This is a genomic window from Streptomyces sp. NPDC052701 (assembly GCF_040678355.1).
Taxonomy (GTDB): domain Bacteria; phylum Actinomycetota; class Actinomycetes; order Streptomycetales; family Streptomycetaceae; genus Streptomyces.
The window spans coordinates 1-57,671 of record NZ_JBFATO010000020.1 but is presented as its reverse complement, the minus strand read 5'-3'; the positions used below and the strand labels follow the sequence as shown (position 1 = coordinate 57,671).

The 57,671-nt window shown below is 75.2% G+C and carries 27 protein-coding genes (1 of these 27 running past the window's edge); 13 read left to right on the top strand and 14 right to left on the bottom strand.

Annotated features, from left to right (window positions below; all coding sequences use genetic code 11):
- On the bottom strand, positions 1-497 hold the beginning of the coding sequence (locus tag AB0L29_RS22370) for an XRE family transcriptional regulator (protein WP_365829479.1). It extends 3,391 nt beyond the left edge of the window; the window shows 497 of its 3,888 coding nt (coding positions 1-497); it begins with the start codon at positions 495-497; its stop codon lies beyond the left edge, outside the window.
- Between the two features lie 379 nt (positions 498-876).
- On the opposite strand from AB0L29_RS22370, the gene AB0L29_RS22365 reads away from it, so the two are divergent.
- Entirely contained in the window at positions 877-1,509 is a 633-nt protein-coding gene (locus AB0L29_RS22365) for a BlaI/MecI/CopY family transcriptional regulator (RefSeq protein ID WP_365829478.1), read from the top strand.
- Positions 1,510-1,770: 261 nt separating this feature from the next.
- Here the strand turns inward: AB0L29_RS22365 and AB0L29_RS22360 are convergent, their stop codons facing one another.
- Positions 1,771-2,328 carry an ABATE domain-containing protein gene (locus AB0L29_RS22360; RefSeq protein WP_365829477.1) on the bottom strand — a complete coding sequence of 186 codons (558 nt, stop codon included), beginning with the start codon at positions 2,326-2,328 and terminating at the stop codon, positions 1,771-1,773.
- 124 nt (positions 2,329-2,452) lie between these two features.
- Here AB0L29_RS22360 and AB0L29_RS22355 point away from each other — a divergent pair, with 124 nt between their 5' ends.
- Positions 2,453-3,724 (top strand): MFS transporter, encoded by a 1,272-nt coding sequence (locus AB0L29_RS22355; RefSeq protein ID WP_365829476.1) that lies wholly within the window; start codon positions 2,453-2,455, stop codon positions 3,722-3,724.
- Between the two features lie 58 nt (positions 3,725-3,782).
- Here AB0L29_RS22355 and AB0L29_RS22350 read toward each other — a convergent pair whose 3' ends face one another.
- From AB0L29_RS22350 to AB0L29_RS22340, 3 genes are all read right to left on the bottom strand, one after another.
- Positions 3,783-4,814, bottom strand: a complete 1,032-nt coding sequence (locus AB0L29_RS22350) for a ketoacyl-ACP synthase III family protein (protein ID WP_365829475.1) — start codon at positions 4,812-4,814, stop codon at positions 3,783-3,785.
- Positions 4,815-4,851: 37 nt separating this feature from the next.
- Positions 4,852-12,051 carry a type I polyketide synthase gene (locus AB0L29_RS22345; protein WP_365829474.1) on the bottom strand — a complete coding sequence of 2,400 codons (7,200 nt, stop codon included), beginning with the start codon at positions 12,049-12,051 and terminating at the stop codon, positions 4,852-4,854.
- 360 nt (positions 12,052-12,411) lie between these two features.
- Entirely contained in the window at positions 12,412-13,770 is a 1,359-nt protein-coding gene (locus AB0L29_RS22340) for an acyltransferase (protein WP_365829473.1), read from the bottom strand.
- A gap of 281 nt (positions 13,771-14,051) precedes the next feature.
- Here AB0L29_RS22340 and rfbH point away from each other — a divergent pair, with 281 nt between their 5' ends.
- Positions 14,052-15,353 (top strand): lipopolysaccharide biosynthesis protein RfbH, encoded by a 1,302-nt coding sequence (rfbH, locus tag AB0L29_RS22335; protein WP_365829472.1) that lies wholly within the window; start codon positions 14,052-14,054, stop codon positions 15,351-15,353.
- 85 nt (positions 15,354-15,438) lie between these two features.
- Here rfbH and AB0L29_RS22330 read toward each other — a convergent pair whose 3' ends face one another.
- Together AB0L29_RS22330 and AB0L29_RS22325 are read right to left on the bottom strand one after the other, a co-directional pair.
- Positions 15,439-16,665 (bottom strand): macrolide family glycosyltransferase, encoded by a 1,227-nt coding sequence (locus AB0L29_RS22330; RefSeq protein WP_365829471.1) that lies wholly within the window; start codon positions 16,663-16,665, stop codon positions 15,439-15,441.
- Between the two features lie 57 nt (positions 16,666-16,722).
- Positions 16,723-17,328 (bottom strand): dTDP-4-dehydrorhamnose 3,5-epimerase family protein, encoded by a 606-nt coding sequence (locus tag AB0L29_RS22325; RefSeq protein ID WP_365829470.1) that lies wholly within the window; start codon positions 17,326-17,328, stop codon positions 16,723-16,725.
- A 196-nt stretch (positions 17,329-17,524) separates the two neighbouring features.
- On the opposite strand from AB0L29_RS22325, the gene AB0L29_RS22320 reads away from it, so the two are divergent.
- The gene (locus tag AB0L29_RS22320) at positions 17,525-18,511 is read left to right on the top strand and encodes an NAD(P)-dependent oxidoreductase (protein ID WP_365829469.1); all 987 of its coding nucleotides are present in this window, start codon (positions 17,525-17,527) and stop codon (positions 18,509-18,511) included.
- 158 nt (positions 18,512-18,669) lie between these two features.
- Here the strand turns inward: AB0L29_RS22320 and AB0L29_RS22315 are convergent, their stop codons facing one another.
- The 4 genes from AB0L29_RS22315 to AB0L29_RS22300 all read right to left on the bottom strand — a co-directional run bounded on the left by AB0L29_RS22315 (position 18,670) and on the right by AB0L29_RS22300 (position 22,091).
- Entirely contained in the window at positions 18,670-19,458 is a 789-nt protein-coding gene (locus tag AB0L29_RS22315; protein WP_365829468.1) for an AfsR/SARP family transcriptional regulator, read from the bottom strand.
- Entirely contained in the window at positions 19,452-20,486 is a 1,035-nt protein-coding gene (gene rfbB / locus AB0L29_RS22310; RefSeq protein WP_365829467.1) for a dTDP-glucose 4,6-dehydratase, read from the bottom strand. The genes AB0L29_RS22315 and rfbB overlap by 7 nt, the downstream gene beginning before the upstream one ends.
- Before the next feature lie 113 nt (positions 20,487-20,599).
- Positions 20,600-21,847, bottom strand: coding sequence for an activator-dependent family glycosyltransferase (locus AB0L29_RS22305; protein ID WP_365829466.1), 1,248 nt, complete (start codon positions 21,845-21,847; stop codon positions 20,600-20,602).
- A gap of 46 nt (positions 21,848-21,893) precedes the next feature.
- Positions 21,894-22,091 (bottom strand): ferredoxin, encoded by a 198-nt coding sequence (locus AB0L29_RS22300; RefSeq protein WP_365829465.1) that lies wholly within the window; start codon positions 22,089-22,091, stop codon positions 21,894-21,896.
- A 327-nt stretch (positions 22,092-22,418) separates the two neighbouring features.
- On the opposite strand from AB0L29_RS22300, the gene AB0L29_RS22295 reads away from it, so the two are divergent.
- From AB0L29_RS22295 to AB0L29_RS22275, 5 genes are all read left to right on the top strand, one after another.
- Complete coding sequence (locus tag AB0L29_RS22295) at positions 22,419-23,669, top strand: cytochrome P450 (protein ID WP_365829464.1); 1,251 nt, start codon at positions 22,419-22,421, stop codon at positions 23,667-23,669.
- Positions 23,670-23,843: 174 nt separating this feature from the next.
- Positions 23,844-25,064: a cytochrome P450 gene (locus tag AB0L29_RS22290; protein WP_365829463.1), complete on the top strand. Its 1,221-nt coding sequence runs from the start codon at positions 23,844-23,846 to the stop codon at positions 25,062-25,064.
- A 306-nt stretch (positions 25,065-25,370) separates the two neighbouring features.
- Positions 25,371-28,283 carry an AAA family ATPase gene (locus AB0L29_RS22285; RefSeq protein ID WP_365829462.1) on the top strand — a complete coding sequence of 971 codons (2,913 nt, stop codon included), beginning with the start codon at positions 25,371-25,373 and terminating at the stop codon, positions 28,281-28,283.
- A gap of 496 nt (positions 28,284-28,779) precedes the next feature.
- The gene (locus AB0L29_RS22280) at positions 28,780-31,602 is read left to right on the top strand and encodes a LuxR family transcriptional regulator (protein WP_365829461.1); all 2,823 of its coding nucleotides are present in this window, start codon (positions 28,780-28,782) and stop codon (positions 31,600-31,602) included.
- 258 nt (positions 31,603-31,860) lie between these two features.
- Complete coding sequence (locus AB0L29_RS22275) at positions 31,861-32,766, top strand: LuxR C-terminal-related transcriptional regulator (RefSeq protein WP_365829460.1); 906 nt, start codon at positions 31,861-31,863, stop codon at positions 32,764-32,766.
- Between the two features lie 145 nt (positions 32,767-32,911).
- Here AB0L29_RS22275 and AB0L29_RS22270 read toward each other — a convergent pair whose 3' ends face one another.
- From AB0L29_RS22270 to AB0L29_RS22260, 3 genes are all read right to left on the bottom strand, one after another.
- A complete protein-coding gene (locus AB0L29_RS22270) occupies positions 32,912-42,379 on the bottom strand; it encodes a type I polyketide synthase (RefSeq protein WP_365829459.1) in 9,468 nt (3,155 codons plus the stop codon).
- Between the two features lie 54 nt (positions 42,380-42,433).
- Entirely contained in the window at positions 42,434-52,507 is a 10,074-nt protein-coding gene (locus AB0L29_RS22265; RefSeq protein ID WP_365829458.1) for a type I polyketide synthase, read from the bottom strand.
- A 284-nt stretch (positions 52,508-52,791) separates the two neighbouring features.
- Complete coding sequence (locus AB0L29_RS22260; protein ID WP_365829457.1) at positions 52,792-53,643, bottom strand: 1,4-dihydroxy-6-naphthoate synthase; 852 nt, start codon at positions 53,641-53,643, stop codon at positions 52,792-52,794.
- Positions 53,644-54,081: 438 nt separating this feature from the next.
- On the opposite strand from AB0L29_RS22260, the gene mqnE reads away from it, so the two are divergent.
- From mqnE to AB0L29_RS22240, 4 genes are all read left to right on the top strand, one after another.
- Positions 54,082-55,245: an aminofutalosine synthase MqnE gene (mqnE, locus tag AB0L29_RS22255; protein WP_365829456.1), complete on the top strand. Its 1,164-nt coding sequence runs from the start codon at positions 54,082-54,084 to the stop codon at positions 55,243-55,245.
- Positions 55,246-55,339: 94 nt separating this feature from the next.
- Positions 55,340-55,636, top strand: coding sequence for a ferredoxin (locus AB0L29_RS22250; RefSeq protein ID WP_365829455.1), 297 nt, complete (start codon positions 55,340-55,342; stop codon positions 55,634-55,636).
- A gap of 89 nt (positions 55,637-55,725) precedes the next feature.
- The gene (locus AB0L29_RS22245) at positions 55,726-56,490 is read left to right on the top strand and encodes an alpha/beta fold hydrolase (RefSeq protein WP_365829454.1); all 765 of its coding nucleotides are present in this window, start codon (positions 55,726-55,728) and stop codon (positions 56,488-56,490) included.
- A gap of 55 nt (positions 56,491-56,545) precedes the next feature.
- Positions 56,546-57,448: a menaquinone biosynthesis protein gene (locus AB0L29_RS22240; RefSeq protein ID WP_365829453.1), complete on the top strand. Its 903-nt coding sequence runs from the start codon at positions 56,546-56,548 to the stop codon at positions 57,446-57,448.
- Positions 57,449-57,671 lie beyond the last annotated feature (223 nt).

Sequence of the window (57,671 nt, the reverse complement as noted above, 5' to 3'; positions counted from 1 at the left end):
GCGCGCAGCAGTGAGGACTTGCCCGCCCCCGAAGCGCCGAACACCGCGACGAACCGGCTGTCCTCGAGCCGGGCCATCACCTCCTCGACCAGTCGCTCCCGTCCGAAGAACCAGTCGGCGTCCTCCGCCTCGAACGCCGCAAGGCCCCGGTACGGCGGGGCCTCACCGGCGCCGTCCGCGGCTCCGTCCCGCCCGGTCCGCGCCGTCTCCCCCGTCTCGCTCGCGGAGGTGGCCAGCTCGGCCGCGACGGCCTGCCAGCGCTCCCGCCACTGACCCACGTCACCGTCGCACGCCGCGACGTAGGCCAGGGTGACGGCCAGCGTGGGCAGCCGGCGCCCCGCCGCCGCCTCCGACAGCGTCGCCACCGAGTAGTGCGCCCGCTCGGCCAGCTTCCGGTACGTCGGGCTGCCCGCCCGCTGCCGTAATCGACGCAGGTCGGCGGCGAACTTCAGCAGCGGACCGTCCCCCACGTCCAGTGGACGTTCCCTACGAGGCACTTCTGTTCCCCCTTCATGTGCCGGGTCCCGTCTTCGTCCGGAACACGGCCGCACATCCCGCTCGGAAAAAAGCCCGCGCGCACGGCCGAGCTCCTCCCTCCTTCCCTTCCGGGAATCCCCTCGGGCCAATCGGATACCGAAATGCTTTGCCGTCGGCCTTTCCACCGAGCCGTGTCTTCGGCGACGGCCACAAGGGGGCCCGGAGCGGGACGGGGCACGGTGGAACACACAAACTCATTCCTGAAAACTGCCGTATCGCCCGAACAGGTCTACCCACCCGTATCATCACTGGATCAGGCCCCACAGTGAACTCCCTGTCCATGACGTGCCGCAGTCGGCTGCGGCGGCCGTCGTACTCCACGAACCGAGGAAGAACAGAATGTCGGAGAACACCGTCCAGTCCAGCGAGTTGACCTCGCAGTACCTCAACCAGGTGACCAGCGACCTTGAACGCAACGTCAAGGAGCAGGAACGCATCACGGCGGAAATCAGTGCGCTGCAGCACCAGTTGGCCACTCTTCAGCACGACCACACCGTGCTGGTGAACATGCAACGGGCACTCGGCACGTCGGCTGCCGCCGAGCCCGCGGAGACCGCCGGCACCACCGTGCCCTCCCCCCGGAAGAAGACCTCCCCCGCTCCCGGCACCCGCAAGCGGGGGAAGAAGAGCGACGCCGAACAGACTTCGGCCAAGAAGCGCCCCGCCAAGAAGTCCGCGGCCAAGAACGCCGGCCCGTCGACGGCCCGGCCCACATTGACCGAACTGATCCGCCGTCACCTGGCGGAGCAGAGTGAACCGCGCTCCGCGGCGGAAGTCGCCACCGCGCTCGGTCAGTCGCATCCCGACCGCACCGTCAAGACGACCGTCGTGCGCACCAGCCTCGAAAACCTCGTGGCCAAGAACCAGGCTCAGCGCACCAAGCAGGGCACCTCCGTTTTCTACACCGCTGTCGGTCCGGCCGAGCAGACGGCGGCGTCCGAGGCCGGGGCCCGTCAGGAAACAGCCGGATAAGGCCGGCCGGGTGCCGCCGGACGGCCACCGGGCCGCGCCTTTTCCGGCCTTGTGCCGAGGCGGGTGAAGGACGGGGACGGCCTGGACGGCCGTGGTGATGCGGTGGGCGCCGCAGCACGGCTTTCACGGCAGGCGCCGGCCGTTTCGGGGGGATGCTGTCGCGGAGGCGCTGCCGCCGTTCGGGGCGCCGCCTCCCCGAACGGGACGCGGACGGGGCGGCCGGCACCCCGACGCGCCGTGCCCGCCCGGCGACGTCACGGGTCAGGCCCGGTGCGGCGATCGGTCCGCCCGGCGCCGGCGGTAGGCGACGGCGTTCACCCGGCCCCCGCAGGTGAGCTTGTCGCACCAACGACGGCTGCCGGCGCGGGAGTGGTCGAGGAACAGGCGCGTGCACGGTGTTCCGGAGCAGGCCCGGATGCGCAGGTGGCCCGGGCCGCCGAGCAGGACGCACGCCTCGTGCGCGACGGTCGCCAGCACCTGGTCCAGGTCACCGCGCCACACGGCTTCGCCGAGGCCCTCCAGAACGGGGCTCACCGGGGCCCCCGAGGCGACGCGGCCGAGCAGGGCGAGGTCGGCGGGGTCCGGCCGCCGGGCGTACACGGCGGCGGAGGCCGTGCGATAGACGGCTTCGCGCAACTCGCGGGCCCGTACGAGGTCGTTCGCGCGGATGTCGCCCGAGAGGTGCGCCACACCGGCCTGATCGATCCATGCCGCCAGATCGCTGGGGTCGGCCAGCAACTCGATCGGACGGCTGGTGCGCCAGGTCAGGGTGGCGGCGAGGTCCAGGGCGATGTGCCCGCTGACGAACGTGAACTCCACCCCGGCAGTGTCTCCCGCGCCGGCATGGAACCACAAGATCGTGGAATCATACCTTCAACCGATGACGCCCTCGGGGCGGCCTGGTCCCGGTCCGCGGCCACCCCTTCCGACCGGCAGGAGATCCATGGTCGCCACTGCCGCCTCCTCGTCCGCGAAAGGACCCACGGTCCGCTACCTGGCCGTGGCCGTCCCCGCACGACTGGCCGACGAGGGAGCCCGCATCGCCTTGGTCCTGCTCGCCATGGACCGCGTGCACAGCGCGAGTCTGGGCGGCTTGCTGGTGGCCGCGCTGATGATCCCCCATGTGGTGGCGGCTCCCGTGGCAGGCGCCCTGGCCGACCACGTCCGACGTCGCGGACTCCTGCACGGCCTGGGCCTCGCCGCCTACGGCACCGGACTGATCGCCGCCGCCTGGACGATCGGCCGCCTGCCCACCGCGTGCGTCCTCCTCCTGGTCACCGCCGCGGGCTGCTGCGCTCCCCTGCTCACCGGCGGGCTCACCGGCCTGCTGGCCGAGCTCGTCCCCCGGGAGGTCCTGCCCCGGGTGTTCAGCATCGATTCCGCCACCTACAACCTGGCCGGCATCTGCGGTCCCGCGCTCGCCGCCGCTCTCGCCGCGCTGACCGGCCCGGGCCACGCCCTGGCGGCCCTCGGCGCCGCCGCCCTGCTGAGTGGTTTCGCCGTGACCCTGCTGCGGCTGCCCGCCCGGGCGAGGACGGAGGGCCGGGCCGCGCCGCTGCGGCCGGCCGTGCTCGCCGCCGGCGCCCGTGAGCTGATACGCAACCCGCCCCTGCGGTCGGTGACCTGGGCCAGCGCGATCGGACAGGCGGGCATCGGCGCCCTGCCCGTGATCACCGCACTGCTGGCGGGCCGGTACCGGCAGGACTGGGCGGCGGGCGGGCTGATGACCGCCTTCGCCGCCGGTGCGATGGCCGGCTCCCTCACGTACGCCCTCCGGCCGTGGACCCGTACGCGGCCCGAACGCGTGGTCCTGCTGTGCCTGCCGCTGAGCGGCATCCCCCTGGCCCTGGCCGCCTGCGTCTCCGGTCCCCTGGTCGCCGCCGGGCTGTTCGTCCTCGCGGGCTGGTTCAAGGGTCCCCTGTTCAGCGCCCTGCTGGCCGCGCGCGAACAGTACGCGCCCGCCCCGTTGCGCACCCAGGTCTTCACCCTGGGCGCAGGCCTGAAGAGCACGGCGGCCGCCGCGGGAGCCGCCGCGGTCGGGGCGGCCGCCCACCTCGGCGCCGTACCGCTGCTGCTGGCGGCCGCGGTCGTGCAGGTCGTGGCGGCCCTCACCGGCGCCGCCCTGCTCGGCCGGCACGCCGCGCCCCGTCCACGGCCGGCGCGGTCCGGGACCGAACGCTCCGCCACCACCGCCCCGGGCGCCGGCCACGACTGACCGCTCGTGCCGTCCGGCGCGGTTCCGGCGTCGGGACCGCCGGCCCGCCCCGGGCCGGTCAGACGGCCCAGGCGGGCAGGTCGGTGATGGTGACGACGCAGGCGGTGCAGATCCAGCCGGGGCCCTGCGAGATCAGCAGGACGTGGTCGCCGGGACCGACCTCGCGGGTGCGCACCAGGTGCTCCAGGGTGATGAAGACGTCGGCCCCGCCCACGTGCCCGACGGCCTTGCCGAAGTCCCAGGCCGACTTCTCCATGGGCAGGCCGAGCGGCAGCATCACCGAGTACTCGATGATCCGGCCGTCCATGTTGATCGGCACGACCTTGGCGAGGTCGGCGGCGTTGAGGTCGGCGTCGACCAGGGCGCGCTGGACGATGCCCAGGTTGAAGTAGGTGAGCTTCTCCAGCGTCTCCGACAGGGGCAGTTCGGTGTCGGTGAACCGCGTGGCGCGCTCGGCCATGTCGTCGGTGTGCTCGTCGCCCGTGAGCAGCAGCGGTCCGTCGCCGCGGTGCCACTTCTCCAGCTCGGGCAGGATGCCCGCGTGCAGGGAGCGGACCCGGGCGAAGCCCGCCTCGGTGCTCAGCAGCACGGCGGCGGCGCCGTCGGAGAGGAAGTAGCCCTGGCCGTAGCCCTTCCACCGGTTGACGTCGGGGCCGGAGAAGTTCTCCGCCGAGGTGAGCAGCGCGGCCGTGTGCCCGGCGGCGCCGGTGAGCTGGCCGATGGCCACCTCCAGCCCGCCGAGCATGCCGTTGCAGCCCTGCCGCAGGTACAGCGACGAGGTGTCGGCCATGTCCAGTTCACGCAGGATGTAACCCGGCGGGTAGGAGCCCTGCGGGCCCTGGTAGTGCACGGCGCTGTGCACGTGGGTCGTGATCTCGTCCGGGTCGGTCTTCGACCGGTCCAGGGCGACGCGGGCGGCCGACACCGCCATGTCGACGGCCGGCACGTCGCCGGCGACGTGGGTGCCGGTGAGCCCGTTCGCCTCCACGGTCTCCCGTTCGACGAGGCCCGCCGCCACGGCGTCCTCGGCGCTCGCCCATTCGAGCAGGACGACTCCGAGCGAGTCGATGTGGACGTTCTCCACCCTCATGCGGGATCCCTCCGTTTCCGCCTGGCCGTGTCGGCCCTCAGGCGAGCAGTTCCTTCGTCAGGTACCGGGCCAGCTCGGCGGGCGTGTCGTGGTCGAACACCACCGTGGTGGCCAGATTGAGCTTGGTGTCGGCGGCGAGGGCGTTGCGCAGGTTCAGCGCGGTCAGCGAGTCGAAACCCAGCTTGCGCAGCTGTGCCGTCACGTCCACGGCGTCGGGCGAGGAGTGCCCCAGCACCGCGGCGATGTGTCCGCGCACCAGGTCGGTGACGACCCGCCGGCGCTCCTCCTCGGTCATCGCGGCCAGCCGGTGCTTGAGCTCGGTGGCCTCGGCCGGGGCGTTGCGGGCCGCGGGGCGGGCGGCGGCGGGCAGCAGGCCGCGCAGGACGGCCGGGGCCTCGCCGGCCCGGGCCCGCTCGCGCAGGACGGCGAAGTCCAGGTGCGCGGCGACGGTCAGGGGCCGCGCGGCCGCCCGGGCCGCGTCGAGGAGGTGCAGGCCCTGCCCGACCGGCAGGGGCCGTATGCCGCGGCGCGCCATGCGGTCGCGGTCGGCGTCCGGCAGCCGGCCCCCCGGTCCGCCGGTCGCCTCCCACAGGCCCCACGCGATGGAGGTGGCGGGCACCCCCCGGGCGCGGGCGCGGTGGGCGAGCGCGTCGAGGAAGGCGTTGCCGGCGGCGTAGTTGCCCTGGCCCTGGCCGCCGAGGACGCCGGCGACGGAGGAGAACAGCACGAACTGGGTCAGGCCGGCGCCGCCGGTCAGTTCCAGCAGGTTCACCGCCGCGTCCACCTTGGGCCGCAGGACCGCGCTGAGGCGTTCGGGGGTGAGGGAGGGCAGGACGCCGTCGTCGAAGGCGCCCGCGGTGTGCAGCACCGCCCGCAGCGGCCGGTCGGCCGGGATCGTGGCCAGCAGGTCCGCCAGGGCCGCGCGGTCGCCGGCGTCGCAGGCGGCGACGGTGACCTGCGCGCCCAGCGCGGACAGTTCCGCCCGCAGGCCGTCCGCCCCGGGGGCCGCCATTCCCTGACGGCTCGTCAGCAGCAGGTGGCGTACGCCGTGTTCGGTGACGAGGTGGCGGGCGACGGCGGATCCCAGCGCGCCGGTGCCGCCCGTGATCAGGACGGTGCCGTCGTCGCCGGCCGGCGCCGGGGCGGCCTCGGCCGCGGCGGCCGGGCGGGCCAGCCGCGGTACGAGGGCCGTCCGCCTGCGCAGCGCCCACTGGGGTTCGTCGCACCGCACGGCCTTCAGCAGCGTCCGCCAGGAGGCCTTCGCGGCGTCGGTGTCCACCAGGAGGAACCGGCCGGGGAACTCGGTCTGGGCCGAGCGGACCAGGCCCCACACCGCGGCACCGGCCAGGTCGGGCCCGGACGGCTCGTCGGGGCCGGCCGCGACCGCGCCCCGGGTGAGGAAGACCAGGCGGCCGCCCTCGAACGGCGGGGCCGCCACCCAGGCCTGCGCCAGCGCCAGGGCCCGCCGGGCGCAGTCGTGGACGGCGCCGGCGAGGGCGTCGCCCCGCGCGTCGTCCGGGACGGGCGCGCAGGTGGTGACGACCACCTCGGGGGCGGCCCGTCCGGCGGCGACGGCGGCGGCCAGCGCCTCCAGGTCCGGGTACGCCTCGGCGTACTGGCCGGCCGACATCAGCCCGGAGCGCACGCGCAGCGGGTCCTCGCCGACGACCGCCCACGTCGCGGGCGCCGGGCCGGGCGCGGCCGCGAGGAGCGCGTCGAGGTCGAGGCCGGTCCACTCGACGGTGAACAGCGCGTCCTGCTGGGCGGCGCCGGCCGCCCTGACCGTGTCGCGGGACACCGGCTCGCAGGCCAGGGAGTCCACGGTCAGGACGGGCGCCCCGGTGGCGTCGGCGGCGCGCACCAGGAAGGTGCCGTCCTGCCGGGCCGTGATGCGCACCCGGAGCACGGCGGCCCCGGTGGCGTGCAGGGACACCCCGTGCCAGACGGCGCGCCAGGACCCGGTGGTCCGCGGCAGCACGCCCTGGGCGCGCAGCGGGTGCAGGACGGCGTCCCCCAGGAGCGGGTGGAGTCCGTACCGGCCGGTCTCGCCGCGGAGCGCTTCGGGTGCGGCGATCTCGGCGAAGAGCTCGCCGCCGCGCCGCCACACGGCCCGTACCGCGCCCTCGCCGGCCGCCCCGGCCGCCCGGTCGGCGGGCAGCTCGGACGGCGGCACCGGCTGCGCCTCGGCCGGGGGCCAGGCCTCCAGGTCCCAGGCGGGCGAGGGCCCGTCCGCGCCGAGCGTTCCGGTGGCGTGGCAGGTCCACGGCCGTCCGGCGGCGTGGTCGCCGCGCCGGGAGTGCACCGCCACCGGCCGCTCGCCCGTCCCGTCCGGTTCGCCGACGGTGACGCGGAGCTGGAGCGCGCCGGAGGCGGGCGGCAGGAGCGGGGCGTGCGGGACGAGGCTGCGCAGTTGTCTGCGTCCGACGAACTCTCCTGCGGTCAGGGCGAGTTCGGCGGGCAGCCAGGCGGGGGCCGGCGCGGTGGCGTCGTCCGGGGCGGACGGCTGCCCGTGCGGGCCGGCGGCGAGGCGGCCGGTGAACACCACGGCCGCGGAGTCGGGCAGTTCGACCGCCGCCCCGAGCAGCGGGTGCTCGATGCCCACCGCGCCGCTGCCCAGGGCGCCGCGGGAGGTGCCGGGCGCCGCCGTGAGCCAGTAGCGGCCGCCGCGGAAGGGGTAGGTGGGCAGGCCGGGCGGGGGCGGCACGGGCCGCCGGTGCAGCGTGACGCCGTGGGCCCAGGCGCGGGCCACGGCCTCCCGCATCGCGCGCGGGCCGCCGTCGTCGCGGCGCAGCGTGTCCCGCACGGCGTACGCGGCGTCCCCGGGCAGCACGTGCTGCAGGGTCTGCTGCAGCGGCATGGTCAGCAGCGGGTGGGCGCTGACCTCCACGAAGGCCCGGTGGCCGGCGTCCAGCGCGGCGCGCACGGCGGTGTCGAACTCCACGGTGTGCCGCAGGTTGCGGTACCAGTAGCCGGCGTCCAGCTCCTCGCCCGTCACCCGGCCGCCGGTCAGGGACGAGTAGACGGGGACGCGCGCGGCGCGGGGGGTGATCGGGGCGAGGGCCGCCCGCAGGTCCTCGCGCAGGTCCTCGACGTACGGCGAGTGGGAGGCGTAGTCGACCGGGGCGCGCCGGGCCCGGACGCCGCGGGCGTCGCAGTGCTGCTGCAGCCGGTCCAGGTCGCCGGGCGGTCCGGACACCACGGTGGCGAGGGGGCTGTTGACCGCCGCGACCGAGGCCCGCACGCCGAGGCCGTCGATCAGGGAGCGTGCCTCCTCGGCGCCCAGGGCGAGCGAGAGCATGCCGCCGTCACCCGCCAGCCGCGCGATGAGCCGGGAGCGCAGGGCCACGACCCGGGCGCCGTCCTCCAGCGACAGCGCCCCGGCCACCACCGCGGCCGCGATCTCGCCCTGGGAGTGGCCGACGACCGCGGCGGGCCGGACGCCCGCCTCCTCCCAGGTTGCCGCCAGGGCCACCATCACCGCCCACAGCACCGGCTGGACCACGTCGACGCGGTCCAGGCCGGGCTGCCCGGGTTCCTGGCGCAGCACACCGGTCAGGTCCCAGTCCACGAAGGGCTCCAGCGCCTGCCCGCACGCAATCAGGCGCCGCGCGAACGCGCCGCCCGCGGCGAGGAGTTCGCTCGCCATGCCGGGCCACTGGGAGCCCTGTCCGGGGAAGACGAACACCGGGTCGCCCAGCACCGGCCCGGACGCGGTGGCCACCTGCGGGCCGGCCGTGCCGGACGCCACGGCGCGCAGCGCCGCGACCGTCTCCTGCCGGTCCGCGGCCGGCACCGCCGCGCGGTGCGCGAACACCGTCCGCGACCCGGCCAGCGCTCGCGCGGCCCACGCCGGGGACACCTGCGGGCGGTGCTCCAGGAAGTCCGCGACCCGGCCGGCCTGCGTCCGCAGCGCCTCCTCGTCCTGTGCCGAGACGACCAGCGGCAGCACGTCGCCCGCGGCGCCGTCGGGGGTGCCGACGGGCCGGTCGGCGGCGTCGGCGGGCTGGTCTGCGGTGTCGGCGGCCTCCAGCACCACGTGGGCGTTGGTGCCGCTGGCGCCGAAGGAGGACACCGCGGCGCGGCGCGGCCGGCCGGTCCCCGGCCACCGCCGGGCCTCGGTGAGCAGGTGGATCCGCCCCTGGCTCCAGTCGACGTGGGGGGAGGGCTCGTCGAGGTGCAGCGTGCGCGGCAGCACACCGTGGCGCATCGCCAGCACCGCCTTGATCAGACCGGTGACGCCGGCGGCGGCCTGCGTGTGACCGATGTTGGACTTCACCGAGCCCAGCCACGCCGGGTGCTCCGGCGGCCGTTCCCGGCCGTACGTCGCCAGCAGCGCGCCGGCCTCGACCGGGTCGCCCAGGGCGGTGCCGGTGCCGTGGCCCTCGATCAGGTCGACGTCGGCCGGCGAGAGGCCGGCGTCCGCCAGCGCGGCGCGGATCACGCGCTGCTGCGCGGGGCCGTTGGGCGCGGTGAGGCCGTTGGAGGCGCCGTCCTGGTTGATCGCCGAGCCGCGCACCAGCGCCAGCACCGGGTGTCCGTGGCGGCGGGCCTGCGACAGCCGCTCCAGCAGCACCAGTCCGACGCCCTCGGAGAAGCCGGTTCCGTCGGCCGCGGCGGCGTAGGCCTTGCACCTGCCGTCGCCGGAGAGGGCCCCCTGGCGGCTGAACTCGACGAGCGCGGCCGGGGTCGCCATGACGGTCGCGCCGCCGGCCAGGGCCATCGTGCACTCGCCGCGCCGCAGGGACTGCACCGCGAGGTGGAGGGCGACCAGGGACGAGGAGCAGGCCGTGTCCACCGTCACGGCGGGGCCCTCCAGCCCGAAGGTGTAGGCGATGCGCCCGGAGGCGACGCTGACGGCCACGCCGTTGCCGAGGTGGCCCTCCACGTCCTGCGGGACGGGGTCGCCGGGTCCGGGTCCGTAGCCGCTGTGCATCACGCCGGCGAAGACGCCGGTGCGGCTGCCCCTCAGCGTCGCCGGGTCGAGGCCGGCGCGTTCGAAGGTCTCCCAGGCGGTCTCCAGCAGCAGCCGCTGCTGCGGGTCCATGGCCAGGGCCTCGCGCGGCGAGATGCCGAAGAACGCGGCGTCGAACCGGTCCGGCTCGTGCAGGAAGGCGCCCTGCCGGGCCGACGAGGTGCCCGCGCCGCCCGGTTCCTCACCGAGCAGCCGGTCGAGGTCCCAGCCGCGGTCGGTGGGCAGCGGGCCCACCGCGTCGGCCTCCGCGAGCAGCAGCTCCCACAGTTCCTCCGGGGAGCGCACGCCGCCGGGCAGGCGGCAGCCCATCGCCACGACGGCCACGGGCTCGTCCGGGTCGGCCGGGGCGGATCCGGCGTCCGCGTCCTGCGGACGGGCGCCGGGCAGGGCGTCGTCGAGGTGGGCCGCCAGGGCCCGCGGCGTGGGGTGGTCGTAGGCGAGCGCGGCCGACAGGCGGCGTCCGGTGGCTGCGGACAGGCGGTCGCGCAGGGCGACGGCGGCCAGGGAGGTGAAGCCGAGTTCGTGCAGGGCCCGGTCGGGGGCGACGTCGTGGGCGGAGGCGAGGCCGAGGACGTCCGCGACGGCGGCCCGCACCAGCTCCAGCGATCCCCCGCCCGGCGCCGGCGCGGTGACGGAGGGTCCGGTGGCCGCGGGCGCCGGTGCGCCGGGGCCGGAGCGCGCGCCGGGCCGCTGCCGCACGGACGGGTTCTCCACCAGCAGCGCGCCGGTCAGTCCGGCCAGCTGCTGCCGGGCGATCTTCCCCGAGGGGGTGCGGGGGATCCCGGCGACCGCGTGGAACTCGTCCGGCACCTTGAAGTACGACAGCTCCCGCCGGCAGGTCTCCAGCAGCAGGCCGGGGTCGACGCCGTCCGGGCCGGGCACGACGTAGGCGACGGGGACCTCGCCGAGCACGTCGTGGGGGCGGCCGGCCACCGCGGCGTCGGCGACGCCGGGCACCCGGGCCAGGACCTGCTCCACCTCCGTGGGGTGGATGTTCTCGCCGCCGCGGATGATGAGTTCCTTCACCCGGCCGGTGATGGTGAGGAAACCGTCGGCGTCCAGGCGGGCCAGGTCGCCGGTGCGGTACCAGCCGTCGCTCAGCACCGCCCGGGTCGCCTCGGGGTCGTTGTGGTAGCCGAGCATGAGGGCGGGGCTGGAGACCCACACCTCGCCCTCCTCCCCCGCCCCGGCCTCGGCTCCGCTGCGGGGGTCGGTCAGGCGCAGGGTGAGCCCGGGCAGCGGCCGTCCGCAGGAGCCGGGCACCCGGGGTCCGCCCGGGGCGTGCGTGGTGATGGCGCCGCCGGTCTCGGTGCTGCCGTAGCTGTCCAGCAGGCGGATGCCGAAGGCGTCCTCGAACTCCTCGTGCAGCGCCGTCGGGCAGGCCGCGCCGGCCGTCATGCACACGCGCAGCTCCGGCAGCGCGGCGCCCCCCTCCCGCGCCACCTGGGCCATGCGGTGGTACAGCGTGGGCGCGCCCACCAGGAACGTGGCGCGTTCCCGCGCGGCCTCCGCCACGACCTCGTCGGCGGCCGCGCCCTCCATGACGCGGGCCGTGGCCCCCACCGCCAGGACGCCCAGCACACCGATGTTGTGCGACACGGCGTGGAACAGCGGCATCGGCCACAGCACCCGGTCGTCCTCGGACAGTCCGAGCAGCGGCGCGTTGCAGGCGGCCGTCGCCCACAGCGAGGTGCGCTGCGTCGACACCACGCCCTTGGGGCGCCCCGTGGTGCCGGAGGTGTAGAGCATCCAGGCGGGCTCGTCCAGCCCGAGGTCGTCGCGCGCGGCGGCGGCCGGCTCGGTGGTGGCGAGGGTCTCGAAGCGGCTCACGCCGTCCGGCACGTCGCCGTCCCCGGCCGCCACGACCCGCACGGACGTGCCGCCGCCGGTGACGCGGAGCACCTGCGCGGCCCCGGGCGCGCCCGTCAGGACCAGGACGGCGCCGCTGTCCGTCAGGTGGTGGGAGAGTTCGGCGTCCGGCGCGTGCGGGTCGACGGGGACGCCGACGGCCCCGGCGCGGGCCACGGCGACATAGCCCTCCGCCATCTCCACCCGGTTGCCCAGGCGCAGCAGCACCCGGTCCCCGCGTGCGACGCCGAGGCCGGCGAGGTGGCCGGCCAGCCGGCGCGTGCGCTCCGACAGTTCCCCGTAGGTGACGGCCCGGTGCGCGTCCCGGAAGGCGATCTTCTCCGGGAAGCGGCGGGCATGGCGGTCGAGCAGCTCGTGCAGGGGCCGTATCAGCTCGGTACGCAACGTGTCACTCACGCCTCTCGGTCCAATCAGGCGGGGAACGGACATGCGGGGGCGACGACAGCAGGGAAGGCGGCCACGCCGGGCGTGAGCACCGAGGCGCTGGGATCTGCCATCACAAGATCAGTGTGGGCAAGACCCCGCTAGGAGATTTCCTAGCCTTCTCACGGGCCGGTCCCCGGCCGCCGCGGCCCGCCCGGGGACGAGCCGCCGGACGCGGGTGTTTGCCCGCTTCCCGGCCAGCCGGTTCCGTTCGCGGCCGGACCGCCGCCCGCGCCGGCGCCCCGCGCGGCCGCGCCGCGGCAGGCCGCAGCGGCCCGGTTCCCGCGGGAGCCGGGCCGCTTCCCGCCGGACGGCGCGGGCGGGCCGCCCGGTTCAGGCCGTCCGTCCCGTGTCGTGCAGGCGTTTGGCCCACTCGGGGCTCTCCAGGACGGCGGCCGCGTCACGGGGCAGGCTCAGGTGGACGTCCCGGCTGTGGTCGTCGTCCGGTGTGGGCGTCACCATCACCGTCCACGGGATGGGGACGGTGGGGTACTCGAACCAGAAGGGCCGGCCGGCGTCGAACTCCACGGAGTAGAAGGGCAGCCGGGCGACGTTGTTCAGGCCGACGGTGTCCTCGAAGGCGTCCAGCGCCATGCGGCTGAGGACCCGGCGCATGCTCCCGGCACGGTGCTGCGCCTCCAGGAAGGCCGTCTCGTCGCGCACGCGCGCGGCGGTGACCCGGTCCACGGCGGCGCGCACCGCGGCCGCCGTCTCGCCCAGCGGCCCCTCGCGCAGGGCGCGGGCGGGCAGCGAGGCCGTCGTGTTGGACACGGCGTTGCCCCAGTACCCGTCGGGCAGCCGCTCGCGCAGGGCAGGGCGCAGGTCGACCACGACGCCGAGCCGCTCGGTGCTGCCGGCGGGCCGGTCGCGCAGGGCGCCGAGCACCCGCCACACCTGCGCGGCCAGGGCGTCGCCGCTGGAGAGGCGGGGGCCGCCGCCCGCCAGCTGCGCGGTGGCGACCTCCTTGAGGGCCAGCACCTCCTGCGCGGTGAACCGGGTGGTGAAGGTGCGCACCCGGGGCGCGCCGGCGTTCACCCGCCACAGGAAGCCGAACTTCCGGCGGCGCGTGACGACGGCGTACTGGGGGTCGTCGTGTCCGGCCCCGGGCGGCGCGCCCTCGGCCAGACCGTCGAGCAGGGTGCGCGCGTACGGCGCCGGGCGGTGGTCGAGGCCGCGGTGCGTGCGGGACCAGTGCAGCAGGAAGTCGACGCACGAAGCGCCGTCCATGATGCTGTGGTTGGCGGTGACGCCGAGCGCGAAGCCGCCGCGCAGGTGTGTCGCCTTCGCGGTGAACAAGGGGGTGTCGTGGCCCACCACGCGGAACGGGTTGACCTGGTGGATGTGGCGCCGCATGTCGCCCCGGGCGGAGTGGTCGGGGCCGTAGTCGGGCAGCGGCCGCTCGGAGCGGCACTCGGTGAACGGCACTCCGGCGTCGTTGCAGACGATGCTCAGGCCGCCGTCGGGGTCGCGCTCCAGCCGGCCGGTGAGCATCGGGTAGTGGACCAGGGTGGCCCGCAGCGACGCGCGCAGGGCGTCGGCGTCGAGGGTGCCCCGGTAGTAGAAGGTGCGCTGGGTGGCGAACGTCCCCGGCAGCAGGTCGTAGACGCTCAGCCGGATGCGCTCGCCGGTGGCGTGGCCGGCTCGGACGGTGACGGTGCGCTCGCGGTCGCGCGACGCGGAGCCGAGGTTCATCGCGCCTCACTGGGGTGGGACGGGCGGGCCGCAGGCCCGGGACACTCCAGCGTGACGCGGTCCGGGCGAGGAAATCCCTAGTACCGGCCGTGAGCCGGAGGCGTGCCGGGCCCTTCGTTTTGGTGGATCCCTAGAGTTGCCCGGCCGTGATGGCAGGGTGCCGCGCCGACGTGCTGGGCTAGGACTCCCCGGTCGATCGGGACCGGGTGTGGGGACCCGCTTCCGCAACTCCCGAGCCGGGTACGGCCGGTGGTCCCCGCCGGCACTCACAGGAGGCCTCCATGGGGAACGACAAGACCGCAATCCTCGACCTGGTCCGCGAGTACCACCGCAACAACGAGTCGTCGGGGTTCGTCCCCGGGGTGACACCCGTCCTGGCCTCCGGTGCCGTGCTGAGCGAGGACGACCGGGTGGCCCTCGTCGAGGCCGCCCTGGACCTGCGCATAGCCGCCGGTCCCAGCTCGCGGCGGCTGGAGCGGGCGCTGGCCAAGTACTTCGGGCTGCGCAAGGCGCACCTGACCAACTCCGGTTCGTCGGCGAACCTGCTGGCGCTGAGCTCGCTGACCTCGCCGCAGCTGGAGGACGCGCGGCTGGTCCCGGGCGACGAGGTGATCACCGTGGCCGCGGGCTTCCCCACCACGGTCAACCCGATCCTGCAGAACGGGCTCGTGCCGGTGTTCGTGGACATCGAACTGGGCACTTACAACGCCACGGTGGAGCGCGTCGAGCAGGCGATCGGGCCGCGCACCCGGGCGATCATGATGGCGCACGCGCTGGGCAACCCCTTCCCGGTCGCGGAGATCGCGCAACTGGCCGAGGAGCGCGGGCTGTTCCTCATCGAGGACAACTGCGACGCGCTGGGCAGCCTCTACCAGGGCCGGCTGACGGGCACGTTCGGGGACCTGGCCACCGAGAGCTTCTACCCCGCCCACCACATCACCACCGGAGAGGGCGGCTGCGTCCTGACGGACAACCTCGTCCTGGCCCGGATCGTGGAGTCGATGCGGGACTGGGGCCGGGACTGCTGGTGCGAGCCGGGCGAGGACAACCGCTGCTTCAAGCGGTTCGAGCAGCAGATGGGCTCACTGCCGTACGGCTACGACCACAAGTACATCTTCTCCCACGTCGGCTACAACCTGAAGTCGACGGACATCCAGGCGGCGCTGGGCCTGCAGCAGCTGAACCGGATCGACGAGTTCGGCGAGGCCCGCCGGCGCAACTGGCGGCGGCTGCGGGAGGGCATGGACGGCCTGCCGCACCTGATCCTGCCCGAGGCCACGCCGGGCAGCGACCCGAGCTGGTTCGGCTTCGCCCTGACCGTGCACCCGGACGCGCCGTTCGCGCCCGGCGCGCTCATCGACCACCTGGAGTGCAGCCGGGTCGCCACCCGCCGCCTGTTCGCCGGCAACCTGACCCGCCACCCGGCCTACGAGGGCCGCGGCTTCCGGGTGAGCGGTCCGCTCTCCAACAGCGACATCACCACCGAGCGGACCTTCTGGATCGGGGTGTACCCGGGCCTGACGGACGAGATGATCGACCACAGCATCGCCACGGTGATCGAGTTCGTGACGCTGCCCCACTGACCCCGCCGCCCGGCGGCGCGCCCTCCCACCGCCACGGGCCGGCCCGCACACCCCGGGGTGTGCGGGCCGGCCCGTGGCGGTGGTGTCAGGAGCGGACGGCCGCCGTGGACGGGCGGCCGGCGGCCCAGGTCTCCAGCAGGTCCGCGGCGCGGACCGCGCCGCCCGCCTCCCGGACGGCCGTACGCATCCGCGCGAGCCGTTCCGGGCCGCGGGGGTCGGCCAGCAGGCCGGCCACGGCGTCCGCCAGCCGGCCGGCGGTCAGCTCCTGCCGGGACAGCGAACGGCCGACCCCGCACTCCTCCAGCCGGCGGGCGCTCACGTCGAGTTCGTGGGCGCGCGGCAGGGCGACGACCGGGGTGCCGTAGTACAGGGCCTCCATGATGCTGCCCATGCCGGCGTGGCAGACGAGGACCGCGGCGTGCGGCAGCACCGCGGGGTGCGGCAGCCACTCGTGGGCCTCGACGTGGGCGGGCAGCGGGCCGAGCCCCGCGAGGTCGGCGCCGCGCCCCAGGGTCATCACGACGTGCCAGGCGGCCGGGTCGAACGCCTCGGCGCAGACCCGGAAGAAGTCGTGCCGGTCCCCGGCCTCGGTGCCCAGGGACACCAGCGCGGTACGGCGGCCGTCGGCCGGCGGGGACCAGGTGCCGGCCGGCGCCTCGGCGACCGTGGGCCCGACGAAGGCGAAACGCTCGTCGAAGCTCTCCCCCCGGATCTGGAACGCGCGCGGCAGGAACACCAGGTTGTGCCGGTCCCACTCGGCGCCGTAGCGGCCCAGCTCCTCCACGCCGATGCCGTGGGAGGTCATGAACTCGATGAGGACGGACGCCCCCTGGCGCATCAGCGGATGGTCGGCGTCCCACATCTGCCTGCGCAGGGAGAAGGTCTCGTTGGCGGCGTGGCTGGGACTGACCTGGACGGGGACGGCGCCCAGCAGGCGGGCGGCCACGCGGCCCGCCGCCACCGTCTCGTAGTCGTACAGGACGACGTCCGGCGGGTCGACGGTGAAGTGGTCCATGGCGCGCGGGAACACCGTCCGCACGGTGTCCAGCAGCAGTTCGTAGCCCTCGCGGGCCAGGCGGTCCGGGGTGGGGTCGGCGGCGCGGTAGAAGTCACCGCGGGCGGAGGTGTAGGTCACGGCCGCGGCGCCGGCCTCCTCCACCAGCGGGCGGAAGCGCTCGTCGACGACGTAGGTGACCCGGTGCCCGCGGGCGAGGAGTTCGCGTGCGGGGCCGAGGGTCGGCGCGATGTGGCCGAAGTCCGCGAAGAGGAGGAAGGCGATGTGGCGGGGGCTCGGGACGGTACCGTTCGGCATCGGTTCTCCGGGGTGCTGGGGCTCGCGGCGGCCGGGCGGCGCGCGGCGGCGGCTCGTTCAGTGCGCGGCGCGCAGGGACCGGTAGTGGGCGAGGCAGTCCTCGTAGCGGGGCAGCAGGCCCGCCCGGCGGGCCTCCCGCACGGAGATGGCCGAGGCGTCCTTCTGCGACATCAGCGGCGCCTCCGACAGGCCCCAGGGCAGGTCGAGCTCGGCGTCCAAGGGGTCGATGTCCAGCTGGGTGCCGGGGACGAACTCGGTGGAGCACAGGTACGACACGCAGGTGTCGTCGGTCAGCGCCAGAAAGCCGTGCACGAGGCCCTCCGCCACGAACAAGGCCTCCCCCGACTCGGCGTCGAGCCAGTTCGCCTCGTGCGCCCCGTAGGCGGGCGAGCCCACCCGCAGGTCCACGACGATGTCGAGGACGGCGCCGCGCACGACGCTGACCACCTTGGCCTGCCCCGGCGGCAGCAGGGTGCCGTGGAGTCCGCGCAGCACGCCCCTGCGGGACACCGAGTAGTTCACCTGCGCCACGGGGACCGGGCGGCCGATCTCCTCCGCCAGTCTGCCGTGACGGAACGACTCGTAGAAGCAGCCGCGGGCGTCGCGGTGCTTGAGTGGCGTGACGTGGTAGGCGTCCGGCACGGCCATCTCTCGGATCTTCATGGTGGCAGCACGATATGGCGCCCCACTCGAGGATCGCTGGAGACCGGTACGAGAACCGCTCCGGTCGAACGGCCCTGGAGCGAGACTGGAGCGGCGGCTGTCACAGTGAGGGGTGGACGCCCCGGCCGCACCCGCGGCCGCGCGGGCGCCGGACGACGTGCGGGCGCGACGGCCCGGCCGGGAGGAGAGAGACGGCATGACGGTGCTCGGTACCCAGGGGCTTCCCGGACGGCCGGACACGCGCTCCGGCCGGGTCGTCGTCCTCGGTGCGACCGGATTCGTCGGCCGGCACGTGGGCGCCGCGCTGGAGGCCGCCGGGCACGAGGTGCTGGCGGTCGCCCGCCACCCGGCGAAGCTGCCGGTCTCGTGGCGCTTCTGCCCGATGGACGTCGTCGAGGACGGGCCCGAGGCGCTGGCCCGGCTCCTCGCCGCGGAGCGGCCGCTGGCCGTGGTCAACGCGGCCGGCGCGGTCTGGTCGACGTCGGCGAGCGACATGCGGCACGGCAACCAGCTGCTGGTGGAACGGCTGCTGGCGGCGCTGAGCGCGTCGGCGTCGCGGCCGCGCCTGGTCCACCTCGGCTCGGTGCACGAGTACGCGCCCCAGCCGCCCGGGGTGGCCCTGGCGGAGAACTCGCCGACCGGGCCGCGCACGGAGTACGGGCGCTCGAAGCTGTACGGCACGCGGGCCGTGCTGCGGGCGGCCGAGGAGGGCCGGGCCGAGGCGGTGGTGCTGCGGCTGTCGAACGTGATCGGCGCGGGCACGCCGCCGGCCAGCCTGCTGGGCCGGGTGGCCCGGCAGCTGCTCGCCGCCGGGCCGGACACGCCCGCGGTGGTGCGGGTCGCCCCGCTGCGCAGCAGCCGCGACTTCGTCGACGCCCGGGACGTGTCGCAGGCCGTCGTGGCCGCGATGGGCTCCCGCCGGGCCGTCGGCCGGGTCGTGAACATCGGCAGCGGCCGCTCGCAGCACGTGCGCGCCATGGTCGACCTGCTGATCGCCACCAGCGGCCGGCGCGCCCGGCTGGTCGAGGGCACGCAGGACGCCGTACGGCCGGCGGACGGGCAGGACTGGATGGGCGTGGACGTCTCCGCCGCCCGCGACCTCCTCGGCTGGTCCCCCCGCCGCACGCCCGCGGACATGGTGCGGGACCTGTGGGCGGCCGCGCGGGAGGACTGCGGGGAGTGAGGCGGAAGACGGCGCGGGGCGTGGCCGTGGCGCGCGCACGGGCGGGACACGGCCGCCGGCGGGGGCCGGCCGCGGGGCCCGCGGGGCCGGACGAGGACGCCGTCCGGCCCGGTGCGGCGGGGCCCCGGGCGGGTGGCGGGGGAACCGGGTGCGCGGGCTCAGCCCGGCAGCAGGTCCAGGTCCGCCGCGGTGACGCGGTCGGTCAGGACGTGCTGGCGGATCCGCTGCAGGCCCGGTGAGGGGTCGAGGCCGAGTTCCTCGCGCAGCAGGTCGCGCAGGCGCTGGTAGACCTGGAGGGCCTCGCTGCGGCGGCCGGAGCGCTCCAGGGCGATGATGAGGCCGCCCTGGAACCACTCGTGCAGCGGATGGGTGCACGCCAGCTCCTTGAGTTCGCCGAGGAGTTCGCGGTGCCGGCCCAGCCGCAGGCCCACGGCGATGCGCAGTTCCAGGGCGTGCAGGTGTGCCTCCTCCAGGCGCAGCGCGTGCGCCCGCAGGCAGGGGCCCTGGGCGACGTCGGCGAAGGGCGGGCCGCTCCAGCGGGCCAGCGCCGCGTCGAGCAGGCCGGCCGCGGCCCGCTCCTCGCCCGCGTCGAACGCGGCGCGCGCCTCCCCGGTGAGCCGCTCGAACTCCGCGGTGTCGTACTCGCCCGGTCCCACCCGCAGCAGGTAGCCGGCGGCGCCGGTGACGAGCGGTCCCGTCCCGGCGGCCGTGTCGGCGTCGCTCTGCAGCGCCTTGCGCAGCTGGTACACGTACGTCTGCACGGTGCCGGTGGCGCTGCGCGGCGGGGTGTGGTCCCACAGCTCGGCGACGATCACCGGCAGCGGGACCATGGTGTTGCGGCGCGCCAGGAGCAGGGCGAGGACCTGGCGCGTCTTGGGCGCGGTGGGCGTGACCGGACGGCCCCCGCGCGTCACCTCCAGCAGCCCGAGTGTGCGCCAGGTCAGCATGGCGCGGTCTCCGCGGTCTGCGCGGCCGGCGCGGTGTGTGCGGCCGGCGCGGGTGCGGGGCGGGCGTTCTGCCACCACTGGCGGTGGTCGCGGTACCAGGCGACGGTCTCGGCGAGCCCTTCGGTCATCTTCTTGCGCGGCGTGTAGCCGAGCTCGGTGCGCGCCTTCGTCCAGTCCACCGAGTAGCGGCGGTCGTGGCCCTTGCGGTCCGTGACGTACTCGACCCGGTCCCAGTCCGCGCCGCAGGCGTCCAGCAGCAGCTGGGTGAGCTGACGGTTCGTCAGTTCGGTGCCGCCGCCGATGTTGTACACCTCGCCCGCCCGGCCGCGGGTGCGGACCAGTTCGACGGCGCGGACGTGGTCGTCGACGTGCAGCCAGTCCCGCACGTGCAGCCCGTCGCCGTAGAGCGGGACCTTCCGGCCGTCGAGCAGGCGGGTGACGAACAGCGGGATGATCTTCTCGGGGTACTGGTGGTGCCCGTAGTTGTTGGAGCAGCGGGTGACGCGGACGTCCAGCCCGTGCGAGCGGTGGTAGACCAGCGCGAGCAGGTCGCTGGAGGCCTTGGAGGCGGAGTAGGGCGAGTTGGGGTCGAGGGGCTGCTCCTCGGTGCAGGAACCGGTGGGGATGGAGCCGTAGACCTCGTCGGTGGAGACGTGCACGAAGGTCCCGACGCCGTTGCGCAGCGCCGCGTCGAGGAGCACCTGGGTGCCGAGCACGTTGGTGCGCACGAAGCCGCCGGCGTCGACCAGCGAGCGGTCCACGTGGGACTCGGCGGCGAAGTGGACGACGTGGTCGTGCTCGGCCATGAGGCGGTCGACGAGCGGCGCGTCGCAGATGTCGCCCACCACCAGCCGGAACCGGGGGTGGCTCTGGACCTCGTCCAGGCTGGCGGGGTTGGCCGCGTAGGTGAAGGCGTCCAGGACGGTCACGGAGACGTCGCCCGGGCCCTGCGGGCCGAGCAGGGTGCGGACGTAGTGGGAGCCGATGAAACCGGCACCGCCGGTCACCAGGATGCGCGTCTGACTCATCAGGGGTGCGGCGCCGGGCGGTCCCGGCGGGGCGCGGGGCGCCGGCCTCCTTCCTCGGGTGTGCCTCGGTGTTGCTCGGGTGTGCGGTGCGGGTCTCGGCAGGGGGCGGCCGGTCAGCGGCCGGCGGCCAGGCTCTCCAGGCGCGGGACCAGGTCGTGCGGGCTGGGCAGGGCGGCCGACTCCTCCCGCAGCCGGCCGGCGGCCGCGGCGAACCCGGGTTCCTCCAGCAGCCGCCGGGTGTGTTCGACGACGCGGTCGGGGGTGACCTCGCCGTGGTGCAGGAACAGGCCGGCGCCCGCGTCCTCCAGGGCCCGGCCGCGCAGTTCCTGGTCGGCGACGTAGGTGGACAGGGCGAGCTGGGGGACGGCGTTGACCAGCGCCGTGGAGAAGGTGCCCCAGCCGCCGTGGTGGACGATGGCCGAGCAGCTGGGCAGCAGGGTGGCGAGGGCGACCCCGCTCACGGCGCGGACGTTGGCGGGCAGGTCGCCCAGCGCGTCGGCCTGTTCGGGCACGAGCGCGGCGACCACCTCGGCGTCGAGTCCGCCCAGGGCCCGCAGGATGGCGTCGACGGGCACGTAGTCCCCGCCGTAGGCCTCGGTGTTGGTGGTGCCGAGGGTGACGCAGACCCGGGGGCGCTTGGGTTCCTCGCGCAGCCAGTCCCACTGCACGGCGGGGCCGTTGTACGGCACGTACCGCAGGTCCAGCACCTCCAGCGTGGTCGGCGGGCGCAGGCTGGGCGGCAGCGGGTCGATGGTGAACTGGCCCTGCAGCAGTTCCTCGTCGCACTGCACGCCGTAGGGCCGGGCGCGTTCGTCGATCCACTCCGCGAGCGGGTCGGCGCGCTCCTCCTCGGGGATGTCCCGGGCCAGTTCGACGAAGGTGCTGCGGGCCTGCCCGTAGACGTCGGCGCACCACAGCAGGCGGCCGTGCGCGGCGCCGCAGGCCCGGGCCGCGACCGCGCCCGCGTAGGCGATGGGGTCCCGGACGACCAGGTCGGGCCGCCAGGTGCGGGCGAGGGCGACCAGGTCGTCCATGACCGGGTCGTTGTAGCGGGCGAACCCCCAGGGCACGCTGACGCGGTAACGCTCCAGCAGGGCGGGCCAGTCGACCTGCCCGTAGCCGAGGTGGCTCCAGTTGGCGACGTCGGCGTCCTGGGAGTCACGGGCGCGGGACATGTCCCGGTGCAGGCCGTGGTCGCTGCCGACCGGGGCGGCGGTCAGGCCGGCGCCGGTGACGACCGGGGTGAGCGCCGGTGAGACGGCCATCAGCACCTCGTGCCCGGCGGCCCTGAGCGCCCAGGCCAGCGGCACCATGGTGTACAGGTGGGACTTCTCCGGCAGGCCGGCGAACAGAACGCGCATGGCATCCTCCCGTTGGGTGGGTGGGCGGCGGCTGCCGCGAGGTGGTTCAGTCCCCCGAGAGCGCGATGGCGCCGCGGGGGCAGGCGTCCTGGGCCTCGCGCACCGCCGGGTACTGGCCGGGGCCGGGCCGCTCGGCCCGCAGCACGGCCAGTCCGTCGTGCTCGTCCTGGTCGAAGACCTCGGGGGCGATCAGGACGCACTGGCCGGCTCCGATGCACCGTTCGTGGTCGATCGCGATGTCCATGCGAGCCCTCCGCGGGATGTCGGCTGCGGTACGCGCCCGTGGGCCGGGGCGTGCTCATCTTGCTGCGCCACCTGGCGGGTTGCGGGCGGGGAGCGGGACTGTCTGGGGTTTCCTCCAGAGATTTCGCCGCGGGCCGCGGCGGGCGGGCGGCGCGCCGCGGCCGGTTCTCGGTGAATCCCTAGACTGCGCCGCCCCCGCTGGCCCGGTGCGGGCGGCCCGTGCTGGAGTGGCGGGCAGCCGGCCTGCCGGGCCGGCCCCACGCGGTGGGTCGCGGGCCGCGGTCCGTTCGGACCCTTCGCCGAGCCCGTACGGAAAGGGGAATCGCGGGTGGCTCAGCAAGGCACCTCGGATGTGCTCGACCGGTCGCCGCGGGCGGCGCAGCAGGACGCGTCCGCGACGCCGGTTCCCCAGCCGGACAAGGCCCCGGCGGTGGCGCCGGACGGCGGGGCGTCCCTGCTGGCGTGGGCCGCGCGGATGCGCGAGGCCAGCCCGGTGTGGCGGGACGCCTCCGGCAACACGCACCTCTTCCGGCACGAGGACGTGCAGCGGGTCCTGGCCGACCCCGGCACCTTCTCCTCGGACACCGTGGGCCGGCTCTCCGGCGGCGCGCGCAAGGCGCCGCGCGGCACGCTGCTGCTGCTCGACCCGCCCCTGCACGGCAAGATGCGCCGGCTGGTCAGCCGGGCGTTCACGCCCGGGCTCATCGCGGACCTGGAGCCGTGGATCGCCGAGCTGACCGGCCACCTGCTGGACGCGCTCGAGACGGACCGCTTCGACCTGGTGGACACCTTCGCCAATCCGCTGCCGGTCACCGTGATCGCCCGCATGCTGGGCGTGCCGACCGCCGACCGGGAGCAGTTCCAGGGCTGGGCCGACCAGTTGCTGAACACCGACCCCGAGGACCCGGAGAGCGTGCGGCGCCTGGAGGAGACGGCGGCGACGATCGCGGCCTACCTGCAGACCTTCATCGACGAGCGGCGCGCCCGGCCCCGCGAGGACCTGCTGGGCACCCTGGTGGCGGCCGAACTGGACGGCGAGCGGCTCACCGACGAGGACATCACGAGCTTCGCGACGCTGCTGCTGATGGCCGGGCACATCACCACGGCGGTGCTGCTGGGCAACGTGCTGCTGTGCCTGGACGAGGAGCCCGAGCTGTTCGCGCGCGTGCGCGCCGACCGCTCGCTGGTGCCGGCGGTGATCGAGGAGACGCTGCGGCTGCGGCCGCCGTTCACCCGGATCGAGCGCGTCACCACCGGGGAGACCGTCGTCGGGGACACCACGATCGCCGAGAACACCCTGGTGCACCTGTGGCTGCTGTCGGCCAACCGCGACGAGCGGGTCTTCGACGACCCCGCGGCCTTCCGCCCGCACCGTTCCAACGCCCGTCAGGCGGCCTTCGGCCACGGCATCCACTACTGCATCGGAGCACCGCTGGCCCGCCTGGAGGGCAGGATCGCGCTCAACGCGCTGCTGGACCGGTTCACCTCCATCCGCGTCGACCGCGACGCCCCGCTCGCCTACCACGGCACCAACGTCTTCGGTGCCCGGCACCTGCCGCTGCGCGTCGAGCGGGCCTGACCGCGCCCCGCCCTCCCCCTCCCCCTGCGCTCCCCTCGATTTCCTCCTCGTCTCCTCGCTTTCCTCAGCTTTTCTCCGTTCTCGCCTTCCCCGGCGTCCCTCCCGGACCGCCGGGACCGTCTCCCCCACCGCAGCCCGGTCGTCCCGCGCGGCCGGACCACCGACGGAGTGACCATGAAGACCAGACCAGATCCCCCCGTGATCCCGACGGAGCGCGGCAGGTGCCCGTTCGACCCGCCGGCCGAGTACGCCCGGCTGCGCGCGCAGGACCCGGTCAGTCCGCTCACCTTCCAGGTGGCGCCCAAGGACCCGACGGGATGGCTGGTGACGCGCCACGACCTGGTGCGGCAGATCCTCGCCGACGACCGCTTCAGCCACCGCAACGAGCTGCTGGCGCACGTCGTCGCCCCGCCGTTCCCGATCCCGGAGTACGCGCCGCAGCCCTCCCCGCCCGGGTCGTTCGCCAAGATGGACGCGCCCGAGCACACGAAGTACCGCAAGCTGCTGGCCGGGCACTTCACGGTCCGCCGCATCCAGCAGTTCGAGCCGGAGCTCACCCGTGTCGTCGACGACGCCCTGGAGGCGATGGCCGGGCAGGGCTCGCCCGCGGATCTGCTGACCGCGTTCGCCGAGGTGGTCAGCCTGCGCACGGTGTGCGCGCTGATGAACGTCCCCGCGGAGATGATGACCGAGTTCTCCGGGCACTTCGCGGCGCTGATGCGGCTGACGTACACGCTGGAGGAGTTCGTCCACCACATCGAGTCGATGGACGCGCTGATCCGGCCCGTGGTGCGGGAGCGGATGGCGGCCGGCGGCGACGACTTCTTCGGCCGGCTGGCGGCCACCGGGGAGCTCACCGAGGAGGAGATGGTCAACCTCGCGGTGCTCACCCTGGGCGGTTCCCTGGACACCACGCCCAACATGCTCGCGCTGGGCACCTTCGCCCTGCTCGAGCACCCCGACCAGCTGAAGCTGCTGCGCGAGCGGCCCGAGCTGTACGAGACCGGCGCGGTCGACGAGCTGCTGCGCTACCTGACCATCTCCCAGCTCGGCTCCAGCCGCTGCGCGCTGGAGGACGTCGAGGTCGACGGCCGGACGATCCGGGCGGGGCAGACGGTCGTGCTGGCGCTGCCCGCCGCCAACCGGGACCCGGAGGTCTTCGACGACCCCGACCGGCTCGACGTCACCCGCAACCCGCGCAAGCACCTCGCCCTCGGGTTCGGCGCGCACCAGTGCCTGGGCCAGCACCTGGCCCGCGCGTCCCTGCGCATCGGTCTGCGCCGCCTGTTCGAGCGGTTCCCCACGCTGCGGCTGGCGGTGCCCGCCGAGGAGGTCCCGCTGCGCGACCGCGCCATGCACTACGGCGTCGACCGGCTCCCGGTGGCCTGGGACTGACCGCCGCGCGCACGGGCCGGCGGGCTCCCCGAAGGCCCCTCCCCCGCGTCCGCCGGGAGGGGCGGCCCTCACCGGTTCCGGGGCCGGCGGTGCGCGCGCGCCGGGGCCGTCCGGGACGCGCACGTGACCAGCGTGACACCGGAAGCGGCGTGTTTCGGCGCGAACACCGGTTCCGGGTGGGTCAGGATGGGCTGCGACCACAGAAAAAAGCAGCGCAGCCGCCCGGCCCTCCCCCCACCGGGAGGCGCCGCAGCCGACTGGGGAGTCGCGCGCGGTGACCGCGCAGTCTCGGGGGGAGACGAGGCAATGACCCCTTCCCGTTCGTCCGGCGCCGGCGACTCCGACGCACCGCAACCGTCTCCGTACGGCGAGCCGGTGGAACGCGAGCGCGAACTCGACCTGCTCTCCGACCTGGTGCGGCGGACCGCCGACGGGCTGCCCGGGCTGGTGCTGGTGGAGGGACCGGCCGGCATCGGCAAGACCACGTTGCTGCGCTCGCTCACCGCGCGTGCCCGCGCCCGGGGCCTGCGCGTGCTGGAGGCGCGCTGCGAACCGGCCGGGCAGGAGACGCCGTTCGCCGTGGTGCGCCGGCTGCTGGAGCCCGTCGGGGAGAACGACACCGCGCCGTGGTGCGGTCCGGCCACGGACGGGCCTCCCGCCGCCTACGCCCCCAATCTGCTGACCTGCGACGACAATGTCACCCCCGACGTTCCCTACGGTGTGCTGGCCGAGCTGTACCGGGTGGTGCGCCGGGTGAGCGCGTCCGGGCCGGTGGTCCTCGCCGTCGACGACGCCGAGCTCGCCGATCCCGCCTCGCTGCGGTTCCTCGCGCACGCCGCGCGCAGGCTCGCCGGGCTGCCCGTCCTGCTCGCCGTCTCCCGCTGCCCCGGTACCGAGGTGGCGCCCCTGGACGAACTGGCCGCGCAGCCGTTGTGCCACGTGCTGCGGCCCCGCCCGCTGACCGAGCGCGGCATCGGCCTGATCGCCCGCCGGCTGACCGGCGGCACCGGCGACGAGGAGTTCCTGCGGGCCTGCCTGGCGGCGACGAGCGGCAGCCCGCTGCTGGTCGACCGCCTGCTGACGGCGCTGCACCGGGAGGGCCGGCCGCTGACCGCCGCCGAGCTCGCCGGCATCCACCCCCAGGACGCGGAGCCGTTCGGCCGGCGGGTCGCGGAGATGCTGCACCGGCAGCCGGTCACCACGCTGCGCGCGGCGCGCGCCATGGCCGTCCTCGGCGAGGGAGCGCCCTGCGACCTGTGCGCCGCGCTCGCCCTGCTGGAACCGTCCGTGTTCACGCAGGCCATGCAGGCGCTCGGCGCCCTGCACCTGGTGACGCCCGCGCTGACCACCGGGGGCTGGACCTTCGCGCACCCCCTGGTGCGGGAGTCCGTCCTCGCGGACGTGCCGCAGCAGCAGCGCACCTCGGCGCACCGGCGGGCGGCCCGGCTGTTGCACGACCGGGGCGCCCCGGCCGAGCAGGTCGCCGAGCACCTGCTGCGCTCCGGCGCGCCCGCGATCGAACCCTGGGCACGTGCCGTGCTGCGCGAGACGGCCCGCGCGGCGGTGCGGCGGGAGGCGTACGAGCAGGCCGTGCAGCTGCTGCGGCACTGTATATCCGAGGACCCCGGCACGGCCGACGACCCGGGGCTGCTGCTCGAACTGGGACTGGCGCAGATACGGCTGGACGTCGAGGCGGGCATCGAGCACCTGATGCGTGCCTTACCGCGGCTGACGGACGCCGAGCAGCGCCTGACCGCGCTCACCGCCCTGGTCGGCGCGCTGGTGCGCACCGGGCGGGTGCCGCGGGCCATGGAACTGCTGCGGTGCTTCCGGGAGGAGACCGCCCGGGCCGGGGAGGAACCGACCGGCGCGCAGCTGCTGGAGGCGCATCTGGTGCTCGCCTCGCTCACCAACCGCCGGGCGCTGGTGGAAATGCTGGGGACGGCCTCCTTCGACCTGTCGTTGCCGGGGGACACGCCGGGCGAGCGGGCCATGCTCGCGGTCCGCGCGGTGGTCCGCGTCTCCCGCATGGACCGGGTGGCCGAGTCCGTCGCCGCGGCCCGGACCGTCCTGGCGCGCGGCGCGGTGCCCGCCGACGCGCCGGGCGCGCTGGGCACCGCGGCCACGGTGCTGCTGTACGGGGACCGCCCGGACGAGGCCGAGGTCGTCCTGCGGCGCCTGGTGGACGGGGCGGAGGTGGCGGGCGAGTTGCAGTACGTCGCGCTGCTGGCGCTGTGCGCGGAGGCCTGCGAGCGGCAGGGCGCGGTGGACCGCGCGCTGGCCGCCACGGCGACCGCTCTGGAGGGCACGCCGCCGGAGCGGATGGGCCCCTACCACACGCTCGCCGCGGCCGTACGGCTGCACGCCCTGCTGGACCGGGGCGAGGAGGCCGACGCGGCCGCCCTCGCCGCCCGTGTCCCCGGCCTCGGGCCGGACGGCGGCGGCTGGCAGTGGAACGAGTACCTCGCCGCCCGGGGCCGGCTGCGGCTGGCCGCGGGTGATCCGCGCGCCGCCCTCCCCGACCTGCTCGAAGCGGGCGGGCTGCAGCGGGCCTGGCAGCGCCTCAACCCGGCGGTGTCACCCTGGTGGTACTGGGCGGGCCGGACCCACGCCGTGCTGGGGGACACGGCGGCCTGCGGCGCCCTGGCCGAGGAGGCGGTGGCGGCGGCGCGCCGGGCCGGCCTGCCGTGCGCGCTGGGCGCGGGCCTGGAGCTGCTGGCCGCCGCGCACGGCGGCCGGCGCGTCCTGCCGCTGCTGGAGGAGGCGGAGACGGTGCTGGCGGGCACGCCTGCGGCTCTCGTCCTCGCCCGGGTGCGCGTGGCCCGGGGCCGGGCCCTGTACGCCCAGGGGTTCACCCAGGCGGCGCGCAAGGTGTTGCGGCAGGCGCTGGAGACGGCGTACGCCCTGGACGCGGGCCCGCTCTACGGCGAGGCGCGCCAGGCGCTGGTGGCCACCGGTGCCCGGCCCCGCCGGCCGGTCTCCAGCGGACTGGCCGCGCTGACGCCCAGTGAAATGCAGGTGGCCCGGCTGGCCGCGCAGGGGCTGAGCAATCTGGACATCGCCGAGGCGCTCTTCGTCACCCAGCGCACGGTCGAGGCGCATCTGACCAACGTCTACCGCAAACTCGACCTGTCGGGCCGTCGGGGGCTGCGGGGGGCGCTGACCGAGGCCGGCGCCGTACTGCCGCTCGCGGACGACGGGGGATGCCCGAGCGGGTGAGGCGGCCGTCCAGGTGCCGCCCGGCCGACACATTGCGTTCAGAAGGGCGAGATCTGGCCACCCCTGCTCGGCAACCTCTTGCCGAATAATGCCAGTTGTGATGTCCTCCTGCTCAAGAGTTCAAGTTTTATAGGAACTTCCTGGGGCCGCTTGACATGTGCGAACCCTTGTGCTTCGGCGAAAGAGAGCCGCGGATTCCGTCCTGCTCCCACCGGCCCGCGCGCCGGTGCCGGTCTGGCCGAAGCGCTGCGGCGCCGTGCCCGCGAAAGCCACGGCACCGCAACGAACGCGCCACCGCCGACCGGTCCCATCGGATCACCCTCTCCGCCTCTCCCGGACCACCTTGGCCACCTTGCTCCCGCCACGACGTCGCCGACGGTTAGACACGGCCCCTCCACGGGGCCCCAGCAGGCTCACAGCGGCCCGGTGCCGCGTACGGAGTGTCGGGTCCCGCCACCGCCGGTCGGTGTGACCCGGGAGCGAAAGGGACGAAGCGATGTTGCTGGAGCGCGAGCGTGAACTGGCCCTGATGGCCGATGCTCTGCAACAGGCGGACGACGGCGGACTCCTGGCGGTCGTCCACGGATCCTTCGGGATCGGGAAGTCGGCGTTCGTGCGTGCCGTCGCCGACCTCGGCCGGGCGCACGGGGCACTGGTGCTGGAGGCACAGGCCGCGCCGACGGAGCGGCAGTTCGCCTTCGGCGTGGCCCGTCAGCTCCTCGACCCGGTGCTGGCCCTGGCCGACGAGGCCGATCACACGCGGTGGCTGAAAGAGGCGGGGCAGCGGGCGCGGCTGCCGGACAGCGGCCGGTTCGTCCGCGAACTGCCCGGGTCGGCGGTCCGGGTGCAGCAGTCGGTGGTGTGGTTCGACGCCCTGGTCGACGGCATGGCCCGGGACCGGACGGTGCTGATCGTCGTCGACGACCTGCACTGGTCGGACTCCGAGTCGCTGCAGGCGCTGCTGCGCACGGCCCGGGCGGGCCGCCGGCGGACGCTGCTGGTGTGCTCCCTGGCCGCGGGGGACGTGCGCACCGCCCGCCCCTGCGTACGCGAGCTCCTCACGCTGGGGAACCGGACGGTGGAGCTGAACGGGCTGAGCGCCGCCGGGACGCGGCAGGTGCTGGAGGCCGTCTTCGAGGAGGCCCCGGACGCCGCTTTCATGGCGGCCTGCGAGGACCTCTGCGGCGGGAACCCCTTCCTGCTGCACGCCGTCGCCGAGGACGCGCGCTTCCACGGCCTGCGGCCCACCGCCCGCGACGCCGCCGTGGCCGGCGTCCTGCGCCCCCTGCGCGTGCGCCGGCGCCTGCTGCAGTACCTGCACTCGCTGCCGGACCACGTCCGCCGTACCGCCTGCGCGCTGACACTGCTGGGCGCGCACGCCGAACCGGGGCTGGTGGCCGGCCTGGCCCAGGTGGACCCGCCCCGGTACGCGGACGCGCTGCGCGTCCTGCGGCCGGCCGGGCTGGTCGACGACCCCGAGCGGCGCGTCCGGGTCGGCAGCATGCTGCGGGACGTGCTGGAGGAAGGGCTGCCCCTGGAGGAGCGGGCGGCGATGCGGGTCATGGCGGCGGAGCTGCTGCACCGCACGGGCCACCCCGCCGAGCAGGCCGCCGAGCACCTGATGTCCGTGGTCAGCCCGCAGGGCCGGGAGGCGGTCGCCATCCTGCGCCGGGCCGCGGACAGCGCGCTGCGGCGCGGCTCGCCGCGGGACGCGGCCCGCTACCTGGGCCGGGCGCTGCTGGACACCGCGCCGGCCGGCGCGGGCCGTGCGAGCCTGCTGATCGACCTGGCCAACGCCGAGCGCAGCTTCGCCACCGCGGCCTCGCAGCGCCACGTCGCCGAAGCGGTCCCGCTGCTGGAGGCGGTACGGGAGCGGGCGGCGGCCCTGTCGCGGCTGGGCCCCCTCCTGATGGACCCGCACGTCTTCCGTTTCGACGAGTTGCTGCGCCAGGTCTCCGCCGACCTGGACGCCGTCCCCTCGCCCGACGTGCTCGACCGGGAACTGGCCCTGCGCATCGAGGCACGGGAGCGTTTCCTGGGTTCCCAGCATCCGGCGCATCAGCGCGCGGCGCTGCGCCGGCTGCGCGATCTGGGCCCGAACCCGCCCGCGCGCAGCATGGGCGAACGCGAACTGCTCAGCGCGCTCGTCCACGTCGCCATGGTGACCAACACCGTCCCCGCCGACGAACTGGCCCCTCTCGCGTCCCGGTTGCTGGCGCAGGAGCCCGCCCACCCCGACCACGTGCACACCGCGCTGCCCCTCGCCGTCAACGTCCTGGTGGCGGCCGGGCGGACGGACGGCGCCGCCGGCTGGCTGCGCGAGGCCCAGCGGATCGCCGAGCGGTGCGGCGACCACGTCGAGCAGGCCGTCATCCGGGCGGAGCAGGCGCTGCTCGCCCTCGCCGACGGCAGCCCGGCCGCCGCCCGGACCGGCGTCCTGCACGAGGACGCGCTCTCCGGACCGGAGATGAGCGGGCTGCCCGCCATGTGCGCGGCCGTTCTGGCGATGGTGGCGCTGGAGACCGGCGAGCCCGGGCTCGCCCACGCCGTCCTGACCCGGCACCGGCTCAGTGACCGCAACCCCTTCCTGGCCGGCCTGCTCGACATGGCCGGCGGGGTCCTCGCCGCCCGGCGGGGCGAACTCCGCGTGGCCCTGGACCACTTCCACGTCGCCGGCCGGCGCATGGAGCGCATCGGCTGGCGCAACCCCGCCGCCCTCCCCTGGTCGTCCGCGGCGGCCCTGATGCACCACCGCCTGGGCGAGACCGAGCAGGCCGTGGCCGCCGCCCGGTCGGAGGCCGAGCGGGCCCGCGCCTGGGGCGGCCCGGTCGTGCTGGGCCGCGCTCTCGTCGTGCTCGGCCGGGTCACCCCCGGGCAGGACGGCGCCACCGTGCTCGAAGAGGCCGTCGACGTCCTGGAGAAGAGCCCCAACAGTTACGAACTGGGACGTGCCCTGCACGCCCTGGGCACACGGGCGGAAACGGATCACACGCGCCGGGAGGAGATCCTGCGGCGCGCCCTCGACCTCGCCACCGAATGCGACGCGCCCGGACTGGAGACGGAGGTTCTCCGCCTTCTCCGCCGGCAGGGCTTCGCCTCCCCCCGGAAACCGGTTGCGCTGACGCCGTCCGAGGACAAGGTCGCCCGTCTCGCCGCGGCCGGGATGAGCAACCAGGGGATATCGGCCGAGCTCTCGATCTCTTCCCGTATGGTCGAGAAGCATCTGACGAGCTGTTATCGAAAGCTCGGCATAAGCGGCCGGCCGCACCTTCGGGAAGCGCTTGCGGAACGCGACTCCCGCTCACACCGCGGACACTGATCCCGACAGCGGAGACGCACGATAAAGCGGGCAACAAACGGGCACACGCGAAGCTCCATTCGGGCATCCGCGGCGCCCGAATGGTTTGCGCCACATCGGCCTCGTGCCATTGGCTCACAAAGCAAACAAGCGCTCAAGGCGCCGACACCTCGCGTGGGCCTCCGACCGACGGGCCGGGAAGCCTCCCTCGAAGGGTCCTCACTGGTCCGGGGCCTGCCCACCGTCGTGTGAGCCGGGTCACCGAACCCCCGAACCACAGTGTTTTGCCGACGTGCAAAAGTTTGCTTGACCCCCTCCTGCGCGCTTTTTAGCCTCAGTCACAGCCGATCAGGAGCGGCCCCCAGCGGCCAACACCCCCTGCGTCTGCGCTGGGGACCGCCCTCATCGGCGCCGCGTCAGCGGTGCCACCCCCCTATCCCCCCGCATACAAAGAAAGACGGTACGTCCGTAGTGACTACGAGAATCACTGGCGCCCCGATCAGCAGAGGACAGGTAGTCGCCGACCCGCCTTCCACCCCACGGAGAAACATCCTGGAGGGCAGGACGAACACCCCAGCGCTTCATCGTCGCACTTACACGGCTCACGTCTCCCCTGAGATCAGAATTACCGCCGCGGAGCCGGATTTCACGCATCAATTCGGCCGTACTCCGGCCGAGACGTGCGGCCGCAGTCTGTATGAACTGCTCCATCCGAGCTCTCCCGTGGTCCTGGACCGGCACTTCAAGCGCCTGTCCGAGGGCCGGTGCAACCGCTTCGCGGAGCGGGTGATCGGCCGGGACGACGCGGGCCAGGCCTTCTCGGGCGAACTGACCGGGATCGCGGTGAAGGACACGGCCGGGGAGCTCGCCGGCATCGTCATCCTCCTGCGTCCGGACGAGGACGTCCGCGGCCCGGGTCAGGACGACGAGCCGGTCAGATCCCGTGAGCGGATGCTCAGCAAACTCGACGCCCAGGTCCTGGAGGGTGTTGCGAGCGGGGCGTCCACGGTTCAGCTGGCCGCACGGCTCTATCTGAGCCGCCAAGGCGTGGAGTACCACGTCGGCCTGATGCTGCGGAAGCTCAAGGCCCCCAACCGTGCCGCGCTCGTGGCTCGTGCGCACGCGATGGGCATGTTCACGGTGGGCCACTGGCCTCCGCGCGTTCTGCCCGAGTTCATCAAGTAACCGAATACCGGTAATTCCTTGTCCTACGAGGGCCGTGCCGCCAGAGGCGGCGCGGCCCTCGCCGTGCCTTCGGGAGGTGCCGGCACCGCCGGAGCGCGGTGCCGGCACCTCCCCTCTCCGCCACGACCGGTCCGGCTCCCACCCGCTACGGCTGCTCCAGCTCCCGGCTGATGAAGTCGAACAGCTCCTCGTCGGTGGCCTCGGCAAGGCGGTCCGTCACCGACGCACCGTCGTCGGCGGCCGCTTCCCCGGGCTCCTCGACCTCCGCCAGCAGCGCCCGAAGCCTCGTCCGCAGCAGGGACCTCACGTCCTGGTCCGGCCCGGACTCCAGGAGCCGCGACACCGCCGAGTCCATCTCGGCCAGCAGCTGCGTCGCGGTGGACCGGTCGCCGTCGGCCAGCTCACCGGCCAGGAACCGAGCGAGGTCCGCCGGCGTCGGATGGTCGAACACCAAGGTGGTGGGCAGCCGCAGACCGGTGTCGCGGGACAGCCGGTCGCGCAGCTCCACGGCGGTCAGGGAGTCGAAGCCCATGTCCCGGAAGGCGCGGCCGGCGTCCACCGCGGCGGCGTCGCCGAAGCCCAGCGCGAGCGCCGCGGCGCCCCGTACGTGGTCCTGCAGGAGGCGGACCCGCTCGTCGGCGGAGCGGTCCGCCAGTTCGGCGACGAGCGGGGGCGTCGCCGTGCCGGGGTGGTCGCCGTCCTCGGACGGGCGGCCGGCGGGGGCCGCGCGGAGCGCGGACAGCAGAGGGCCGGGGCGCCGGCTGGTGAACGCCGCGACGAACCGCTCCCAGTCCACGTCGGCCACGACGACCGCGCTGTCGCCGAGCTGCAGCGCCCGGCCGAGGGCCGCCAGCGCCCGCTGCGGGTCCATCGTCCGCAGGCCGCGGCGCGCCAGCTCCACGGCGGCCTCGTCGGACACCATGCCGCCACCGTCCCAGGGCCCCCAGGCGACGGCGGTGGCGGGCAGCCCCTGGGCCCGGCGGGCCTCCACGAGTCCGTCCAGGTAGGCGTTGGCCGCGGCGTAGGCGGCCTGACCGCCGCTGCCCCACACGCCCGCGATGGAGGAGAACACCACGAAGAGCGACAGATCCGTCCCGCGGGTGAGCTCGTCCAGATGCGCGGCGGCCTTCGCCTTGGCCCCCAGCACGCGGCCGAGCCGGTCGGGAGTCAACTCGGCCAGGGCGGTGTCCTCCAGGACGCCGGCGGCATGGACGATGCCCTCGACGGGGTGCGCGGCCAGCAGGCGGGCCACCGCCTCACGGTCGGCCAGGTCACAGGCTTCCACAGCGACACGGGCACCCAGGGCCTCCAGTTCGGCGGCCAGGGCGGTGGCGCCGGGGGCCTCGGGGCCGCGGCGGCCGGCCAGCACCAGCTCGCGAGCACCGTGGCCGACCAGCCAGCGCGCCACCCGCGCCCCCAGGGCACCGGTGCCGCCGGTGACCAGGACCCGGCGCGGAGCACGCCACGACGTGGCCGGGGCACGGCCAGAGGCCGGGGCGGGAAGCAGACGGCGGGCGAAGGCACGGCCACCGCGGACGGCGACCTGGTCCTCGGCACCGGACGCCAGGACGGCCGCGACCCGCGCGAGCGTCCGGCGCTCGGGCGAGCGGGGCACGTCCAGCAGGCCGCCCCAGCGTTCGGGGTGCTCCAGCGCGGCCACCCGGCCCAGACCCCACACGGCCGCCTGCTCCGGGTCGACGACGCCCTCACCGGCCACACCGACCCCGACCGCCCCGCACGTCAGCAACCACAGCGGAGCCGACAGGCCCACCTCGCCCGACGCCTGTACGAGCGCCAAGGCGGCTGCCACGTCGTCCGGGCGGGAGAACACCCCGGCGATGTCCTCGCCGCCGGCGAACGCCCCGAGGAGAGCGACCAGTTCCTCGCGGCCGGCGTCCAGCGGGCAGGCCACCCGCTCGACACCCGGCACGAACTCCTCGATCCCCGCGAGGACGCCCTCGTCGTGCTCGGGGTGGAGCAGCAGCCAGCGGCCCGGCACCGTGGTCGGGGCGGCGGCTTCGGCGACCGGTTCCCACGACACGCGGTAGCGCCAGCCGTCGATCGCCGCCCGCTCCACCTGCTCGCGGTGCCATGCCGACAACGCCGGCACCACTTCCCCGAGCGCGGCCTCCTCCACGCCCAGGACCGACGCCAGCTCGTTCGCCTTCTCGTTCTCCACGAGGTCCCAGAACGCCGCGTCCGCGAAGTCGGCCGTACCGGGCCGTTGCCGGGCGGAGGTGGTCTCGGGCCAGTACCGCTGCCGCTGGAAGGGGTAGGTCGGCAGCTCGACGGTGTTCCGTCCGGTACGCCCGAAGTACGCCGTCCAGTCGACCGCCGCGCCGCTCACGTGCAGCCGGGCCAGCGCCTTCAGGAGGGCGAGGGGCTCGGAGGCGTCCTTGCGGAGGGTGGGGGTGAGGAGCAGGCCGGCGGTGGTGTCGGGGAGGTTCGTCTGGGCGAGGGCGGTCAGGGTGCCGTCCGGGCCGATCTCCACGAAGCGCGTGACGCCGTGCCCGGCGAGCCAGGACACGCCGTCGGCGAAGCGCACCGCCTCGCGCACGTGCCGGACCCAGTACTCCGCCGACTCCAGCTCGCCGGGGGTCGCAGCCCGTCCGGTGACGTTGGAGACCATAGGAATCACCGGCGGGCTGTAGGAGATGCTCTGGGCGACCTGGCGGAAGTCGGCGAGCATCGGCTCCATCAGCGGGGAGTGGAAGGCGTGGCTGACCCGCAGGCGGGTGGTGCGCCGGCCCCGGCCCGCCAGTTCCTGCGCGACCGCGGTGACGGCCTCCTCGGTGCCGGAGATCACGGTGGCGCGCGGCCCGTTGACCGCCGCCACCGCCACCTCGCCCTCACGGCCCTCCAGCAGCGCCAGCACCTCGTCCTCGGCGGCCTCCACCGCCACCATCGCCCCACCCGGCGGGAGCTGCTGCATCAGCCGCCCGCGGGCCACCACCAGCCGGCACGCGTCCGCCAGCGACAGCACCCCGGCCACGTGCGCGGCCGCCAGCTCGCCGACGGAGTGGCCCATCAGGAAGTCCGGGCGTATGCCCCAGGACTCCACCAGCCGGAACAGGGCGACCTCCACCGCGAACAGCGCCGGCTGCGTCCAGCGGGTCTCGTCCAGCAGCCCGGCGTCCTCGCCGAAGACGACCTCCCGCAAAGGCCGGTCGAGTTCCAGGTCGAGGTGGGCGCACACGGCGTCGAACGCCTCGGCGAACACCGGGAACGCCTCGTACAGCTCTCGCCCCATGCCCAGCCGCTGGGCGCCCTGCCCGGAGAAGAGCAGGGCGAGTTCGGCGGGTCCGGTCGCCGTACCAGTGACGTGATACGGGCTGGACGCACCGTCGACCAGCTGTTCCAGGGCTTCGAGGAGGGTGTCCCCGTCCTCTCCCAGGACGACGGCACGGTGTTCGAAGGCCGGCCTGGTCGTGGCCAGTGAGAAGCCGACGTCGACGGGGGTGGCGTCGGATCCGCTCCGGACGCGGGCCAGCAGCTGCCCGGCCTGGGCGCGCAGGGCGTCGGTGCTGCGGCCGGACAGCACCCAGGGCACGACCGGCAGGGGCATGGGGGTGTCGTCGGTGTCGGGGGCGGCCGGTTCCGCGGGGGCGGCCTCCAAGATGACGTGCGCGTTGGTGCCGCTCAGGCCGAAGGAGGACACCCCCGCCCGCCGCGGACGCCCCTGCGTCTGCGGCCAGGGCCTGGCCTCGGTCAGCAGTTCCACCGCGCCCGCCTGCCAGTCCACGTGCGAGGACGGCGCGTCCACGTGCAGCGTCGCCGGCAGCAGACCGTGCCGCAACGCCAGCACCATCTTCATCACACCCGCCACCCCGGCCGCCGCCTGCGTGTGGCCCAGGTTGGACTTCACCGACCCCAGCCACACCGGCCGCTGCGCGTCCCGGCCCTGCCCGTAGGTGGCGATCAGCGCCTGCGCCTCGATCGGATCCCCCAGCCGGGTGCCCGTGCCGTGCGCCTCCACCGCGTCCACATCCTGCGGTGCCAGCCCCGCATCGGCCAGCGCCGCCCGGATCACCTTCTCCTGGGAAGGCCCGCTGGGCGCGGTCAAACCGTTGGAGGCACCGTCCTGGTTGACCGCCGAACCCCGCACCACCGCCAGCACCCGGTGCCCGTTGCGGCGCGCCTGCGACAACCGCTCCACCACCAGCACACCCACGCCCTCGGACCAGCCGGTGCCGTCCGCGCCCTCCGCGAACGCCTTGCACCGCCCGTCCCCGGCCAGACCCCCCTGCCGGGAGAACTCCACGAACGCCCCCGGCGTCGACATCACCGTCACACCACCGACCAGCGCCATCTCGCACTCACCCGAGCGCAGCGAGCGCACCGCCCAGTGCAACGCCACCAGCGAGGACGAACACGCGGTGTCCACCGTCACCGCCGGACCCTCCAGGCCCAGCACATACGCCACCCGGCCCGACACCACACTGGCCGCGTTGCCGGTGCCCACATAACCGCCGTAATCGGCGTAGTCACCACCCCAAGCCGTCAGCAAGGCGGGATAGTCCTGGCCGTTGGTGCCCGCGAAGACACCCACCCGGCGCCCGCGCAACGACCGCGGATCCACCCCGGCCCGCTCCACCGCCTCCCACGCCGCCTCCAGCAACAGACGCTGCTGCGGATCCATCGCCACAGCCTCACGCGGAGAAATCCCGAAAAACTCCGCGTCGAAGGAGGCAATGTCCTCGAGGAAGCCGCCGCGACGCGTGTACCGGGGTGTGGACGTCTCCTCCGCGGTCAGGCCGTACAGCGGGTCCAGTCCGTCCCAGCCGCGGTCGTCGGGGAAGCCGCCGATGCCGTCACCGCCCTCGGCCAGCAGCCGCCACAACGCCTCCGGCGAGTCCGCGCCCCCCGGGAAACGGCACGCCATCCCCACGATCGCGACCGGATCGTCCACCGCCGCCGACCCGCCGGGCGACGGCTCCACCGCAGCGGGGGCACCGTTCCCCCCGCCCAGCTCCCGCACCAGCCACTGCGCCAGCGCCAGCGGCGTCGGACGGTCGAACACCACCGTCGCCGGCAGCACCACCCCGCACTCCGCCGCCAGCACATTGCGCAGCTCCACCGCCAGCAGCGAATCCACACCCAGATCACGAAACGCCCGCTCCGCCGGCACCGCGCCCGCACCCGCATACCCCAGCACCGAAGCCGCCCGCGCCCGCACCACGTCGAGGACCAGGTGCAGCGCGGTTTCCGGGGAGAGCGCGCGGACGCGGGTGGCGAGGTCGTCGGCGTGCGCGGAAGGAGGTCCGGCAGTGGTGTGCGCAGCCGTACCGCCCGCCGCCGGTGCGGCCAGGAGGCCGGTGAGCAGTGCGCCGGGCCGTGTGGCGGTGAAGGCCGGGACGAAGCGGCTCCAGTCGATGTCGGCCACGACGGTGACGGGACGGCCGGAGTCGACGGCGGTGCCGAGGGCGAGGAGGGCCAGGTCCGGATCGAGGGCTGCCACGGCGTCCCGGCCGCGTCCTCGTGCCCCGGCGGTTTCCGCGGCCATGCCGCCCCCGGCCCACGGTCCCCAGGCGACGGAGGTGGCGGGCAGCCCCTCCGCGCGCCGCCGCTCGGCCAGGGCGTCGAGGACCGCGTTGGCGGCCGCGTACGCGCCCTGGCCGGCGCTGCCGATCGCTCCGGCGAGCGAGGAGAACAGCACGAAGGCGGACAGGTCGCGGTCCCTGGTCAGTTCGTCCAGGAGGAGCGCCGCGTCCGCCTTGGCACGCAGGACGGGTTCGACGCGCTCGTGGTCGAGGGTGTGCAGTACCCCGTCGTCCACGACGCCCGCCGTGTGGAGGACGGCGTCGACGCGGTACCGCTCCAGCAGCGCGGCCAGCGCGTCGCGGTCGGAGACGTCGACGGCCTCCACGGTGACGGCGGCCCCCTTGGCGGCGAGCGCGTCCCGTAGCTCAGCCGCCCCCGGGGCGTGCGGACCCCGCCGGCTCACCAGCACGACGTCCCGGGCGCCCCGGTCGACCGCCCAGTGCGCCACGCGGGTGCCGAGGGCGCCCGTACCGCCGGTGATCAGGACGGTGCCGCGAGGCCGCCACGCGGCGTCCGGCTCCCGCACCGGCCGGGCGGGAACGAGCCTGCGGGCGAACAGGCCGTTGCTGCGGACGGCGATCTGGTCCTCGCCGTCGGCGGGGCGGGTCAGGGCGACACCGAGGCGGGCCAGGGCTCGGGTGTCGAGGTCGGCGGGCAGGTCCACGAGTCCGCCCCACAGCTCGGGGTGCTCGAGGGCCGCCACCCGGCCGATCCCCCACGCCGCGGCCTGCTCCGGCGCCGGGAGGCGGTCGGAGCGGCCCACGCGGACGGCACCCCGGGTCACCGTCCACAGGCGTGCGGACACCTCGCCGTCCGACAGCGCCTGCAGCAGCGTCGCCGTGGCTGCCGTCACCTCCTTCGGCGATCCGGTCAGAGACAGCAGGGACAGCACTCCGCCCACCGGTCCGAGGTCCTCGCGTGCCGCACGCAGGGCGTCGGCCGTCCGGTCCCTGTCCAGGCCGTCGGCAGCGACGGGACGCAGGAGCACGCCGTGCCGTTCCAGGCCGGAGCACACCGCTCGGACGACGGCGTCGACGTCGTCGGGCGGGGAGGCGGGCACGACCGCCAGCCAAGGGGCCGTACCGTCCGTCCTCGAGGGCGTCTTCCGGGTCTCCGGGGCCGCCGTCAGGGGGTGCCAGGAGACCTCGTAGCGCCAGGAGTCGGTCACGTGCCGCTCGATCCGCTCCCGGTGCCGGCGGGAGAGCGCGGGCAGCACCGCGTCCAGCGCTTCGCGTTCCACGTCGAGGTCGGCGGCCAGGGTCCCGACGTCCCCGCGTTCCACGGCCGCCCAGAACTCGGAGTCCACGACCGCCGAGGTGAGGTTCCGGCCCGCCGACGGCTGCGGATTCGGCGTCGAGGGGTCCAGCCAGTGGCGCTGCCGCTGGAAGGCGTACGTCGGCAGGTCCACGGTCCTGCCACCCGATCCGGCGAAGCAACTGCGCCAGTCGGCTTCCCCACCGTCCACGTGCAACCGGGCCAGCGCCTTCAGGAGGGCGAGGGGCTCGGAGGCGTCCTTGCGGAGGGTGGGGGTGAGGAGCAGGCCGGTGGTGTCGGGGAGGTTCGTCTGGGCCAGGGCGGTCAGCGTGGCGTCCGGGCCGATCTCCACGAAGCGCGTGACGCCGTGCCCGGCCAGCCAGGACACGCCGTCGGCGAAGCGCACCGCCTCGCGCACGTGCCGCACCCAGTACTCCGGGGTGGTCAGATCGTCGCCCTCGGCCGGGCGGCCGGTCACGTTGGAGACCACCGGAATCACCGGCGGGCTGTAGGAGATGCCCGCGGCGACCTGGCGGAAGTCGGCGAGCATCGGGTCCATCAGCGGGGAGTGGAAGGCGTGGCTGACCCGCAGCCGGGTGGTGCGCCGGGCCCGGTCCGCCAGTTCCTGCGCGACCGCGGTGACGGTCTCCTCGGTGCCGGAGATCACGGTGGCGCGCGGCCCGTTGACCGCCGCCACCGCCACCTCGCCCTCGCGGCCCTCCAGCAGCGCCAGCACCTCGTCCTCGGCGGCCTCCACCGCCACCATCGCCCCGCCCGGCGGGAGCTGCTGCATCAGCCGGCCGCGGGCCACCACCAGCCGGCACGCGTCCGCCAGCGTGAGCACCCCGGCCACGTGCGCGGCCGCCAGCTCACCGACGGAGTGACCGACCAGGAAGTCCGGGCGTATGCCCCAGGACTCCACCAGCCGGAACAGGGCGACCTCCACCGCGAACAGCGCCGGCTGCGTCCAGCGGGTCTGGTCCAGCAGCCCGGCCTCGTCGCCGAAGACGACCTCCCGCAGCTCCTCCCCCACCTCGGCCACCACCGCGTCGAACGCCTCGGCGAACACCGGGAACGCCTCGTACAACTCCCGACCCATGCCCAGCCGCTGCGCCCCCTGCCCCGAGAACAGGAACGCCAGTCGGCTTTCTTCACCGGCCTGCCCCGTCACCACCTGCGTCGCGGGTTCGCGAGCCGCCAGGGAGCGCAGTCCCCGCACCAGGTCCTCGCGGTCGGCGCCCAGGACCACCGCGCGGTGGGTGAGGGCGGTGCGCGTGGCCACGAGTGACCACGCGACGTCGGCCGGGTCGGTTTCGGGCCGGGTGGTGAGGAATTCGCCGAGGCGTCGGGCCTGGGCGTACAGGGCCTCCTCGGTGTGGCCGGAGAGGGCCCAGACGAGGGCGGGGGGAGCCGTGCGGCCGGAGTCCATGCCCTCGTCGTCCGGTGCCGTGCCCTGTTCCAGGACGACGTGGGCGTTGGTGCCGCTGACGCCGAAGGCGGAGACCGCCGCTCGGCGGGGTTGCTGCCCGGTCTGCGGCCAGGGCCTGGCCTCGGTCAGCAGCTCCACCGCGCCCGTCTGCCAGTCCACGTGCGAGGACGGCGCGTCCACGTGCAGCGTGGCCGGCAGCAGACCGTGCCGCATCGCCAGCACCATCTTCATCACACCCGCCACACCCGCCGCCGCCTGGGTGTGGCCCAGGTTGGACTTCACCGACCCCAGCCACACCGGCCGTTCCTGCGGCCGGTCCTGCCCGTAGGTGGCCAGCAGCGCCTGCGCCTCGATCGGATCCCCCAGCCGGGTGCCCGTGCCGTGCGCCTCCACCGCGTCCACGTCCTGCGGTGCGAGACCCGCGTTGGCCAGCGCCGCCCGGATGACCTTCTCCTGGGAGGGGCCGTTGGGCGCGGTCAGCCCGTTGGAGGCACCGTCCTGGTTGACCGCCGAACCGCGCACCACCGCCAGCACCCGGTGCCCGTTGCGGCGCGCGTCCGACAACCGCTCCACCACCAGCACGCCCACGCCCTCGCCCCAGCCGGTGCCGTCCGCGCCCTCCGCGAACGCCTTGCACCGCCCGTCCCCGGCCAGGCCCCCCTGCCGTGAGAACTCGACGAAGACGTCGGGGGTGGACATGATGGTCACGCCGCCCGCGAGCGCCAGGTCGCACTCGCCGGAGCGCAGCGACTGCACCGCCAGGTGGAGCGCGACCAGCGAGGACGAACACGCGGTGTCCACCGTCACCGCCGGGCCCTCCAGGCCCAGCACGTACGCCACCCGGCCCGACACCACGCTCGCCGCGTTCCCGGTGAGGAGGTGGCCCTCGATCCCCTCGGGGAGGTCCCGGCCGGTGGCGGCGCCGTAGTTCTGGTTGCTACAACCCATGAAGACGCCGGTGCGGCTGCCGCGGACGTCGGCCGCGGGGATGCCGGCGCGTTCCAGGGCCTCCCAGGAGCTCTCCAGGGTGAGGCGCTGCTGCGGGTCCATGGCGAGCGCCTCGCGCGGGGAGATGCCGAAGAACCCGGCGTCGAACTCCGCGGCGGACAGGACGAATCCGCCCCGGGTGGTGACCGGGCCCGCCTCGTCGTCGTACGACTGCCAGCCGCGGTCGGCGGGGAAGTCGGTCATGGCGTCGGCGCCGTCGGCCAGCAGTCGCCACATGTCCTCCGGGGAGTCGATGCCGCCCGGATAGCGACACGCCATGCCCACGATGGCGACGGGCTCGGTCGCCGCGCGTGCAAGCTGCTCGTTCTGCTTGCGCAGGCGCTCGTTCTCGAGCAGCGATGCGCGCAGCGCCGCGACGACGCGCTCCTCGGAGGTGGCCATACTCAGCTCCACTGTCTGTACTCAGGGCTTCGCAAGGGGTGGGAGGCGGGCGGTTCAGCCGGAGGTGTCGCCCAGGGCCAGCTGCACGAGGTCGTCGACGTCCATCTCCTCGATGGCGTCCGCCGTTCCCCGGCCGGTGGCGGGGTCGGTGGCCGCCTCGTCCGCCCCCTCGGGCTCGGTGAGCGCCCACAGAGCCGCCAGCAGGCCGCTCTCCTTCAGCCTGGACAGCGGGATCCGGGCGAGCCGGTCGCGTACCGCGGCCTCGTCGGGGTCCGCCGGCTCCGGGGCGCCGGCCGGGGTGCCGCCCGGCGCGGTGGCCGCCTGCGGGAACAGCTCGGTGTGGAGCCGGTCGGCCAGGTGCCGGGGGGTCGGGTGGTCGAAGACGAGGGTGGGCGGCAGGCGCAGCCCGGTTTCGGAGTTGAGACGGTTGCGCAGTTCCACCGCGGTGAGCGAGTCGAACCCGACGTCGCGGAACGCGCGGTCGACGCCGATGGCGCGGTCGGCGGAGCGGCCGAGCACCTCGGTGGCCAGGTCGCGCACCAACTCCCGCAGGGTGCGGCGGCGTTCCTGCTCGGGCAGGCCCGACAGGCGCCGCACGAGCGAGGCGGCGGCCGAGTCGTCCGGCGCTTCGCCGCCAGGGTGGTGGCCGGTGGGGGTGTCGGCGAGCGCGGACAGCAGTGGGCTGGGGCGCCGACTGGTGAACGTCGGCACGAACCGTTCCCAGTCCACGTCCGCCACCACGACGGACGTGTCCCCGCACTCCAGCGCCCGGTCGAGGGCGGTCAGCGCCCGCTGCGGGTCCATCACCCGCAGACCGCGGCGCGCCACCTCCACGGCGCCCGCGTCCGTCACCATGCCGCCGCCGTCCCACGGGCCCCAGGCGACGGCGGTTCCCGCCAGCCCGCGGGCCCGGCGGGCTTCCACGAGTCCGTCCAGGTAGGCGTTGGCCGCCGCGTACGCGGCCTGGCCGCCGCTGCCCCAGACGCCCGCGATGGAGGAGAACACGACGAACGCCGACAGGGGCCGTTCCCCGGACGCGGCGTCCAGGTGCGCCGCACCGGCCGCCTTGGCACCCCACACCTGTGCGAAGTACTCGGCGTCCACCTCGTCCAGCGCCCGCGCGTCGGGCACACCCGCGCAGTGGAACACCCCGTCCACGGGGTGCCGCTCCAGCAGGGCGGCGACCGCCTGGCCGTCGGCCATGTCGCACGCCTCGACCACGGCCCGGGCGCCGAGCGCCTCCAGCTCGGTGACGAGTCCGGCGGCACCGGGCGCGTCCGCGCCCCGCCGGCTGACCAGCACCAGTTCCGGCACCCCGCGCCGGGCCAGCCACCGGGCCACCCGGGCGCCCAGCGCGCCGGTTCCGCCGGTCACCAGGGCGCATGCGGGCGTGGCGGGCCGGCCGGACGCGGCTCCCGCCGCGGCGGGAGCCGGCAGCAGACGTCGGGCGAGGACCTGCTCGCCGCGCACGGCGACCTGGTCCTCCGTACCCGAGGCCACCACCGCGGCCAGCCGTCCCACGGAGCGGCGGTCGACGCGCGCGGGGAGGTCGACCAGGCCGCCGAGCCGGTCGGGGTGCTCCAGCGCCACCACCCGGCCCAGGCCCCACACGGCGGCCTGTTCCGGATCCACGGGGCCGTCGGCCGGGTGTCCCGCGGCCACCGCGCCCCGGGTCACCCACCAGACCGGAGCGGTGGCCCCGCCGTCCCCCAGCGCCTGCGCCAGGGCGAGCGCCGTCTGCGGCCGGCCCGGCACCGCCAGGACTCCGGCGACGGGACCGCCCGCCATCGCCTCGCCGAGGATGCGTGCCCATTCCCGCCGGTCGGCGTCCGACGGGAGCGCCAGCCGCTCCACGCCGGGGACGTACTCCTCGATCCCGGGCACCTCCGTGCCGGTGTCCGCGTGCAGCAGCAGCCACCGTCCTTCGAGCACGCCCGCGGGCACGCATCGAACCGGCTCCCAGCCGACCCGGTAGCGCCAGGCGTCGACCGCCGTCCGCTCGGCCTGCCTCCGGCGCCAGGCGGACAGCGCCGGTACGACACCGTCGAGCACGGACTCGTCCACTCCCAGCGCGACCGCCAGATCGTGGGCGTTGTCGCGCTCGACGAGTTCCCAGAACGCGGCATCGGTGTCGCCGCCGCCCGTCCGAACCGGCCGCTGCCCGGGCCACAGCCAGTCCCTCTGGAAGGCGTAGGTCGGCAGCTCGACGGCCGTCGCGTCGGCCCCCTGCAGCAGTTCCGCCCAGTCGACCCGCCCACCGGTCACGAACACGCCGGCCGAGGCATCGATCACGGTGTCCGTTTCGTCGCGGTCCTTGCGGAGGGTGGGGGTGAGGAGCAGGCCGGTGGTGTCGGGGAGGTTCGTCTGGGCCAGGGCGGTCAGCGTGCCGTCCGGACCGATCTCCACGAAGCGCGTGACGCCGTGCCCGGCCAGCCAGGACACGCCGTCGGCGAAACGGACCGCCTCGCGCACGTGCCGCACCCAGTACTCCGGGGTGGTCAGATCGTCGCCCTCGGCCGGGCGGCCGGTCACGTTGGAGACCACCGGAATCACCGGCGGGCTGTAGGAGATGCCCGCGGCGACCTGGCGGAAGTCGGCCAGCATCGGCTCCATCAGCGGGGAGTGGAAGGCGTGGCTGACCCGCAGCCGGGTGATGCGCCGGCCCCGGCCCGCCAGTTCCTGCGCGACCGCGGTGACGGCCTCCTCGGTGCCGGAGATCACGGTGGCGCGCGGCCCGTTGACCGCCGCCACCGCCACCTCACCCTCACGGCCCTCCAGCAGCGCCAGCACCTCCTCCTCGGCGGCCTCCACCGCCACCATCGCCCCACCCGGCGGGAGCTGCTGCATCAGCCGCCCGCGGGCCACCACCAGCCGGCACGCGTCCGCCAGCGACAGCACCCCGGCCACATGCGCGGCCGCCAGCTCACCGACGGAGTGACCGACCAGGAAGTCCGGGCGCACGCCCCAGGACTCCACCAGCCGGAACAGCGCCACCTCCACCGCGAACAGCGCCGGCTGCGTCCAGCGGGTCTGGTCCAGCAGCCCGGCCTCGTCTCCGAAGACGACCCCGCGCAGCTCCTCCCCCACCTCGGCCACCACCGCGTCGAACGCCTCGGCGAACACCGGGAAGGCCTCGTACAACTCCCGACCCATGCCCAGCCGCTGGGCGCCCTGCCCGGAGAACAGGAAGGCCGTCCTGCCCTCGGAGACGGCGCCCCGGGTCACGTTGGACGCGGCCTCACCGGCCGCCAGGGCCGCCAGTCCGGCCAGCAGTTCCGCACGGTCCGCGCCGCGCACCACGGCCCGGTCCTCGAACGCCGAACGCGTGGTCGCCAGCGCCGCGGCCACCTCGGCGACGTCCAGGTCGGGGTGGGCACGGACATGGTCGACGAGCCTGGCCGCCTGGGCGCGCAGGGCGTCGGTGCCCCGCCCGGACAGCACCCACGGCACCACCGGCACGGACACCGGGGTTCCCTCGGCGTCCGTCTCGGCCGGTTCCGGGGGCGCCGCTTCGAGGACGACGTGGGCGTTGGTGCCGCTGAATCCGAACGACGACACTCCGGCTCGCCGCGGACGCTGCTCCGTGGCCGGCCAGGGCCTGGCCTCGGTCAGCAGCCGTACCGCGCCCGCCTGCCAGTCCACGTGCGAGGACGGCGCGTCCACGTGCAGCGTGGCCGGCAGCAGACCGTGCCGCATCGCCAGCACCATCTTCATCACACCCGCCACACCCGCCGCCGCCTGGGTGTGGCCCAGGTTGGACTTCACCGACCCCAGCCACACCGGCCGTTCCTGCGGCCGGTCCTGCCCGTAGGTGGCCAGCAGCGCCTGCGCCTCGATCGGGTCGCCCAACTTGGTGCCCGTGCCGTGCGCCTCCACCGCGTCCACGTCCTGCGGTGCGAGACCCGCGTTGGCCAGCGCCGCCCGGATGACCCGCTGCTGGGAGGGCCCGTTGGGGGCGGTCAGCCCGTTGGAGGCACCGTCCTGGTTGACCGCCGTGCCACGGACGACGGCCAGCACCGGGTGTCCGTTGCGGCGCGCGTCCGACAGACGCTCCACCACCAGCACGCCCACGCCCTCGCCCCAGCCGGTGCCGTCCGCGCCCTCGGCGAACGCCTTGCACCGTCCGTCCCCGGCCAGACCCCCCTGCCGCGAGAACTCCACGAAGGCGGCCGGGGTCGACATGACGGTGGCGCCCGCGACCAGGGCCATCTCGCACTCGCCGGAGCGCAGCGACTGCACCGCCAGGTGGAGCGCGACCAGCGAGGACGAGCACGCGGTGTCCACCGTCACCGCCGGACCCTCCAGGCCCAGCACGTACGCCACCCGGCCCGACACCACGCTCGCCGCGTTGCCGGTGCCGAGGTGGCCCTCGGTGTTCTCCTCGGCGGTGCCGAGGAGCTGGGCGTAGTCCTGGCCGTTGGTGCCCGCGAAGACGCCGACCTGGCGCCCGCGCAGCGACCGCGGGTCCACCCCGGCCCGCTCCACCGCCTCCCACGCGGTCTCCAGCAGCAGTCGCTGCTGCGGGTCCATCGCCAGGGCCTCGCGCGGGGAGATCCCGAAGAAGTCCGCGTCGAAGGCGCCGACCCCGCTGAGGAAGCCGCCGCGGCGGGTGGCGGAGGTGCCTTCGCGGCGGGCCGCGGGGTCGGGGTCGGGGTCGTGGAGGCGTTCCAGGTCCCAGCCCCGGTCGCGCGGGAAGTCGGTGATGGCGTCGTCGCCGCGCAGGAGGAGGTCCCACAGCTGGTCGGGGTCGTCGATGCCGCCGGGGAAGCGGCAGCCCATGCCGACGAGGGCGATCGGATCGTGCGTGACGTCGGCCGCGGTGGCCGGGTGGTCGGGTGCCGGGGCGGCGTACCCGCTCCCGTTCAGTTCGTCCAGTACGAGCCGGGCGACCGCCGCCGGAGTCGGATGGTCGAAGACCAGGGTCGCCGGCAGCGGCACACCGGTGGCCCGGGTCAGGGCGTTGCGCAGCTCCAGCGCGGTGAGGGAGTCGAAGCCCAGGTCGCGGAAGGGCCGGTCGAGGTCCAGGGGGGTGGCGGGGTCGTGGCCGAGGACGGTCGCCACCGTGCGGCGTACCGACTCCCTGACGGCGTCCGCCCGTCGGGCGGCCGGGAGGGCGGCCGGGCCGCCGCTGCCGGGCCCGGGGGCGGCCCGGCGGAGGAGGGGGCGGCCTGCCAGGGACCGCAGGAGCGCGGGGAGTTCGCTGTCGCTGCCGCGCAGGGCGGTGACGTCGAGGCGCAGCGGGACGGGGGTGGGGCCGGTGGTGGCGGAGAGGCAGCGGTCGAAGAGGGCGAGGGCGTCCGGGGTGGGCAGGGCCCCGATGCCGCTGCGGCCGATACGGCCGCGCCGGGCGGTGCCGATGCGGCTGGTCATGGCGCCGGCCTGGTCCCACAGGCCCCAGGCGATGGTCACGGCGGGCTGCCCCGCGGCCCGGGCGTGGCCGGCGAAGGCGTCGAGGAAGGCGTTGGCGGCGGCGTAGTTGCCCTGGCCGGGGCTGCCGAAGGTGGCGGCGGCGGACGAGAACAGCACGAACGCCGACAGGTTCCGGGTGCGGGTCAGTTCGTGGAGGTGGACGGCCGCGTCGGCCTTGGGCCGCAGCACCGCGGTGAGCCGGTCCGGGGTGAGGGAGGTGATCACGCCGTCGTCGAGGGCGCCGGCGGCGTGCACCACCGCGCCCAGCGGCCGGTCCGCGGGCAGGGCGTCCAGGAGGGCGGCGAGGGCGGCGCGGTCGCCGACGTCGCAGGCGGTGACGGTCAGGTCGACTCCGGACGCGGCGAGGTCCGCGGCGAGGTCGGCGACGTCGGGTGCGTCGGGGCCGCGCCGTCCGGCGAGGACGAGGTGCCGTACGCCGTGCTCGGCGACCAGGTGGCGGACGACGGCCCGGCCGACGGCGCCGGTGCCGCCGGTGACCAGGACGGTGCGGTCCGGGTCGAAGGAGGCCGGTGCGGCGGGGCGGGCGTCGGTGGGGGTGGGGCGGATCAGGCGGGGTTCCAGGACGCGTCCGCGGCGCAGCGCGGCCTCGGGGCGTTCGGGGTCGACGGCACCGGCGATGTCGGCGGCGGTGAGCGTGTCGGTGTCGGTGTCCAGGAGCAGGAAGCGGCCGGGGTTCTCGGACTGCGCGGAGCGGACCAGGCCCCGGACGGCGGCTGCCGGGAGGTCGGTGACGGTCTCGTCGTCGGTGGTGGCGACCGCGCCGCGGGTCAGGAACAGCAGGCGGGAGTGGGCGCAGCGGTCGTCGGACAGCCAGCGCTGGAGGAGGGCGAGGGCGTCGGTGGCCGCCGTGCGGACGGCCTGCGGCAGGTCGGTGCGGGAGGCGTCGGGGGTGATCCAGGGCACGGCGACGACGCCGGGGAGGTCCGTGGCGCGCCGCAGGGTGTCGAGGAGGTCCTGCGGGCCGGTGTGGACGGCGAGGTCGGCGGGGCCGGGGCGGGGTGCGTCGGGTGCGGGCACCCAGGCGACGGTGTAGAGGTCGCTGAGGGCGACGGCCGGGGCGGCGGGCAGGTCGGCCTCCGCGAGCGGCCGTGCGGTGACGGCGCGGGCCGTCAGGACGGGGGCACCGGTGCCGTCGAGCAGGCTGAGGGCGGTGCCGCCGTCGGCGTGCGGCCTCAGGCGGACGCGTACGGCCTCGGCGCCGGTGGCGTGCAGGGTGACGCCGGACCAGGTGACCAGGTGCGGTGCGGGGTGTCCGAGCGCGGTGAGGGCGGTGAGGGCGCCGTCCAGGAGCGCCGGGTGGACGGCGTACCGGGCGGCGTCGATGCGCTGCGGTTCCGGGAGTGCCGCCTCGGCGAGGATGTCGTCGCCCAGGCGCCATGCCGCGGTCAGGGAGCGCAGGTCCGCACCGGGGACGGTGCCGTGCTCGTCGAGGGTCCGGTACAGCTCGTCAGCGTCGAGGGGGACGGCGCCGGCCGGCGGCCAGGCGGCGGGCTCCGCCGGGGGCCGGGAGTGGTCGGAGCGCGTGAGGACACCGTGGGCGTGCCGCCGCCAGGGGCGTTCGGTGGGGTCGGTGTCCGAGTCGGCGTCGGACGGGCCGACCGGCCGGGCGTGCACGCTGACGGTCCAGTGGCCCTCCTCGCCGGTGGCGTCGAGCGCGGTCTGGATCTCGATCCCGCCGGAGTCCGGCAGCGGCAGCGGGACGTCGACGGTCAGCTCGCTGAGGTGGTGGGCGCCGACCAGCCGTCCTGTGTGCAGGGCGAGTTCGGTGAACACCGCGGACGGCAGCAGCGGGCGGCCGAAGGTGGTGTGGCCGGCGAGCCAGGGGTGGGTGCGCGGGGAGAGCCGTCCCGTGCAGACGAGCGAGGACGAGACGGCGAGGCCGATGCTCGCGGTCAGCAGCGGGTGCCCGCTCCGGCCCGTGGCGCCGCCGGCCGGGGAGTCGAGCCAGTAGCGGCGGCGCTGGAAGGCGTAGGTCGGCAGACCGGCCGGCGGCGGGTCGCCGGGCAGGACGGCCGTCCAGTCGACGTGCGCGCCGCGGGCGTGCAGCGCGGCCAGGGCGCCGAGGGCGGCGAGGGGTTCCTCGCGGTCCTTGCGCAGCACCGGCACGAGCAGCGGGTCGGCGTCGGGCCGGGTGAGTGCGGTGCGGGCCAGCGCGGTCAGGGTGCCGTCCGGGCCGAGTTCCACGAACCGGGTGACACCCTGCTCCTCCAGCCGGCGCACCCCGTCCGCGAACCGGACCGCTTCGCGCACGTGCCGCACCCAGTACTCCGGCGAGGTCAGTTCCTGCGCGGTGGCGGCCTTTCCGGTGACGTTGGAGACCACCGGGACGGCCGGGGCCGCGTAGGAAATGCTCTCGGCGACCTGGCGGAAGTCGGCCAGCATCGGCTCCATCAGCGGGGAGTGGAAGGCGTGGCTGACGCGGAGCCGGGTGGTGCGGCGGCCCATCGCGGCGAGTTCCCGGGCCACCTCCTCGACCGCCTCCGTGACGCCGGCGACGACGGTGGCGCGCGGGCCGTTGACCGCCGCGACGGCCACCTGGGTCTCCCGGCCGGCCAGCAGGGCCACGGCCTCGTCCTCGGAGGCCTCCACCGCCACCATCGCCCCGCCCGGCGGGAGCTGCTGCATCAGCCGGCCGCGGGCCACCACCAGCCGGCACGCGTCGGGCAGGGACAGCACCCCGGCCACGTGCGCCGCCGCCAGCTCGCCGACGGAGTGGCCCATCAGGAAGTCCGGGCGTATGCCCCAGGACTCCACCAGCCGGAACAGGGCGACCTCCACCGCGAACAGCGCCGGCTGCGTCCAGCGGGTCTGGTCCAGCGGCCCGGTCTCGTCGCCGAAGACGACCTCCCGCAGCTCCTCCCCCACTTCGGCGACCACCGCGTCGAACGCCTCGGCGAACACCGGGAACGCCTCGTACAACTCCCGCCCCATGCCGGGCCGCTGGGCGCCCTGACCGGAGAACAGGAACGCGGTCCTGCCGCCCCGGCGGGCGGTGTCCGTGACGACGTGGGCGGCGCTCTCGCCGGCGGCGAGGGCCTTGAGGCCGCCGACGAGGGTGTCGTGGCCGTCGCCGAGGACGACGGCGCGGTGGTCGAAGAGGGTCCGCCGGGTGGCGAGGGTGTGGGCGACGGTGTGGTCGTCGTCCACCGGGTGGGAGCCGAGGTGGGTGAGCAGGCCGCGGGCCTGTGCGGCCAGGGCCTCGGGGGTGCGGGCGGACAGCAGCCACGGGACGACCGGCAGCCGGGAGCCGGCCGGCCGGCGTCCGCCCTCCGGCTCCTGGGCGGCGGGCTCCTCGGCAGGCTCCTCGGCGGGCGCCTCCTCTAGGACGACGTGGGCGTTGGTGCCGCTGACGCCGAACGCGGAGACGCCGGCGCGGCGCGGCCGGCCGGTGCCGGGCCAGGCGACGGGCTCGGTCAGCAGCCGGACGTTGCCCTCGCTCCAGTCGACGTGCCGGGAGGGGGCGTCGACGTGCAGGGTGCGCGGCAGCCGGCCGTGGCGCATCGCCTGCACCATCTTGATGACGCCGCCGACACCCGCGGCGGCCTGGGTGTGCCCGATGTTGGACTTCAGGGAGCCCAGCCACAGCGGGCGGTCCTCGGGCCGGTCCTGGCCGTAGGTGGCGAGCAGGGCCTGGGCCTCGATCGGGTCCCCGAGCGTGGTGCCCGTGCCGTGCGCCTCCACCGCGTCGACGTCGGCGGGCGCGAGCCCCGCGGCGCCCAGCGCGGCGCGGATGACGCGCTGCTGGGCGGGCCCGTTGGGGGCGGTCAGGCCGCTGCTGGCGCCGTCCTGGTTGACGGCGGTGCCGCGGATCACGGCGAGCACGGGGTGGCCGTTGCGGCGCGCGTCGGACAGCCGCTCCAGCAGCAGCACGCCGGCGCCCTCGGACCAGCCGGTGCCGTCGGCGGCCTCGGCGAAGGACTTGCACCGGCCGTCCGGGGACAGCCCGCGCTGCCGGCTGAACTCCAGGAAGGTGACCGGGGTGGACATGACGGCGACCCCGCCCGCCAGGGCGAGGGAGCAGTCGCCGGAGCGCAGTGCCTGGACGGCGAGGTGGAGGGCGACCAGGGAGGAGGAGCAGGCGGTGTCGACGGTGACGGCCGGCCCCTCGAAGCCGAAGGTGTAGGAGAGGCGGCCGGAGGCGATGCTGGCGGCGCTTCCGTTGCCGATGTAGCCGTCGAGGCCGGGGGGCGGTTCGGGGAAGCGGGAGCCGTAGTCGTTGTACATGACGCCGGCGAACACCCCGGTGTCGCTGCCCCGCAGGTCCGCCGGGCGCAGCCCGGCCCGTTCCAGGGTCTCCCAGACGACTTCCAGCAGGAGGCGCTGCTGCGGGTCGGTGGCGAGGGCCTCGCGCGGCGACATGCCGAAGAAGTCGGCGTCGAAGTCGGCGGCGTCGTGCAGGAAGCCGCCCTCGCGGGTGTAGCAGGTGCCCGGGTGCGCGGGGTCGGGGTGGTAGAGCGCGTCGACGTCCCAGCCGCGGTCCTCGGGGAAGCCGGAGACGGCGTCGGTGCCGGTGTCGACGAGTCGCCACAGGTCCTCGGGGGTGCGCACGCCACCGGGGTAGCGGCAGCCCATGGAGACGACGGCGATCGGCTCCGTGGCCCTCGCCTCGACCTGGCGCAGGCGGCTGCGGGTGCGCTGCAGGTCGTGGCTGACGCGCGTCAGGAAGTCGCGGAGCCTGTCCTCGCTCACGGAGCTCACGGGTCGGTTTCCCTTCGACAGCGGGCACGCGGTGGCGCCGGTGGTCGCACGGGGGGCGGCCCGGACGGGGGGCGTCCCCCGTCGGGCGGGTGGGGGGCGTGGGCGGTCCGGGCCCGCGGTGCCCCGCCGGGGTGGACGGGGCACGTGCGCTGAAGCCGATTATCGGGAGGGGTGCCCGGGCCCGCGGACCAGCGCGGAGCAGGTCTAAGAGATCTTCTAGCGTTGGCGGTCGCCGGTCTCCCGGGAGCGGGGCGCCCTGCTCCCGGGGCGGGCCCGGTGCGGTCTCAGTACGGTTCCAGGGCGTCCGGCGGCACCGCCGGCAGGAGGCCCTGGGCGGCGCTGCGCTCCAGGAGGGTGCCGACCGCGCGGCGCCCCTCGGTGCCCAGGTCCTCGGTGAAGGAGTTGACGTACAGGTCGATGTGCCGGTCGACGACGTCCGGTTCCATCTCCTGCGCGTGGGCCAGGACGTAGGCGCGGGAGGCCTCGGGGCGGCGCCGCGCGGCGCGGACGGAGGCGCGCAGGGTGTCCGCCAGGCGCCGCAGGAGCGTGTCGCCGAGGGAGCGCCGGGCGATGATGGCGCCGAGCGGGATGGGCAGCCGGGTCCGCTTGTCCCACTCCTCCCCCATGTCGGCCAGGCGGTGCAGGGCGTAGCGGCCGTAGGTGAAGCGGGCCTCGTGGATGACGAGCCCGGCGTCCACCGCGCCGTCGCGCACGGCGGGCATGATCTCGTGGAACGGCAGGACGACGATGTCGCCGAAGCCGCCGGGCACGGCGTCGGCCGCCCACAGCCGGAACAGCAGGTAGGCCGTGGACCGGGTGGCGGGTACGGCGATCCGGGCGCCGGCCAGGGCGGCGGGCTCGGCCGGCTCCCGGACCAGGACGAGCGGCCCGCAGCCGTGGCCGAGGGCTCCGCCGCTCGACAGGAGGGCGTAGTCGTCCAGGACGTACGGCAGGACGCCGTAGGAGACCTTCAGGACGTCGAACTGCGCCCGTTCGGCCAGCCCGTTGGTGACGTCGATGTCGGCGAGGGTCACCTCCGTCCCGGGGGCGCCGGGCAGCAGGCCGTGCGTCCAGGCGTGGAAGACGAACGTGTCGTTGGGGCACGGGGAGTGCGCCAGGGTCAGTCGCGGCGTCATGCGGTCGTCTCTTTCTGCCGGGTGGGAGGGGTGGGGCTCCGGCGGCCGGCGCCGCGCCCGGCGGTGACGGACGGCCGCTTCCGCTCGTGGGGGCGGGCGTGGGATGGGCGCCGGCCGCTTCCAGGAAACCCGGTGCGGGTGTGGGGTTTTCCCCAGACTGGCCTCCGCGAGGATGGGAGCGCCCCGTCCGGGCGCGGCACCGATGCCTGTCGGCCCCTCGGGTCCCGCGGTGCGGTTCCCGCGTGGCCCGGGTGCCGTCCGGGAGCGGACGGCCCGCCGATGCCGCACCGGGTGGGGAGCTTCGCCCGCCCGGCCGCCCCGTCCCTGGCCGGGCGGGCGGCCCGTCGGCCGGCGCGGCCGCGGACGAGTCACGTGCCCTGCCGCGTGCTCCCACTCATTACGTGTGCCCCAGGGCACTGACCGAGGAGGTTCCCGGCGATGGACGCTGGGCTCAAGCGCGAGCTGGAGGAGAAGGTCCGCTCGGGCGAGCGGCTGTCCCGCGAGGACGGCATCGCGCTGTACGAGTCGGACGACCTGGCCTGGCTGGGTGGTCTGGCCCACGAGGTGCGCACCCGCAAGAACGGCGACGTCGTGCACTTCAACGTCAACCGTCACCTCAACATGACCAACGTGTGCACGGCCTCCTGTGCGTACTGCTCCTTCCAGCGCAAGCCGGGCGAGAAGGACGCCTACACCATGCGCATCGAGGAGGCGGTGCGCCTGGCGAAGGCGATGGAGTCGGAGCACCTGTCGGAGCTGCACATCGTCAACGGCCTGCACCCCAACCTGCCGTGGCGCTACTACCCGCGCTCGCTGCGGGAGCTGAAGAAGGCCCTGCCCGACGTCTCCCTGAAGGCCTTCACCGCCACCGAGATCCACCACTTCGAGACCATCTCCGGGCTGAGCGCGAGCGAGATCCTCGACGAGCTGATCGACGCCGGCCTGGAGTCGCTGACCGGCGGCGGCGCGGAGATCTTCGACTGGGAGGTGCGGCAGCACATCGTGGACCACCGCACCCACTGGGAGGACTGGTCGCGCATCCACCGGCTGGCCCACGAAAAGGGCCTGAAGACCCCGTGCACCATGCTCTACGGGCACATCGAGGAGCCCCGCCACCGCGTGGACCACGTGCTGCGGCTGCGCGAGCTGCAGGACGAGACCGGCGGCTTCCAGGTCTTCATCCCGCTGCGCTACCAGCACGACTTCGTGGACGTCAAGGACGGCAAGGTCCGCAACCGGCTGCAGGCCCGCACCCGGATGGCCACCGGCGCGGAGGCGCTGAAGACCTTCGCCGTCTCCCGGCTGCTGTTCGACAACGTGCCGCACGTGAAGGTCTTCTGGGTGATGCACGGCATCAACACCGCCCAGCTCGCCCTGCAGTTCGGCGCCGACGACATGGACGGCTCGGTCGTCGAGTACAAGATCACCCACGACGCCGACAACTTCGGCACGCCCAGCAAGCTCACCCGCGAGGACCTGCTGGAACTGATCCGCGACGCCGGCTTCCGGCCGGTGGAGCGCAACACCCGCTACGAGATCATCCGCGAGTACGACGGCCCCGACCCCGCCCGCCGCGACCAGCCCCAGCCCATGCGGGTGTGAACCGGCGCCCCCCCGCCCCCCTTCTCCTCTCCCCCTCGTCCCCGCGCACGTGCGTCCCCGTGCGCTCCCCGACCGATTCGGCAGGCAGGTGGAAATGACCCCGCAGACCAGCAACGACCAGGACCTCGAGGTCTGGATCGACCAGAGCCTGTGCACCGGTGACGGGATCTGCGCGCAGTACGCCCCCGAGATCTTCGAACTGGACATCGACGGCCTGGCCTACGTGAAGGACACCGAGGACGAGCTGCTCCAGGAGCCGGGCGCCACCCGCCGCATCCCCCTGGACCTCCTGACCGACGTCGTGGACTCGGCCAAGGAGTGCCCGGGCGAGTGCATCCACGTGCGCCGGGTCACCGACGGGACCGAGGTCTACGGGCCCGAGGCCGAGTAGCGGCCGCCCCCTCCCCGCACCCCCGCGGCCCTCGGCGCCCCCCCCCCAGGGCCCGCGCGTCGCCTCATTCGGAAGGACATGCACGTCCCATGAGTCCCAGCCCCGCGGACGACCTGTGGATCCGCCGGTTCCGGCCGGCGTCCGACGCGCCGGAGCGCCTGGTGTGCTTCCCGCACGCCGGTGGTTCCGCCAGCTTCTACCTCCCCGTCTCCACCGCCCTCAGCCCCCGCGTGGACGTCGTCGCCGTGCAGTACCCGGGGCGGCAGGACCGGCGCCGGGAGCCGGGACTGACGTCGGTCGCGGAACTCGCCGACCGGGTCACCGAGGCGCTGGCCGCCTGGACCGACCGGCCGCTGACCTTCTTCGGGCACAGCATGGGCGCCGTCGTGGCGTTCGAGGTGGCCCGCCGCATGGAACGCGCCGGGTCCGGGCCGGTACGGCTGTTCGCCTCCGGCCGGCGCGCCCCGTCCCGGGTCCGGGAGGAGACGGTGCACACCCTGGACGACGACGGCGTCGTCGCCGAGCTGCGCGCCCTCGACGGCACCGACACCCAGTTCCTGGAGGACGAGGAGCTGCTGCGCATGGTGCTGCCCGCCATCCGCAGCGACTACCAGGCCGTGGAGACCTACCGGTGCGAGCCGGGCGCGACCGTCCGCTGCCCCGTCACCGTCCTGACCGGCGACGCCGACCCCAAGACCTCCCTGGACGAGGCCCGCGACTGGGAGCGGCACACCCTGGCCGGAGCGGACGTGCGGGTCTTCCCCGGCGGCCACTTCTTCCTGTCCGAGCGTCCCGCGGACGTCCTCGCCGTCCTCACCGAGCACTTCGCCGCCACCGCCTCCCGCGCGGGCTGAACCGGGCCGCCCGGCCCCCGCCCTGCGCCCCACGTCCTCCCGGAGCTGCGCACCGATGACCGACCTCTTCGCCGCCCAGGCGTCCGCGCCCCCCGTCGGCAGGCGCCGCCGGCCCCGGGTGGGGCACATCCAGTTCCTCAACTGCCTGCCGCTGTTCTGGGGACTGGCGCGCACCGGCAGCCTCCTCGGCATGGACCTGCGCACCGACACCCCGGACGGGCTCAACGACGCGCTCGCCGCGGGCGAGCTGGAGATCGGGCCGATCAGCCTGGTCGAGTTCCTGCGGCACGCCGACGACCTGGTGGCGCTGCCGGACATCGCGGTCGGCAGCGACGGGGACGTGATGTCGTGCCTCATCGTCAGCCAGGTGCCGCTGGAGCGGCTGGACGGCGAGCCGGTGGCGCTCGGCTCGACCAGCCGCACCTCCGTGCGCCTGGCACAGCTGCTGCTGGCGGAGCGGGTCGGGGTGCGACCCGAGTACTTCGTGTGCCCGCCCGACCTGCGGGCGATGATGAGCCGGGCGCGCGCCGCCGTCGTCATCGGTGACGCCGCGCTGCGCGCCGCGCTGCACGAGGCGCCCCGGCTCGGGCTGCGCGTGTACGACCTGGGCGGGATGTGGAAGGCGTGGACCGGACTGCCGTTCGTGTTCGCCGTGTTCGCGGCCCGCCGGGACTTCCTCGACCGCGAGCCCGGCCTGGTGCGCCGGGTCCACGCCGACCTGCTCGCCTCCCGCGACCTGTCGCTCGCCGAGGTGACCGAGGTGTGCGAACAGGCCTCCCGCTGGGAGGAGTTCGACGCCGCGACGCTGGAGCGCTACTACACGACGGCTCTCGACTTCCGGCTGGGCCCGCGGCAGCTCGCCGGGATCCGGGAGTTCGCCCGCCGCGTGGGCGGTGACGCCGAGGGGTTCCCGCCCGACGTGCGGGTACGGCTGCTCGATCCCGACGGCGCCGTCTGACCCCGGCCGGGCCGCGGCCGTACGTCCCCCGGACAGGCCCGCCGGGCCTCCGGCCTCCCCGGCCACGTCCTCCCCCCTCCCCCGAGACCCGAAAGGCCCGTCCGATGTCCCGACCTCCCCAGTCCGGTCTCCAGTCCGTCCTCGACCGTGCCGCCGCCGGTGGGCGGATCACCCCCGAGGAGGCCCTCGACCTGTACCGCGACGCCCCGCTGCACGCGCTGGG

Bases quoted from the DNA above. Each gene is read 5' to 3' on its own strand.
- AB0L29_RS22365 (WP_365829478.1), top strand. From the start codon at position 877: ATGTCGGAGAACACCGTCCAGTCCAGCGAGTTGACCTCGCAGTACCTC.
- AB0L29_RS22355 (WP_365829476.1), top strand. From the start codon at position 2,453: ATGGTCGCCACTGCCGCCTCCTCGTCCGCGAAAGGACCCACGGTCCGC.
- AB0L29_RS22350 (WP_365829475.1), bottom strand. From the start codon at position 4,814: ATGAGGGTGGAGAACGTCCACATCGACTCGCTCGGAGTCGTCCTGCTC.
- AB0L29_RS22340 (WP_365829473.1), bottom strand. From the start codon at position 13,770: ATGAACCTCGGCTCCGCGTCGCGCGACCGCGAGCGCACCGTCACCGTC.
- rfbH (WP_365829472.1), top strand. From the start codon at position 14,052: ATGGGGAACGACAAGACCGCAATCCTCGACCTGGTCCGCGAGTACCAC.
- AB0L29_RS22330 (WP_365829471.1), bottom strand. From the start codon at position 16,665: ATGCCGAACGGTACCGTCCCGAGCCCCCGCCACATCGCCTTCCTCCTC.
- AB0L29_RS22325 (WP_365829470.1), bottom strand. From the start codon at position 17,328: ATGAAGATCCGAGAGATGGCCGTGCCGGACGCCTACCACGTCACGCCA.
- AB0L29_RS22320 (WP_365829469.1), top strand. From the start codon at position 17,525: ATGACGGTGCTCGGTACCCAGGGGCTTCCCGGACGGCCGGACACGCGC.
- AB0L29_RS22315 (WP_365829468.1), bottom strand. From the start codon at position 19,458: ATGCTGACCTGGCGCACACTCGGGCTGCTGGAGGTGACGCGCGGGGGC.
- rfbB (WP_365829467.1), bottom strand. From the start codon at position 20,486: ATGAGTCAGACGCGCATCCTGGTGACCGGCGGTGCCGGTTTCATCGGC.
- AB0L29_RS22305 (WP_365829466.1), bottom strand. From the start codon at position 21,847: ATGCGCGTTCTGTTCGCCGGCCTGCCGGAGAAGTCCCACCTGTACACC.
- AB0L29_RS22300 (WP_365829465.1), bottom strand. From the start codon at position 22,091: ATGGACATCGCGATCGACCACGAACGGTGCATCGGAGCCGGCCAGTGC.
- AB0L29_RS22290 (WP_365829463.1), top strand. From the start codon at position 23,844: ATGAAGACCAGACCAGATCCCCCCGTGATCCCGACGGAGCGCGGCAGG.
- AB0L29_RS22285 (WP_365829462.1), top strand. From the start codon at position 25,371: ATGACCCCTTCCCGTTCGTCCGGCGCCGGCGACTCCGACGCACCGCAA.
- AB0L29_RS22280 (WP_365829461.1), top strand. From the start codon at position 28,780: ATGTTGCTGGAGCGCGAGCGTGAACTGGCCCTGATGGCCGATGCTCTG.
- AB0L29_RS22270 (WP_365829459.1), bottom strand. From the start codon at position 42,379: ATGGCCACCTCCGAGGAGCGCGTCGTCGCGGCGCTGCGCGCATCGCTG.
- AB0L29_RS22260 (WP_365829457.1), bottom strand. From the start codon at position 53,643: ATGACGCCGCGACTGACCCTGGCGCACTCCCCGTGCCCCAACGACACG.
- mqnE (WP_365829456.1), top strand. From the start codon at position 54,082: ATGGACGCTGGGCTCAAGCGCGAGCTGGAGGAGAAGGTCCGCTCGGGC.
- AB0L29_RS22250 (WP_365829455.1), top strand. From the start codon at position 55,340: ATGACCCCGCAGACCAGCAACGACCAGGACCTCGAGGTCTGGATCGAC.
- AB0L29_RS22245 (WP_365829454.1), top strand. From the start codon at position 55,726: ATGAGTCCCAGCCCCGCGGACGACCTGTGGATCCGCCGGTTCCGGCCG.
- AB0L29_RS22240 (WP_365829453.1), top strand. From the start codon at position 56,546: ATGACCGACCTCTTCGCCGCCCAGGCGTCCGCGCCCCCCGTCGGCAGG.